This window comes from Streptomyces rugosispiralis (assembly GCF_024505145.1).
Lineage (GTDB): Bacteria > Actinomycetota > Actinomycetes > Streptomycetales > Streptomycetaceae > Streptomyces > Streptomyces rugosispiralis.
Genome location: NZ_JANIAA010000020.1, coordinates 114,306 through 155,223, shown reverse-complemented (window position 1 = coordinate 155,223; position 40,918 = coordinate 114,306). Strand labels below are relative to the sequence as shown.

The 40,918-nt window shown below is 70.2% G+C and carries 34 protein-coding genes and 2 pseudogenes; 21 read left to right on the top strand and 15 right to left on the bottom strand.

What is annotated here, in order from left to right:
• The first annotated feature begins 99 nt into the window (after positions 1-99).
• Positions 100-1,470 (top strand): IS701 family transposase, encoded by a 1,371-nt coding sequence (locus NP777_RS27000; protein ID WP_391858584.1) that lies wholly within the window; start codon positions 100-102, stop codon positions 1,468-1,470.
• Between the two features lie 50 nt (positions 1,471-1,520).
• Here the strand turns inward: NP777_RS27000 and NP777_RS26995 are convergent, their stop codons facing one another.
• The gene (locus NP777_RS26995) at positions 1,521-2,177 is read right to left on the bottom strand and encodes a TetR/AcrR family transcriptional regulator (protein WP_256652780.1); all 657 of its coding nucleotides are present in this window, start codon (positions 2,175-2,177) and stop codon (positions 1,521-1,523) included.
• A 184-nt stretch (positions 2,178-2,361) separates the two neighbouring features.
• On the opposite strand from NP777_RS26995, the gene NP777_RS26990 reads away from it, so the two are divergent.
• The 4 genes from NP777_RS26990 to NP777_RS48170 all read left to right on the top strand — a co-directional run bounded on the left by NP777_RS26990 (position 2,362) and on the right by NP777_RS48170 (position 6,406).
• Entirely contained in the window at positions 2,362-2,637 is a 276-nt protein-coding gene (locus tag NP777_RS26990) for a creatininase family protein (protein ID WP_256652779.1), read from the top strand.
• Positions 2,597-2,992, top strand: a complete 396-nt coding sequence (locus tag NP777_RS26985) for a creatininase family protein (RefSeq protein WP_256652778.1) — start codon at positions 2,597-2,599, stop codon at positions 2,990-2,992. Before NP777_RS26990 ends, NP777_RS26985 begins: the two co-directional genes overlap by 41 nt.
• 144 nt (positions 2,993-3,136) lie before the next feature.
• The gene (locus NP777_RS26980) at positions 3,137-5,035 is read left to right on the top strand and encodes a propionyl-CoA synthetase (protein WP_256652777.1); all 1,899 of its coding nucleotides are present in this window, start codon (positions 3,137-3,139) and stop codon (positions 5,033-5,035) included.
• A gap of 105 nt (positions 5,036-5,140) precedes the next feature.
• The gene (locus NP777_RS48170; protein ID WP_256652776.1) at positions 5,141-6,406 is read left to right on the top strand and encodes an ATP-binding protein; all 1,266 of its coding nucleotides are present in this window, start codon (positions 5,141-5,143) and stop codon (positions 6,404-6,406) included.
• A gap of 70 nt (positions 6,407-6,476) precedes the next feature.
• On the opposite strand, the gene NP777_RS26970 is transcribed toward NP777_RS48170, so the two are convergent.
• Entirely contained in the window at positions 6,477-7,058 is a 582-nt protein-coding gene (locus tag NP777_RS26970; protein WP_256652775.1) for a Uma2 family endonuclease, read from the bottom strand.
• A gap of 54 nt (positions 7,059-7,112) precedes the next feature.
• Positions 7,113-8,555: a M1 family metallopeptidase gene (locus NP777_RS26965; protein WP_256652774.1), complete on the bottom strand. Its 1,443-nt coding sequence runs from the start codon at positions 8,553-8,555 to the stop codon at positions 7,113-7,115.
• Between the two features lie 342 nt (positions 8,556-8,897).
• Between NP777_RS26965 and NP777_RS26960 the strand changes: the two genes are divergently transcribed.
• The 5 genes and pseudogenes from NP777_RS26960 (at position 8,898) to NP777_RS26940 (ending at position 15,626) form a co-directional block, all read left to right on the top strand.
• Positions 8,898-9,650, top strand: coding sequence for a GntR family transcriptional regulator (locus NP777_RS26960; protein ID WP_256652773.1), 753 nt, complete (start codon positions 8,898-8,900; stop codon positions 9,648-9,650).
• A gap of 284 nt (positions 9,651-9,934) precedes the next feature.
• Positions 9,935-11,593, top strand: coding sequence for an APC family permease (locus NP777_RS26955; RefSeq protein WP_256652772.1), 1,659 nt, complete (start codon positions 9,935-9,937; stop codon positions 11,591-11,593).
• A 147-nt stretch (positions 11,594-11,740) separates the two neighbouring features.
• Positions 11,741-11,926 (top strand): SPOR domain-containing protein, encoded by a 186-nt coding sequence (locus NP777_RS26950; RefSeq protein ID WP_256652771.1) that lies wholly within the window; start codon positions 11,741-11,743, stop codon positions 11,924-11,926.
• 193 nt (positions 11,927-12,119) lie between these two features.
• A pseudogene (locus tag NP777_RS26945) lies at positions 12,120-12,512 on the top strand ((deoxy)nucleoside triphosphate pyrophosphohydrolase); the annotation flags it as partial.
• 411 nt (positions 12,513-12,923) lie between these two features.
• Positions 12,924-15,626, top strand: coding sequence for a SpoIIE family protein phosphatase (locus tag NP777_RS26940; RefSeq protein WP_256652770.1), 2,703 nt, complete (start codon positions 12,924-12,926; stop codon positions 15,624-15,626).
• 373 nt (positions 15,627-15,999) lie between these two features.
• Here the strand turns inward: NP777_RS26940 and NP777_RS26935 are convergent, their stop codons facing one another.
• The 4 genes from NP777_RS26935 to NP777_RS26920 all read right to left on the bottom strand — a co-directional run bounded on the left by NP777_RS26935 (position 16,000) and on the right by NP777_RS26920 (position 19,951).
• A complete protein-coding gene (locus tag NP777_RS26935; RefSeq protein WP_256652769.1) occupies positions 16,000-16,770 on the bottom strand; it encodes a succinate dehydrogenase/fumarate reductase iron-sulfur subunit in 771 nt (256 codons plus the stop codon).
• On the bottom strand, positions 16,767-18,722 hold the full coding sequence (locus NP777_RS26930; RefSeq protein WP_256652768.1) for a fumarate reductase/succinate dehydrogenase flavoprotein subunit: 1,956 nt from the start codon (positions 18,720-18,722) through the stop codon (positions 16,767-16,769). Before NP777_RS26930 ends, NP777_RS26935 begins: the two co-directional genes overlap by 4 nt.
• A 16-nt stretch (positions 18,723-18,738) precedes the next feature.
• Entirely contained in the window at positions 18,739-19,590 is an 852-nt protein-coding gene (locus NP777_RS26925; RefSeq protein ID WP_256652767.1) for a hypothetical protein, read from the bottom strand.
• Between the two features lie 76 nt (positions 19,591-19,666).
• Positions 19,667-19,951: a hypothetical protein gene (locus tag NP777_RS26920; RefSeq protein WP_020868672.1), complete on the bottom strand. Its 285-nt coding sequence runs from the start codon at positions 19,949-19,951 to the stop codon at positions 19,667-19,669.
• Between the two features lie 307 nt (positions 19,952-20,258).
• Between NP777_RS26920 and NP777_RS26915 the strand changes: the two genes are divergently transcribed.
• From NP777_RS26915 to NP777_RS26885, 7 genes are all read left to right on the top strand, one after another.
• Entirely contained in the window at positions 20,259-22,340 is a 2,082-nt protein-coding gene (locus NP777_RS26915) for an ABC transporter family substrate-binding protein (protein WP_256652766.1), read from the top strand.
• Between the two features lie 245 nt (positions 22,341-22,585).
• Positions 22,586-24,481 (top strand): translational GTPase TypA, encoded by a 1,896-nt coding sequence (typA, locus tag NP777_RS26910; RefSeq protein ID WP_256652765.1) that lies wholly within the window; start codon positions 22,586-22,588, stop codon positions 24,479-24,481.
• Positions 24,482-25,035: 554 nt separating this feature from the next.
• A complete protein-coding gene (locus NP777_RS26905; protein WP_256652764.1) occupies positions 25,036-26,679 on the top strand; it encodes a peptide ABC transporter substrate-binding protein in 1,644 nt (547 codons plus the stop codon).
• Between the two features lie 148 nt (positions 26,680-26,827).
• Positions 26,828-27,754 (top strand): ABC transporter permease, encoded by a 927-nt coding sequence (locus NP777_RS26900; protein ID WP_256652763.1) that lies wholly within the window; start codon positions 26,828-26,830, stop codon positions 27,752-27,754.
• Complete coding sequence (locus tag NP777_RS26895) at positions 27,747-28,727, top strand: ABC transporter permease (protein WP_256652762.1); 981 nt, start codon at positions 27,747-27,749, stop codon at positions 28,725-28,727. Before NP777_RS26900 ends, NP777_RS26895 begins: the two co-directional genes overlap by 8 nt.
• 11 nt (positions 28,728-28,738) lie before the next feature.
• The gene (locus NP777_RS26890) at positions 28,739-29,797 is read left to right on the top strand and encodes an ABC transporter ATP-binding protein (protein ID WP_256652761.1); all 1,059 of its coding nucleotides are present in this window, start codon (positions 28,739-28,741) and stop codon (positions 29,795-29,797) included.
• Positions 29,790-30,947 (top strand): ABC transporter ATP-binding protein, encoded by a 1,158-nt coding sequence (locus tag NP777_RS26885; protein ID WP_256652760.1) that lies wholly within the window; start codon positions 29,790-29,792, stop codon positions 30,945-30,947. The genes NP777_RS26890 and NP777_RS26885 overlap by 8 nt, the downstream gene beginning before the upstream one ends.
• Before the next feature lie 185 nt (positions 30,948-31,132).
• On the opposite strand, the gene NP777_RS26880 is transcribed toward NP777_RS26885, so the two are convergent.
• Positions 31,133-31,438, bottom strand: coding sequence for an ATP-binding protein (locus tag NP777_RS26880; RefSeq protein ID WP_256652759.1), 306 nt, complete (start codon positions 31,436-31,438; stop codon positions 31,133-31,135).
• Between NP777_RS26880 and NP777_RS48165 the strand changes: the two are divergent.
• Both NP777_RS48165 and NP777_RS48160 read left to right on the top strand, forming a co-directional pair.
• A pseudogene (locus tag NP777_RS48165) lies at positions 31,431-31,547 on the top strand (hypothetical protein); the annotation flags it as partial. The gene NP777_RS26880 and the pseudogene NP777_RS48165 sit on opposite strands and share 8 nt — an antisense overlap.
• A gap of 238 nt (positions 31,548-31,785) precedes the next feature.
• Entirely contained in the window at positions 31,786-32,169 is a 384-nt protein-coding gene (locus NP777_RS48160; protein ID WP_308405227.1) for a DUF397 domain-containing protein, read from the top strand.
• Between the two features lie 15 nt (positions 32,170-32,184).
• Here the strand turns inward: NP777_RS48160 and NP777_RS26865 are convergent, their stop codons facing one another.
• Both NP777_RS26865 and NP777_RS26860 read right to left on the bottom strand, forming a co-directional pair.
• Positions 32,185-32,475: a hypothetical protein gene (locus tag NP777_RS26865; protein ID WP_256652758.1), complete on the bottom strand. Its 291-nt coding sequence runs from the start codon at positions 32,473-32,475 to the stop codon at positions 32,185-32,187.
• 39 nt (positions 32,476-32,514) lie between these two features.
• The gene (locus tag NP777_RS26860) at positions 32,515-33,090 is read right to left on the bottom strand and encodes a M15 family metallopeptidase (RefSeq protein ID WP_256652757.1); all 576 of its coding nucleotides are present in this window, start codon (positions 33,088-33,090) and stop codon (positions 32,515-32,517) included.
• Positions 33,091-33,562: 472 nt separating this feature from the next.
• Here NP777_RS26860 and NP777_RS26855 point away from each other — a divergent pair, with 472 nt between their 5' ends.
• On the top strand, positions 33,563-33,769 hold the full coding sequence (locus tag NP777_RS26855; RefSeq protein ID WP_256652756.1) for a hypothetical protein: 207 nt from the start codon (positions 33,563-33,565) through the stop codon (positions 33,767-33,769).
• A gap of 3 nt (positions 33,770-33,772) precedes the next feature.
• On the opposite strand, the gene NP777_RS26850 is transcribed toward NP777_RS26855, so the two are convergent.
• Genes NP777_RS26850 through NP777_RS26830 form a run of 5 tightly spaced genes read right to left on the bottom strand, consistent with a single transcriptional unit; the run spans position 33,773 to position 39,464 of the window.
• The gene (locus NP777_RS26850) at positions 33,773-34,822 is read right to left on the bottom strand and encodes an ABC transporter ATP-binding protein (RefSeq protein ID WP_391858583.1); all 1,050 of its coding nucleotides are present in this window, start codon (positions 34,820-34,822) and stop codon (positions 33,773-33,775) included.
• The gene (locus NP777_RS26845) at positions 34,797-35,822 is read right to left on the bottom strand and encodes an ABC transporter ATP-binding protein (RefSeq protein WP_256652754.1); all 1,026 of its coding nucleotides are present in this window, start codon (positions 35,820-35,822) and stop codon (positions 34,797-34,799) included. Before NP777_RS26845 ends, NP777_RS26850 begins: the two co-directional genes overlap by 26 nt.
• Before the next feature lie 2 nt (positions 35,823-35,824).
• Positions 35,825-36,898 carry an ABC transporter permease gene (locus NP777_RS26840; protein WP_256652753.1) on the bottom strand — a complete coding sequence of 358 codons (1,074 nt, stop codon included), beginning with the start codon at positions 36,896-36,898 and terminating at the stop codon, positions 35,825-35,827.
• Complete coding sequence (locus tag NP777_RS26835) at positions 36,891-37,814, bottom strand: ABC transporter permease (RefSeq protein ID WP_256652752.1); 924 nt, start codon at positions 37,812-37,814, stop codon at positions 36,891-36,893. Before NP777_RS26835 ends, NP777_RS26840 begins: the two co-directional genes overlap by 8 nt.
• A gap of 3 nt (positions 37,815-37,817) precedes the next feature.
• Entirely contained in the window at positions 37,818-39,464 is a 1,647-nt protein-coding gene (locus NP777_RS26830) for a peptide ABC transporter substrate-binding protein (RefSeq protein WP_256652751.1), read from the bottom strand.
• 299 nt (positions 39,465-39,763) lie between these two features.
• Between NP777_RS26830 and NP777_RS26825 the strand changes: the two genes are divergently transcribed.
• Positions 39,764-40,888, top strand: a complete 1,125-nt coding sequence (locus NP777_RS26825) for an epoxide hydrolase family protein (protein ID WP_256652750.1) — start codon at positions 39,764-39,766, stop codon at positions 40,886-40,888.
• The last annotated feature ends 30 nt before the right edge of the window (positions 40,889-40,918 follow it).

Genomic DNA, 40,918 nt, shown 5'->3' with positions numbered 1-40,918 from the left:
GCGCCACCTCTATCCCAAGCATTAGCCGCGACAGTCTACTAGCGGTGGTTTGTTGACATCGGGTCGGGACCGCAGTAGAAGGGGGAGCAGGGGTGTGTGATGACCGCTCGTCGTCCGTGTCCGCCGGCTCCGGGACCGCTGGAGCAGTACGCCGCCGGCTTCGATGATCTGTTTGACTCCCTGGCCCAGCGTCGGGGCTTTCGTCAGTACCTCACGGGGTTGCTGGCGCCGCGCGAACGGAACAAAACGCTGACCTGCCTGGCCGGGGCCGAGCCGGTAGCGGGAGCCCAGCACCCCGCAGTGCAGCGGCTGCAGTTCTTCCTCTCCGAATCCCCCTGGGAGCACGAGCGGATCAACGCCCGTCGTCTTGAGCGGTTACTGGATGATCCGCGCACCGCTCCGCATGCCGGTGGAGTGCTGGTCATCGACGACTCCGGCGACCGGAAGAACGGGACCGCGACCGCGAACGTGGGCCGACAGTGGCTGGGCCGATACGGCAAGACCGACAACGGTGTCGTCACGGTCACTACATTGTGGGCGGACGAACGGCTGTACTATCCGCTGCACGCCGTGCCCTACACCCCCGCCCGTCACTTCCCCGAGGGTCGCAGCGATCCGGGCTTCGCCACGAAACTGCAGATCGCAGCCGTACTCGCCCGCCGGGCCACCCAGGCCGGAGTTCACTTCCGCGCGGTGGCGGCCGACTGCGCCTACGGCGACCAGGACGGTTTCCGCGGCGAACTGGCCGGCGCCGGACTGCCGTTCGTGATGGCCCTCAAACGGCGCCGGGGCACCTGGGCCTACGGCCCCGATGCCCACACCCCCATCGACGCCGCCCGGGAACTGGCCTGGCACGGCCCCGACCGGACGGGCGACTGGACGGCGGTGACCCGCACCTTCCGCGACGGGCATACCACCACCTGGTGGGCCGCCGACGCGTCCCTGGGCTGGTGGGGACCGGACGGCACCACCCGGCTGGTGGTGGCTACCACCGACCCGGACACCCTGCCGGAGAAATCCACCTGGTATCTGGCCACCAACCTGCCCCGCCCCGGCTCACCACGCGAGGCCGACACCGCCCACCCGGCCGCCGACCTCGCCGAGATCGTGCGGATCTACGGCATCCGCAACTGGATCGAGCAGAGCTACAGGCAAGTCAAGGACGAACTGGGCTGGGCCGACTTCCAGGTCCGCACCGACCGCGCCATCCGCCGCCACCAGACCCTGGTCAACTGCGCGTTCTCCTTCTGCTGGGAAGCCGGACTGCCACCGACTCCCGCCAACCGCCCGGCCCGGCCGGCCCGGCCAGAGAGGGGGCACCCGATCGCACCACCCGGCACGCTGGCCCCAGGCCCTACGCACCGTCCGCAGTTGGCTGACTCCCACCTTCATGCTGCAACGCTGGTGGAAAGCCTGGTCCAGCACGCCCCCACCACCACAGTTACAAAACCTGATCAACGCAGTCAGTAAAGGCCGACCACTCAGCCACCACCTCCCGCTCCCGCCTTAACAAACCACCGCTAGTCGCGGACACCGTAGCGATCGAGAAACGTCGCGATCCCCTCTTCGACGACCACGTCGAACGGTGGGACGTCCATGACATCCGGCCCGATCGCCATGACCCGCGGCCAGATGATGAACTCCTGGATGAGCCCCAGGAATTGATGTGCCGCCAGTACCGGGGATGGGCAGTTGATCTTCCCCGTCTCGTGCAGACGCCGTAGGCACTCGGTGAGTGCCCTGGTCAACGGCTCCTTGCCGACCCGGTAGAACTCCTCGGCGATCCAGGGGCTCCGGCGGGACTCGGCGATCACCAGCCGGGTGAAGGCGACCTGGTCCGTGTCTTCGATGAAGGTCAGCAGGATCTCGGCGAACTGGCGCAGGAATCCGGCCGGGTCACCGTCGCTCCCCAGGCTCTGTTCGAGGCGCGTCGACAGGTCTCCGAGCGGCAGGCTGGACCAGTGGTGCTCCATCACCGCGCGGAAGACCGCGTCCTTGCTGCCGAACTGGTTGTAGACCGTCTGCCGGGCGACCTCGGCTTGGGTGGCGACCCGTTCGAGGTTCACGCCGTCATAGCCGTCCCGCAGGAAGAGCGCCTTCGCCGCCGCGAGGATCTTCACTCGGTTGCGGGAGCGGCCCTTGCCCTGCCGGGCGGGCTGGGAGGGCGCGGGGATCACCGTCAAGCACCTCTTTCTGTACTGGACGCACCAGTCTAGAGCGGTGCGATGCGTGGATCCGGGGTCCGCGAGGACCCGTGTCAGCCCGAAACTTGGACTGTACTGTCCAGTCAAAATATGGAGGGTGGACACCACGCACCGACCTTCGCCAAACCGCCAAGCCCGCCCGGAAGGGGACACTCCCATGCCAGAGATCCTCTGGGACCGCATGACCGCCCGCGCCCTCAAGGAACTGGCCGCCCAGGACGCACCCGTGCTGCTCCCCGTCGGCTCCACCGAGCAGCACGGTCCGCATCTGCCCACCGGTATCGATGACTTCCTCAGCGCGGAGGCGTGCCGCCGGGCGGCCGGGATCATGGTCGCTCAGGGGAGGCCCGTGGTCGTCGCTCCGTCCCTCTGGTGCGGGCCGGCGGACCACCATGTCGAGCTCGGCGGCACCTTCACCCGCCATCGGCGGTGAGATCTCCCGGGAACTGTCCGCGCCCATCGCCGTCACCGGCTACTTCATGGCCGGGCAGGCCCGGATCGCGGAGATCCTGGAGGACCAGGACGCCCTGATGCACGCCTGCGAGGGCGAGACGTCCATGGCGATGGCGATCACGCCGGACCTGGTCGACGAGGCACGGCTCGCCGAGGCGGTCGGCCCGGAGAACGCGCTCCAGGCGGATCCGAGCGAGGCGATCCACGTACCACGGCCGTTCCATGCGGTCACGTCGTCGGGTGTGGCGGGTGACGCGCGCAGGGCGTCCGCGGAGAAGGGCGAGGCCATTTTGGACGCATGCGCGGAAGCCCTCGCCGAATGGCTGATGAAATGACCCTGGCGCCCGGCGGGTACAACCGCTGGGCGGACCGTGGTGCCGCCCGCCAGTCCGCTCGTACGGTACGGGCGCGGGCGGGAGGCGCCTCCCGGCACGGCGCGGGCGGAACGAGGAAAGCGGAACGAGCGAAGGGGCATCGACATGACGCAGGCGCCGAAGCAGAACGGCTATGCGGCTGAGTACCGGCGGAGCCTGGAGGATCCGGAAGGCTTCTGGCTGGACGCCGCCCGTGCCGTCGACTGGACCGTCGCCCCGACCCGGGCCCTCGACGCGTCGGAGGCCCCGCTGTACCGCTGGTTCCCGGACGGGCGGTTGAACACCTGCCACAACGCGCTGGACCGCCACGTCGACGCCGGTCGCGGCGAGCAGCTCGCGCTGGTGTACGACAGTCCCGTCACCGACCGTAAGACGGCGTTCACCTACCGGGAGTTGCGTGACGAGGTCGCGCGGTTCGCCGGGGTGCTGGCCGGGCTCGGGGTGGCCCAGGGCGACCGCGTCGTGATCTATATGCCGATGATCCCCGAGGCGGTCGTCGCCATGCTGGCCTGCGCCCGCTTCGGCGCCGTCCACTCGGTCGTCTTCGGGGGATTCGCCGCGCGTGAACTCGCCGTACGCATCGACGACGCCCGCCCCAAGCTCGTCGTCGCCGCCTCATGCGGTATCGAACCGGCCCGCGTCGTGCCGTACAAGCCGCTGCTGGACGACGCCCTCGCGCTGGCCGAACACCAGCCGGAGCACTGCGTCATCCGCCAGCGGCCGCAGTGCGCGGCGGAGATGACCGGCCGTGACCTCGACTGGGACCGGGCCATGGCCACCGCCGAGCCGGTCGGCTGCGTCCCCGTGGCCGCCACCGACCCGCTGTACATCCTCTACACCTCCGGCACCACCGGCCGGCCCAAGGGCGTGGTGCGCGACAACGGCGGCCACGCGGTCGCGCTGCGCTGGTCCCTGGAGAACGTGTACGACACCCACCCCGGTGAGGTCTTCTGGGCGGCCTCGGACGTCGGCTGGGTCGTCGGCCACTCCTATATCGTCTACGCGCCGCTGCTCACCGGCTGCACCACCGTGCTCTACGAGGGGAAGCCCGTCGGCACCCCGGACGCCGGTGCGCTGTGGCGGGTGATCGCCGAACACCGGGTGACCGCACTGTTCACCGCGCCGACGGCGATCCGCGCGGTGAAGAAGGAGGACCCGCGCGGAGAACTTCTGCACGCCCACGACATCGGATCGCTGCGCCATCTGTTCCTGGCCGGCGAGCGCCTGGACCCGGAGACCTACCACTGGGCCACGGACCTGCTCGGCGTTCCGGTGGTCGACAACTGGTGGCAGACCGAGACCGGCTGGCCGATCGTCGCCAACCCCATGGGCCTGGAGCCGCACCCGCTCAAGGCCGGTTCGCCCACCGTGCCCATGCCCGGCTACGACGTGCGCATCCTCGACGCGACGGGCCGCGACGCGCCACCGGGCGCGGACGGCGCGGTGGCGATCCGGCTGCCGCTGCCGCCCGGCACGCTGCTCACCGTGTGGCAGGACGACGCACGGTATGTGCGCTCGTACCTGTCCGCCTACAGCGGCCACTACCTCACCGGCGACGGCGGCCGTAAGGACGACGACGGCTACGTCTACGTCATGGGCCGCATCGACGACGTGATCAACGTGGCCGGGCACCGGCTCTCCACCGGCGCGATGGAGGAGGTGCTCGCCGCCCACCCGGATGTCGCCGAATGCGCCGTCGTCGGCGTCACCGACCCGCTCAAGGGGCAGGTGCCGCGCGGTCTCGTCGTGCTCAAGGCGGGCCTCGACCGCGATCCGCGGGACATCGCCACGGAACTCGTCGCCGCCGTCCGGGACACGATCGGCCCCGTGGCGGCGCTGCGCCGGGTCGACGTGGTCGCGGCGCTGCCCAAGACCCGCTCGGGAAAGATCCTGCGCCGCACCATGCGCGACATCGCCGACGGCCGGGACACCGAGCTGCCCTCCACGATCGACGATCCCGCGGTGATCGAGGCGCTGCGACCGGTACTCCGCGACGACCTCTAGTCCTTCTGCCATACCGTCGCCGAAGTAAAGTAAGATTCAATCTACGTAAGGATGGATCTACCTTAGTTCCAGGAATTCTGCGACCGTTCGGGAGCGCCGTACGTGGTGTTCCAGGCCACTCGCGGGCGCAACCCCGCGACGGAGCGCGCCGACTTCGCCGCGGCCCTCGCGCAGTCACCGCTGCCGGGGGCGGAGCTGATCGTCGGCCTCCAGGCACAGGACTGGAACCAGGCCCTGCGCTCGCTGGCGCTCGCGGTACCCGATGACGCGCCCAGCATCGCGGTGATCGACGAGGTGCCCTGGCTGGTCGAGCAGGATCAGGAATTCGAGGGCGCGCTCCAGACCGTCTGGGACCGTCACCTGTCCGCCAAGCCCGTGCTTCTGGTGCTGGTCGGCAGCGATGCGTCGGTGATGGAGGCCCTGCAGTCGTATGGCCGCCCGTTCTTCGGCCGGGCGGCGAAAATGACCGTCCATCCGCTGAATCTGGCGGATGTGCGGGCCATGACCGGGCTCGACGCCGCAGGGGCCGTGGACGCTCAGTTGATCACTGGTGGATTCCCCGAGATCGTCCAGTCCTGGCGGCCGGGCATGGACCGTACGGAGTTCTTGCGGGCCTCGGTGACCAATCCGCTCTCGCCCCTGCTGGTGGCCGGCGAGCTGTCCCTGCTGGGCGAATTCCCCGAGGCCTCGCACTCACGGGCCGTACTGGAAGCGGTCGGCAGCGGTGAGCGCACGTTCAGCGCGATCGCGGCCCAGGCCGGCGGCGCCAGCGCGCTGCCGTCCGGCACGCTCTCCCCGCTGCTGGCCATGTTGCAGGCCAAGCGGGTTCTCGCCGCCGACCTCCCCTTGTCCGTCAAGCCGGACAGCAAGAACAAGCGCTACCGGATCGCCGACCCGTATCTGCGGTTCTGGCTGGCGTTCCTGGCACGCGCGATCCCGCTCATCGAGCGAGGCCGCGGTGACCTGGCACTGGAACGCGTCGAGCGGTCGTGGACCACCTGGCGCGGGCGAGCGGTCGAGCCGCTGATCCGCGAGTCCCTGCTCCGGCTGATGCCCAGCGCCGAGTGGCCCGAGACCGAGGCCGTCGGCGGTTGGTGGAACCGTCGGAACAACCCCGAGATCGACCTCATCGGCGCGGACCGCGAGCCGACGGCCCGGCAGGTTCACTTCGTCGGGTCGATCAAGTGGCTGGAGACCCAGCCCTTCGGCCGTCATGAGTACGACGCCCTGGTACGCGACATGCTCGCCGTCCCCGGCACCGCCCCGGACACACCGCTGGTCGCGGTCTCCCGCCGCGGGGTCGCCGACGGTCTGCCGCTGACCGCGCATTGGGGGCCCGAGGACCTCGTACGGGCGTGGCAGCCCCGATAGCCGCGGTCCCGGACACTCTGGCCGGCCTGGTGACCGACATCCCCGGGGCTGACGCCTGTGGGCGCCCTCGTCAGCTGTTCTGGTTGGGGACAAGTCTGCTCAGGTCGATGTCCAGCTTGAAGGGAACCGTCCGCTGGAGGCTGTCGCGGAAGATCCCGGCCGGGGCGTAGACACCGGTCGGCTCGTCGCGCTCATAGACGTGGACGACGGGCACCCCGTCCTCGTCCTCGATGCACCAGTAGTGGGGAATCCCGGCCTCGGCGTACTTGCGGAGCTTGACGGTCCGGTCCCGGTGGGCCGATTCGGGGGAGACGACCTCGATCACGAGTTGTACTTCATCCGGTGCGAACCAGGTGCGGTCACTGTCGAAGTCGGCCGTCGTCACCAGCAGATCCGGTTCCGGCCGGTTGCGCTGATCCAGCTTGATCGTCATCTCGCGGCCGACCCTCGCCCGGGTGGGCACCTGCTCCATGAGCGCGACGGTGAGCATCGTGACGAGGTGGCCGTGCCACCACCTCTGCGGGAACATCATGAAAACGAGTGCTCCGTCGATGAGCTCGGTGTGGCGCGGCGCCTCGGGGAGGCGGTCCAAGTCCTCCGCGAACCAGCCTTCCGCGCGCGGCGGGCGCATCCAGTCGGGCAGTGCGGTCATGGCTCAACGGTAGCGGTTTCGGGTGAGGGGAGGGCGTCACCTAACCCTCCGCCGTCAGGGCTTCTTCGGCTTGCCCTCGCCGTACAGCCAGACGTCGAAGAGGCGGGTCAGGTCCTTGCCGGACTTCCGCTCGCACAGCTCGATGAACTGCTTGGTGTCGGCGTTGCCGTGCCGGTGGTCCTTGAGCCAGGTGCGGAGGATGGTGAAGAAGGCCGGGTCGCCTACGGTCCGGCGGAGCTGGTGGAGCACCATCGCGCCGCGGCCGTAGACGGGCGGGTCGGAGACGCTGGCGACGGTCGGGGGGTCGGCGGGTGGGAAGTCCCAGATGCCCTCGCTCTCGTCGTCGGTGCCGTCGTAGAAGTCGTCGAAGATCTGCTGGGCGGTGCGGCCGCCGTGGTCCTCCTCCCACAGCCACTCGGCGTAGGTCGCGAACCCCTCGTTGAGCCACATGTCCTTCCAGACCCGGGGCGTGACCGAATTGCCGAACCACTGGTGGGCGAGTTCGTGGACGACGAGCGCCTTGTCCGGGGCCGCGTCGAAGAACGGCTTGGTCTGGGTCTCCAGGGCGTAGCCGAGGCCGGGGAGGTGGCCGACGACGGCGCCGGTGGAGGAGAAGGGGTACGGGCCGAAGGTGCGGCTCTCCCAGGTGATGACGTCGTCGACCTGCTTGGCGATGTCCTTGGCGCCGGCGGCCTCGGTGGGGTCGACGGCCAGGTACGCGGGCAGGCCCTTGCCGGTGGTCGTCGTACGGATCCGGAAGCGGCCGATGGCGACGGTGGCCAGATAGCTGGCCATGGGCTCGCCGTTGTGCCACCGGAAGGTGGTGCGGCGGCCCCGGGTCTCCTGGCCCTTCAGCTCGCCGTTGGAGACGGCGGTGTAGCCCTGGGGGACGGTGACGGCGATGTCGTAGGCGGCCTTGTCGGAGGGGTGGTGATTGCCGGGGAACCAGGTCATGGAGCCGGTCGGCTCGCCGAGGGCCACCGCGCCGTCATGGGTGCGGAGCCAGCCCTCCTGCCCGGTGTCCTCGCCGGTGAGGGTCTTCGGCTTGCCGTCGTAGTCGACGGTGGCCGTGAAGGTGCGGCCCTTGGGGAGGGCCGCGGCGGGGGTGAGCACCAGCTCGGTTCCGCTGCGGGCGGCCTTGGCGGGACGGCCGTTCACCGTGGCCTTCCGGACCCGCAGTCCCGCGAGGTCGAGGTGGAAGGAGCTCAGCGCGCGGTCCGCGCGGGCGGTGATCCGGGCGGTGGCCTTCAGGCGGTGGGAGCGGGGTGTGTAGTCGAGGGCGAGACGGTAGCCCTGTACGTCGTAGCCGCCGTTGCCGAGCCGCGGGAAGAGCGCGTCCCCGACCCCCGCACCACCCGCCCCGGCCCCGGACACCCCGCCCGCGTCCTCCGCCCCGGCGCCCCCGGTGCACCCCGCGCACAGCGCGAGGAGCAGCACACCGGGCACAACTCGCGAGAGGCGGCGACCGGGCCGGGCCGCCGAGCCAGACCTGGTCATCCTCGCTCCGGCCCGAGCGCCGGGGCCGCCGGGACCCGCCCGCTCCGGCAGCGGTTCGTCGTCCATCTCACGTCCCTACGCTTCGGCGGCTGATTCTCTGGAGCGTAATGCGCCCGACGGGCCGAGACGGGCCGAAACGTGCGGGACCGCCGATGGCACGGCACACCGCGTCACGGTCGCAAAGGGCGGTGAGCCGTCCGGTGTCGGGCAGCTCACCGACTTTGGGCGACTTAAACGTCTCTGAGCTGCAGTTCACCACTTCTAGTGAAGCTCTGGCCTTCAGTTGCAATCCGCAACCCTGAGTTGTCAAGCTGTTGCTGACTGTCAACCCAGGGAGTGCACGTGGCCTTTGGTGACCAGCCCGCATACCTCCGCGTCGCCGACGATCTGCGGAAGAAGATCGCCGCGGGTGAGCTGCCGCCGCATGCGCGTCTCCCCTCTCAGGCCAGGATCCGGGAGGAGTACGGGGTTTCGGACACCGTGGCGCTCGAGGCGCGCAAGGTGCTGATGGCCGAGGGGCTGGTCGAGGGGCGTTCCGGGTCGGGGACGTATGTGCGGGCGCAGCCGGTGCCGCGGCGGGTGGTCCGGGGCGGGTTTCACGCCGCCGGTGAGGTCACGCCGTTCCGGCAGGAGCAGGCCGATGACCGGATCACCGGCAGCTGGGAGGCCGAGAGCGACCAGGAGGAGGCCGGAGGCGAGATCGCCGAGCGGCTGGGGGTCGGGGTGGGGGAGCGGGTGATGTGTACCCGCTATGTGTTCCGGTCACAGGGGGAGATCGTGATGCTCTCCACCTCCTGGGAGCCGCTCGGGCTCACCGGCCGTACGCCCGTGATGCTGCCGGAGGAGGGCCCGCTGGCCGGGCGCGGGGTCGTCGACCGGATGGCCGTCCTCGACCTGGTGGTGGACAACATGGCGGAGGAGGTCGCCGCGCGCCCCGGACGGGCCGAGGAGGTGCTGGCGCTCGGCGGGGTGCCGGGCCACTGGGTGATGGTCATCTCGCGTACGTACTTCGCGGGCGGCCGCCCGGTCGAGACCGCCGATGTGGTGGTGCTGGCCGAGCGCTATCGGATCGCGTACCGGCTGCCGGTGAAGTGAACCCTCCGCCTGGCGCCGGTGCTCACCGAAGAGCGGGCGGCTTGTTCTGGGGCGGCCGCTTACGGGTGGGTCGCCGGGTACTTCGGCCCGCGGCTGACCGCCGTCAACCCCGCCGGTAACCGCGACGCGGTTCCCGCGTAACCGCGGTGCGGTTCCCGTGCCTCATGTTGCAAAACTCACAACAGCGCAGGTGAAAGGGGTTACTGGAAGGGGATCATCCATTTCGCTCTTACGATGGGTCGGTTTGTGTCCGGTCGTTGGGGGGCGAAAGGAGTGTCAGGAACTTGAGCACGGAGCAGGGTTCCCACTCGCATTATCGAAGGTCACTCGGACCGGTGGCCCTCACCGCCGTGGGCCTCGGGTCGATCATCGGCTCCGGCTGGCTGTTCGGCGCCGAGCGCGCCGCCGCGCTGGCCGGGCCCGCCGCCATTCTGGCCTGGGTGATCGGCGCCGCCGTCGCTCTGACCATCGCCCTGACCTACTCCGAGCTGGGTTCGATGTTCCCCAAGGCCGGGGGCATGGTCCGGTACGGCCAGTACTCACACGGCTCGCTGGCCGGATATCTGGCCGCCTGGGCCAACTGGATCGCCATCGTCTCCGTGATCCCCGGTGAGGCCACCGCCTCCGTGCAGTACATGTCCTCCTGGGACTTCGGCTGGGCCAAAGCGCTGTACGACGGGAAGGAGCTGACCGGCAGCGGTGTCGCGTTCGCGTCCGTGCTGCTGATCTTCTACTTCTTCCTCAACTGGTTCGCGATCACCCTCTTCGCGAAGACCAACACCGCGATCACCGTCTTCAAGGTCGTCGTGCCGACCCTGACCGCCGGGGCGCTGCTGCTGTCGCACTTCGACACCGGCAATGTCACCGGCAACGGCGGCTTCACCCCCAACGGCTGGAGCTCCGTGTTTACCGCGGTCGCCGTCTCCGGCATCGTCTGGGCCTACAACGGCTTCCAGTCGCCGCTGAACATGGCGGGCGAGGCCCGTAACCCGGGGAAGTCGCTGCCCAAGGCCGTCATCAGCTCGATCCTCATCGCGCTGGTGATCTACGTCGCGCTGCAGATCGCCTTCCTGACCGCCGTCCCCGCCGCCGATCTGCGGCACGGCGGCTGGTCCGGGCTCTCCTACAACTCCCCGCTCGCCGATCTCTCCCTGGCCTGGGGTCTGAACTGGCTGGCGATGCTGCTGTACGCGGATGCCTTCATCTCCCCGTCCGGCACCGGCATGATCTACGCGGCCACCACCTCGCGCATGATCCAGGGCGTCCAGGAGAACGGCCATCTGCCCGGGATCTTCGGCAAGGTCGACCCCAAGACCGGCATTCCGCGCCCGGCGCTGCTGCTCAACCTGGCGATCGCCTTCATCTTCCTCGCGGTCTTCCGCGGCTGGGGCTCGCTCGCCGAGATCGTCTCCGTCGCCACCGTGATCTCGTACATCACCGGCCCGGTGGCCGTGATGTCGCTGCGCCGCCTCTCGCCGGACCTGCCGCGCCCGGTGCGGCTGCGCGCGATGCCGGTGATCGCGCCGATCGCGATGGTCTTCGGCTCGCTGGTGCTGTACTGGGCCCGCTGGCCGCTCACCGGCAAGGTCATCCTCATCATGGCGATCGGGCTGCCGATCTGGGCCTGGTACGAGCTGCGCAAGCCGTGGGCGGAGCTGCGGCCGCATCTGGCCGCCGGTGCCTGGATGGTCACGTATCTGCTGGTCATGGCGGCGGTGTCATGGGCCGGCGGCACGGAGTTCGGCGGCCGCGGCTATCTGCCGGGCGGCTGGGACATCGTGATCGTCGCGCTGATCGGGCTGGCCTTCTACTTCTGGGGCGTACGCAGCGCATGGCGCAATCCGACGCTGCTGGAGGCCGAGCGCGAGCTGGGCAGCACCCCGGCCGACGAGGCGGGCGAGGGCGGCGACGGCGACCGGGTGAAGGCCGGAGCCGGCGTCTGAGACATGGCCGGATGAGTGCCTCCTTGTAAGAACCCGTATCCGCTGCGTGAAGGTAGGGCGTAGGCTCGGGCATATGCGGATCGGGATTTCCTTAACGGTGTCGCGGGGTCGTGCGCCCGGGCGCGCCACAGCGGAGGGGGCGGGGAGATGAGTGACGGGAACGCTGTGCTGCCCTGGCTCGTGATCCGCCAGGACAGCAACGGCAACCGCTACCGCGTCGGGCGCTACGCCACCAGGACGGAGGCCCAGGAGGTGGCCGACCGGCTGGAGGGCGAGGGCCAGGAGCAGCTGTACGCGGTCGAGCGGACCGCCGCGTCCCGTCAGTCCGGTTAGCCCGAGTCCGGTAGGTCCGAGTCCGGTTGGCCCGGGTCGGGTCAGTCCGGGTCCGGCCAGCCCGACTCCGGCCAGCCCGACTCCGGTCGGCCCGAGTCCGGTTGCAGCCCGCGGAAATGCGTACCTCTCCCAGAGCCCCGGGGCGCCCGCCCCGGGGCTCCGGTGCGCTTCCGTGCAGGCTAGGGTGCGGATCATGAGCGTGCGCGTGGTGGTGGGCGGAGCGGTGTTCGACCGGGGGCGGCTGCTGGCCGCGCGGCGCAGCGCCCCGCCCGAGCTCGCGGGCCGCTGGGAGCTGCCCGGCGGCAAGGCCGAGCCCGGTGAGACCCCGCAGGCGGCGCTCGTCCGCGAACTGCGCGAGGAGCTCGGGGTCGAGGTCGAGCCGCTCGAACCGCTGCGGGGGGAGTGGCCCCTCAAGCCCGGCTTTGTGCTGCGGGTGTGGACCGCGGCCCTGCGCTCCGGTGAGCCGCGCCCGCTTCAGGACCACGACGAGCTGCGCTGGCTCCCCCTGGACCGGGTGGACGAGGTCGACTGGCTGGACGAGGACCGCCCCGCGGTGGCGGAGGCGGTCCGCAGGCTGCGCGCGGCCGAAGCCGATGCGGGCGAAGCCGACGCGGCCGAAGTCGACGCGGCCGAAGCCGGGACGGCCGAAGCCGGGACGGCCGGGGCCGAAGCCGGGACCGCGGGGGCAGAAACCGGGACTGCCGGGGCCGGGACCAAGGCGTCTGACGCCGGGTCGGCCGAAGTCACCGAGGGGATCCGTCCACGCACTTCCTGAGAACGTCCCGCGCGGGAAAATCCATGGGGTTCGAGCCGTCTCCGTCCGGTTAGGAGTGAGGGGGAGCGCTGATCATGAGCGCTTCACCAAAAGCCGGGACGGACACTGATGGCGGGCTGAGATAGTGCTGTGATCGTGAAGACCGTACTCGGGATGGCCGAAGTGCTGGATACTCGGCTATCTGAAGCCGGTCGGAGCACCTGAGCCGGAGGGGACGGGCGCATGAGCGAGAAGCCAGCGGGAGCTGATATGCCCGAGGAGACGGTGGGTTCGCAGGTGTCGCCGATGTCACAGGAGTCCTCGATGTCGGACATGTCGTCCATGTCCTCGATGTCGGCGGTGTGGCAGAGCAGTCCTCCCGGCTCGATCTACGACTACATCCGGGTCGCCTCCTTCGCGCTCGGGCCCGACGGCCGGATCGCGCAGTGGAGCGAACGGGCCGCGGAATTGCTGGGGCTGACGGCGAACCAGGCCATCGGCAAGGATCCGGTGGAGGCGTTCGTACCGCCGGAGTACCAGGAGACGGGCCAGCGCGCGGTGGCCGACATCCTCGACGGCCGGGAGTGGACCGGGCTGGTTCCCTACCGTAACCCCCGGACGGCGAGCGGGCATGGCATCGCCGAGGTCTATGTGATGCCCGCTCAGGACGAGCACGGGAAGCGGGCCGCGCTCTGTATCGCGGTGGACGTCAGCGCGTTGCGCGGGCTGGAAACCGATCTTGCTTCTTCACAGGCCGTTTTCGGTCAATCTCCGCTTGGTTTCTTCCTCTTCGGGACCGATCTGCGGATCCTCCGCGTCAATGAGCGCTTCGCCAAGGTTTTCGGCCGCCCCACCGAGGAGTACCGCGGCACGACCCCGCACGATCTGCTGCCGCGCGGGGAGGCCGACCGGCTGGCCGCGGCGCTGCGCCAGGTCCTGGACTCCGGGCAGTCGCTGACCGACATGCCCATCGTGGGCCAGGCGCCGGGCAGCCCCGACCGCCGCCGCTGGTCGGTCTCGCTCTACCGGCTGCACAGCGGCTCCGGCCGCCCCATCGGCGTCGCCGGGCTCGCCACGGATGTCACCGGCCGCCGCCGCGCCGAACAGGAGGCCGCGGGCGTACGGCGCAATCTGGCGCTGCTGAACGAGGCCGGGGCCCGAATAGGCACCTCGCTCGACCTGGAGACCACCGCCCGCGAGCTGCTGGACGTGGCCGTACCGCAGTTCTGCGACCTGGCCTCGGTCGATCTCTACCAGGGGCTGCTCTCCGGCGACGAGACCCCGCCCGGACTCGCCGACGGCAGCGCCGAGCTGCGCCGTGTCGCCTTCGCCAGCGCGGTCTCCGACGGCCCGGTCCCCTTCGGCGACATCTGCCGCGTCAACACCGTGGAGGACCCCAAGCCCATCCAGGTCGGCGAGGTGCACCGCTACCCCTTCAACTCGCTGTGCGCCCACGCCCTGCGCACCGCCCAGGTCCGCGTCGTCCCCGGGCGGGACGGCAGCGAGGCGCTTGAGCTCGGGGCCATGCTGCAGTCCACCCTGGTGGTGCCGATGGTCGCGCGGGACACCGTCGTCGGCCTGGCCCAGTTCTCCCGCACCAAGGGCAGCGAACCGTTCGGCGAACGGGACCGCGCGCTCGCCGTCGAGCTGGCCGCCCGTGCCGCCGTCAGCATCGACAACGCCCGGCTGTACCGCAGAGAACACGAACGCGCGCTGATACTCCAGCGCAGCCTTCTCCCGCCCGGCGACCCGGAGGCCGCCGGGCTCGATATCGCCTGCCGCTATCTGCCGGGGAACGCGGCGACCGAGGTGGGCGGCGACTGGTTCGACGTGATCGAGCTACCCGGGCACCGCACCGCGCTGGTGGTCGGCGACGTCATGGGGCGCGGGCTGCGCGCCGCCGTGGCCATGGGCGAGCTGCGCACCGCCGTACGCACCCTCGCCCTGCTCGACCTGGAGCCCGCCGAGGTGCTCTCCGCGCTGGACGAGATCGCCCGCGGCCTCGGCACACCGGGCGGCTCGCACGCCGGCTCGCGGCCCGGCTCGCGCGCCCTCGCGCGCGGCGGCAAGGCCGCCGAGGACTCCTCCGATCTGACCGAGGTCTACCTCGCCACCTGCGTGTACGCCGTCTACGACCCGGTCACCCGGCGCTGCACGTTCGCCAACGCCGGGCATCCGCCCCCCGTCCTGGTGGAGCCGGGCGAGGACGCCCTGCTGATGGAGGTTCCGCCCGGAATGCCGCTCGGCGTCGGCGGCGAGCCGTTCGAGGAGATCGAGGTCGAACTCCCCGACGGCGCGCTGCTGGCCCTCTACACCGACGGTCTGGTCGAGTCCCGCGACCACACCCTCGACGAGGGGCTCCAGGCCCTGCGCGCGGCCCTCAACACCCCGGACGGCGCCGACGGCGGGAACGCCGCGGCCGGATCCCTCGAGGACGTGTGCGACCACGTCCTGAGCACTCTCGACACCCACCACGGCGAGGACGACATCGCCCTGCTGATGGCCCGGGTGCAGGGCCTGTCGGCCGAGTCGGTCGGCGACTGGCACCTCCCCAGCGCCCCGCAGTCCGTGGGCCGGGCCCGCGAACTGGCCCGGGAGCAGTTGGAGTCCTGGGGCCTGGACGATCTGGTGGACACCACCGAGCTGCTGGTCAGCGAGCTGGTGACGAACGCCCTGCGCTACGGCGAGGGCGAGATCAGGCTACGGCTGCTGCTGGACCGCACCCTGGTGTGCGAGGTCTGGGACGGCGGTCTGGTGCAGCCCCGGCGGCGGCGTGCCCGGGACACCGACGAGGGCGGGCGCGGGCTCCAGCTGGTCGGGCTGCTCAGCGCGGGCTGGGGCAGCCGCAGGACCCCGCTCGGCAAGACCGTCTGGTTCGAGCTGGCCCTTCCGGACGGCCAGTCCTCGGGCCCGGACTCGGTGGAGGCGCTGCTCAGCCTGTGGTGACGGGCGACGGTCCGTTACGGTGGCGGGCTCGCGACACGAGGCGGAGGGCGGGCGCCGCTCCGGCGAGTCTTGCCCCTCCCCGCCCCTCCCCAAAACCGGGGCTCCGCCCCGGCCCCCGGATCGGGGCTCCGCCCCGGACCCCGGAACTGGGGCTTTGCCCCGGACCCTGGGCCGGGGTTCCGTCCCAGATCCCGGGCCGGGGCTTCGCCCCTTCCCGCAGCGTCTATATGCGGCTCCGCCAGCGTGGCGGGGCTTCGCCCCGGACTCTCGGGGTTCAGGGGCGGAGCCCTTGGTATCGGGAAGGGGCGGGGAGGGGAGCAGCCCGCCGCAGGCGGCAGGATCTGTCGGACGTGCCCTGCCGCATTCAGCGGAGTTACTGCCCCCGGCGCCGGATCTTGTTGCCGAGCCAGACCAGCGGATCGTACTTACGGTCCGCCGCCCGCTCCTTGAGCGGGATCAGCGCGTTGTCGGTGATCTTGATCTGCTCGGGGCAGACCTCCGTACAGCACTTCGTGATGTTGCAGTAGCCCAGCCCGTGCTCCTCCTGGGCCGTGCTCTTGCGGTCAAGACCGGTGTCGGCGGCCGCGTCCAGCGGATGCATGTCCAGCTCCGCGACCCGCATCAGGAACCGCGGCCCGGCGAACGCCTCCTTGTTCTCCTCGAAGTCCCGCACCACATGGCAGGTGTCCTGGCACAGGAAGCACTCGATGCACTTGCGGAACTCCTGCGACCGGTTCACATCCTCCTGCCACATCCGGTACTCGCCCGGACCCAGCCCCTCCGGCGGCACGAAGGACGGCACCTCACGGGCCTTGGCGTAGTTGAACGACACATCCGTCACCAGGTCCCGCACCACCGGGAAGGCCCGCAGCGGGGTGATGGTGATCGTCTCGTTCCGTTCGAACACCGACATCCGGGTCATGCACAGCAGCCGGGGCCGGCCGTTGATCTCGGCGCTGCACGAACCGCATTTGCCCGCCTTGCAGTTCCAGCGGACCGCCAGATCGGGGGCCTGGGTGGCCTGCAGCCGGTGGACGATGTCGAGCACGACCTCGCCGTCGTTGACCTCGACGTGGAAGTCCTTCAGACCGCCGCCGTCCTGATCGCCCCGCCACACCCGGAAGTGGGCCTCGTACGCACTCACTGGGTCAGCTCCTCGTCCGTCAGGTACTTCACCAGCTCGTCCTTCTCGAACAGGTTCAGCAGGTCGGGCCGGATGGGCGGCATCTCACGCCGCTCGAGCCGGATCTGGCCGTGCCCGGCGTCGGGGGCCGCCAGTCCGCCCGAGGGGTCGGAGAGCCGGCAGACCAGATTGATCCGCCGCCATTGACGGTCCATCTCCGGACAGTCGTCGCGGGTGTGCCCGCCGCGGCTCTCGGTCCGCTCCAGCGCGGCGCGTGCCACGCACTCGCTGACCAGCAGCATGTTGCGCAGATCGATCGCCAGGTGCCAGCCGGGATTGAACTGCCGGTGGCCCTCGACCCCGGCGCGGCGCGCCCGGACCCGCAGACTGGCCAGCCGGTGCAGCGCCTCCTCCATCTCCTCGGCCTTGCGGATGATCCCCACCAGGTCGTTCATCGACTGCTGGAGTTCCTGGTGGAGGGTGTACGGGTTCTCCGGCGGCCCGGCCGGGCCCGCGGTCTCGTCCGGCTCGCCGGCCTCGGCGCTGAACGGGCGCAGCGCCTCGGCCGCCGCCAGGTCCAGCTGCGCCTCGTCCGGCACCGGACGGGTGCCCGAGGCCGCGGTCTCCTGGGCGTAGCGGGCCGCGTAGAGCCCGGCGCGGCGCCCGAAGACCAGCAGGTCGGAGAGGGAGTTGCCGCCGAGCCGGTTGGAGCCGTGCATCCCGCCCGCGACCTCGCCCGCGGCGAACAGACCGGGCACACCGGTGGCGGCCGCGGTGTCCGGGTCGACGTCCACCCCGCCCATCACGTAGTGACAGGTGGGGCCCACCTCCATGGGCTCGGTGGTGATGTCGACGTCCGCGAGCTCCTTGAACTGGTGGTGCATCGAGGGCAGCCGCCGCTTGATCACCTCGGCGGGCATCCGGGTGGAGACGTCCAGGAAGACCCCGCCGTGCGGGGAGCCCCGGCCCGCCTTCACCTCGGCGTTGATGGCGCGGGCCACCTCGTCGCGGGGGAGCAGCTCGGGCGGGCGGCGGTTGTGGTCCGGGTCCTCGTACCAGCGGTCGGCCTCGTCCTCGGACTGGGCGTACTTCTCCTTGAAGACGTCCGGGATGTAGTCGAACATGAACCGCTTGCCCTCGCTGTTGCGCAGCACCCCGCCGTCGCCGCGCACCGACTCGGTGACCAGGATCCCCTTCACCGAGGGCGGCCAGACCATACCGGTCGGATGGAACTGCACGAACTCCATGTTGATCAGCGGGGCGCCCGCGAGCAGCGCCAGCGAATGGCCGTCGCCGGTGTACTCCCAGGAGTTGGAGGTCACCTTGAAGGACTTGCCGATACCGCCGGTGGCCAGCACCACGGCCGGGGCCTCCAGGGCGAAGAAACGGCCCGATTCGCGCTCGTAACCGAAGACCCCGGCGACCCGGTCGCCGTCCTTGACGATCCGGGTGACCGTGCACTCCTGGAAGATCTTCAGCCGGGACTCGTAGTCGCCGGTGGCGGCCTTGTCCTCCTGCTGGAGGGAGACGATCTTCTGCTGGAGGGTGCGGATCAGCTCCAGGCCGGTGCGGTCCCCGACATGGGCGAGCCGGGGGTACTCATGGCCGCCGAAGTTCCGCTGGGAGATCTTGCCCTCCGGGGTGCGGTCGAAGAGCGCGCCCCAGGTCTCCAGCTCCCAGACCCGGTCCGGGGCCTCCTGGGCGTGCAGCTCGGCCATCCGCCAGTGGTTGAGGAACTTGCCCCCGCGCATGGTGTCGCGGAAGTGCACCTGCCAGTTGTCGCGCTCGTTGACGTTGCCCATGCTGGCGGCGATGCCGCCCTCGGCCATCACCGTATGGGCCTTGCCGAACAGCGACTTGCAGATGACGGCGCAGCGCATGCCCTGTTCGCGGGCCTCGATCGCGGCCCGCAGCCCGGCGCCGCCCGCGCCGATCACGACCACGTCCCACGCCTGCCGCTCGACTTGCGTCATCGGATGAGCACCTCTCCTAGAAAAAGCGGGGATCGTCGAAGGCGCCGCTCGCCACCAGATAGACGTAGAAGTCCGCGACGGCGACGCTGATGAGAGAGGCCCAGGCGAGCTGCATATGGCGTGCGTTGAGCCCGCTCACCCAGCCCCAGAGCCGATAGCGGACCGGATGCCGGGAGAAGTGCTTCAGCCGGCCGCCGACGATATGGCGGCAGGAGTGGCAGGAGAGGGTGTACGCCCAGATCAGCGCGATGTTGGCGAGCAGCACCAGGGTGCCGAGGCCCATATGGCCCCAGCGGCCGTGCTCGTCCCGGAAGCCGAGCACGGTGTCGTAGGTGAGGATCCCCGCGACGATCACCGCGAAGTAGAAGAAGTAGCGGTGGATGTTCTGCAGGATCAGCGGGAACCGGGTCTCGCCGGTGTACTTGGCGCGCGGCTCGGCGACCGCGCAGGCGGGCGGGGAGGCCCAGAAGCCCCGGTAATACGCCTTGCGGTAGTAGTAGCAGGTGAGCCGGAAACCCAGCGGGAAGATCAGGATCAGCAGTGCCGGGGACAGTCCCCACCAGGCGCCGAAGATCTCCCAGTTGGCGCCGCCCTTCATGGGCACGCAGTTCTGGGCGACGCAGGGCGAGTAGAAGGGGGAGACGTACGGCTCGGCGTAGTAGTCGTCCCCCGAGAAGGCCCGCCAGGTCGAGTAGACGATGAACGCGAACAGCCCGGCGGCGGTGATGGCGGGGGAGAGCCACCAGCGGTCGCTGCGCAGATGGCGGCCGGGGATGGCGGCGCGCGAGGCGCTGTGCACGCCGTGCGGGGCCGTTCCGGAGTCCGCGGGTGCGGGCGTGGTGGCTTGGGGGTCGGTGCCTGTGGCCAAGGGGAACTCCGCGGTGGAGTGGTATGGGGGGACGGTGGGGGGTGCGCCCCGTGACGGGAGGCGCGACCGGCCGTCCCTAGGGCGCGTGGCGATCTCGTGCGCCGAGGCCCTCGTCGTCGACGTCCGACCACAGCGCGCTGTCGTACGGGGCGTCGGGGACCGGAACCATTTCGGGGCGGGATCGCTCCACGGGAGCCGTCTCGCGCAGCAGGGCGAGGCTCTCGCGCAGATGGTCCGCGTCGGTGCGGACCCGGCGTATCTCCAGCCCGCCGGCGCCCACCCGCTGCTCCAGCCGGGAGACGGAACGGACCAGGTCATCGAGACAGCGCTGGACGGCCGTCAAGTCGTCGTTCAAGGACATGACTTGCCCTCACTTCCGCGGTTGCGGTTGGCGACGCTCATGCGACAGCGAGTGTTACTCGCCACGGTCCTGGTTGTGAAGGGATCTGTCGGGATTGGCGCCGTCACCGGCGGGATTCCGCCGTCGCGCGCCGGAGTGCGCGCCCGCCGCGTTGATCCGGGCGGGTGATCCTTTCCCCTCATGGCCGTCTCCATGGCCCTCTCGGCGTGCTGTCCCTTGAACCGTCGCTTTGAGTGAGGAGTATATGCGATCAGCGTCACACTATGCCAAATGCGCATATATCCGTCACCCTGCGGAGGTACGAGCCATGCCCATCACCAGGAGCCGCCGCGCCATGCTGCTCGCCGCGGGAGTGATGCTGCCGCTGCCCGTACTGACCGGCTGCAGTTCGGAGGACGACGGCCCGCCGCCGCGCGCCGCCTGGGACATCGCCTCCGCGCCCCGCTCCGGGACCGCCGGCACCGGCACCCTGCGCTGGGCCCTGGACGCGACGCCCAGCACGCTCAACGCCTTCCAGAAGACCGCGGACACGGGCACCCAGCGGATCGCGGGCGCCGTGCTGCCCTCCCTCTACACCCTCGACGCCCGCGGCCGCCCCCAGCGCAACGGCGACTATCTGACCTCCGCCGACGTCACCTCGACCGACCCCAAGCAGGTCGTGGTCTTCAAGCTCAACCCCAAGGCGGTGTGGAGCGACGGGCGCCCGATCGGCGCGGAGGACTTCCGGGCCCAGTGGAAGGCGCTGCGCGGCACCGACGAGAAGTACGGGACGGCGCGCAACGCCGGATACGACCGGATCGCGAAGGTCGAACCGGGGGACAAGGAGCACGAGGTCAAGGTCACCTTCGCCAAGCCGTACACCGACTGGCGCTCGCTGTTCACCCCGCTGTACCCGAAGAGCGTGATGGGCAACCCGGCGGTCTTCACCGCGGCGGCGAGCAAGGGGCTCGCGGTCGGCGCCGGGCCGTTCATGGTCCGCCGGGTCACGGACTCCGAGGTCACCCTCGTCCGCAACCCCCGCTGGTGGGGCGACCGGGCGCGGCTGAGCCAGATGGTCTTCCAGGCGGTCCCGGCCGAGAAGCGGGCCGAGGCGCTGATCGCCGGGCGGCTGGACCTGGCCGAGGTGGACCGGACCACCGCCCGGCGCATCCAGGCCACCGCCCCGGGCAAGAAGGCCGCGGGCCCCGGGCGGGGCTCCTCTGCCCCGGGCAAGGCGGGCGCCCCGGAACCGTCCACCGGCGGCCGGGAGACGGCGGAGGCGACGCGTAACGGGGAGGCGGCCACCGGGACGACGTCTACCGGGGAGGCGTCCACCGGGGCGGCGCGGGAAGAGGCGGGCGCCCAGGGCGGGGCCGCCGGCGACACCGACAAGAACCGGTCGCGGACCCGGGCGCTGAGCAGGTTCACCCTGCGCAAGGCCCTGGACCCCGCCTACACCCAGCTCGCCCTCAACGGCACCAAGGGCCCGCTCGCCGATGAGCGGGTGCGCCGCGCGGTGGCCCGCGCGATCGACCGCAAGGCCCTGGCGAGGCTGGTGCTCAAGCCGATGGGGCTGCCGTCCGAGCCGCTCGGCAACCATCTGCTGATGGCGGGCCAGCCGGGCTACAAGGACCACAGCGGCGCCCTCGGCGACCCGGACACCAACGCCGCGCAGTCGCTGCTCGCCGACGCGGGCTGGCGGGCGGGCGGCACCGGCCGGCAGAAGGCGCTGGACGGCAAGACGGACGACCGGGGCAGCCGGCACGGCGCCCCGACCACCACCGGGGGCTCCACGAACCCCGCCTCCGAGAGCGCCTCCGGCGCCCCGCCCGCGGCCGGTGACGCCGGACGGTCCGGACGGCTCCGGGAGACGGCCGTCGTACGGAAGAAGGGACGGCCGCTGGTGCTGCGCTTCGTCCTCCCCGACGACCGGACCGGTGCCCGGCTGAGCACGGTCGGCGAGCGCATCGCGCGGATGCTGGAGAAGATCGGCGTACGGACCGAGATCACCAAGGTCCCCGGTGAGAGCTACTTCCGGGACCACATCGCCACCGGCGACTACGACCTGGCCCTCTACTCCTGGCCCGCCTCCGCCTACCCGGCCACCGACGCCCGCCCCATCTACGCCAAGCCGCAGCCGGCGGCCGACGGCTCCCTGGTCGTCGAGCAGAACTACACCCGGGTGGGCACCGACCAGATCGACCAGCTTTTCGACCAGGCGCTCTCCGAGCTGAACGGCGGCGCCTCGCGCTCGCTGGTCAGCCGGGCCGACGCGCGGATCTGGGCGGCGGCCGGATCGATTCCGCTCTATCAGCGCCCCCAGCTGATCGCGATGCGCAAGGGCCTGGTCAACGCGGGCGCCTTCGGCTTCGCCACGCCCCGCTACCAGGACATCGGCTTCCGCCGCTAGGGGACGCCTGCGGCGGGCTCTTTAGCAGCCCTTGGTATCGGGAACGGGCGGGGCGAACGGCGGGGCGAACGGCGAGGCGAACGGGCAGGTGACCGGCGCGGGGACGGGGTGCGGGACGGGCTGCGGCATCCGGCCCCGCGCCGTCCCCGTACCATGGGGGTGAGGCCGAGGCGTGATCAGCCCGGCGGAAGGCGCGCCGCCCAAGGAGCGCGCCGCCACCCAACAACCGGGAGAAGCGCGCTTTCATGCCCACGCGCCACGATATCCGTAACGTCGCCATCGTCGCCCACGTCGACCATGGCAAGACGACCCTCGTCGACGCCATGCTCAAGCAGGCGGGCGCGTTCGCCGCCCACCAGCAGGTGGACGACCGGGTCATGGACTCCAACGACCTGGAGCGCGAGAAGGGCATCACCATTCTCGCGAAGAACACCGCCGTCAAGTACCACCCGGCGGACGGCGGCGACCCCGTCACCATCAACATCATCGACACCCCCGGCCACGCCGACTTCGGCGGTGAGGTCGAGCGCGGTCTGTCCATGGTCGACGCGGTGGTCCTGCTGGTGGACGCCTCCGAGGGGCCGCTGCCGCAGACCCGCTTCGTGCTGCGCAAGGCGCTCCAGGCCAAGCTGCCGGTGATCCTGTGCATCAACAAGACGGACCGCCCGGACTCCCGGATCGACGAGGTCGTGAACGAGGCGTACGACCTCTTCCTGGACCTGGACGCGACCGAGGAGCAGATCGAGTTCCCGATCGTCTACGCGTGTGCCCGTGACGGTGTGGCCTCGCTGACCAAGCCGGAGGACGGCACCGTCCCGGCCGACAGCGACAACCTGCAGCCGTTCTTCTCCACCCTGCTGGACACCGTCCCGGCGCCCGAGTACGACGCGGCCGCCCCGCTCCAGGCGCATGTCACCAACCTGGACGCGGACAACTTCCTCGGCCGTATCGCGCTGCTCCGGGTCGAGCAGGGCGAGCTGAAGAAGGGGCAGACGGTCGCGTGGATCAAGCGCGACGGCACCATCTCCAACGTCCGGATCACCGAGCTGATGATGACCGAGGCGCTCACCCGCAAGCCCGCCGAGGTGGCGGGCCCCGGTGACATCTGCGCGGTCGCGGGCATCCCGGACATCATGATCGGCGAGACCCTGGCCGACCCGGAGAACCCGATCGCGCTGCCGCTGATCACCGTCGACGAGCCCGCGATCTCGATGACCATCGGCACCAACACCTCCCCGCTGGTCGGCCGCGGCCCCGGCGGCAAGGGCGCCGACAAGTCCGCCGTGAAGGACCGCAAGGTCACCGCGCGGCTGGTCAAGGACCGGCTCGAGCGCGAGCTGATCGGTAACGTCTCGCTGCGCGTGCTGCCCACCGACCGCCCGGACGCCTGGGAGGTGCAGGGCCGCGGCGAGCTGGCGCTGGCGATCCTGGTGGAGACCATGCGCCGGGAGGGCTTCGAGCTCACCGTCGGCAAGCCGCAGGTGGTCACCCGTGAGGTCGAGGGCAAGGTCCACGAGCCGATCGAGCGCATCACCATCGATGTGCCCGAGGAGCACATGGGTGCGGTCACCCAGCTCATGGGCACCCGCAAGGGCCGGATGGACAACATGTCCAACCACGGCTCCGGCTGGGTCCGCATGGAGTTCATCGTCCCCTCCCGCGGTCTGATCGGCTTCCGCACCGAGTTCCTGACCGCGACCCGCGGCACCGGTATCGCCCACTCCATCCACGAGGGCCACGAGCCGTGGTTCGGCGAGCTGAAGACCCGTAACAACGGCTCGCTGGTGGCCGACCGCTCCGGCGCGGTGACCGCCTTCGCGATGACCAACCTCCAGGAGCGCGGGGTGCTGTTCACCTCGCCGGGCACCGAGGTGTACGAGGGCATGATCGTCGGTGAGAACTCCCGCTCCGACGACATGGACGTCAACATCACCAAGGAGAAGAAGCTCACCAACATGCGGTCCTCCACCGCGGATGTGACCGAGTCCTTGGTCCCGCCGCGGCTGCTCTCGCTCGAGCAGTCCCTGGAGTTCTGCCGCGACGACGAGTGCGTCGAGGTGACGCCGGAGACGGTGCGGATCCGCAAGGTGGTGCTGGACCAGAAGGAGCGCGCCCGCACCGCCGCCCGCGCCAAGCGCTGACGCCCGCGCCAAGCGCTGACGCCCGCGCCAAGCGCTGACGCGTGCGCCCGGTCGCGGGGCGCCGAGGCTCACCCGCCGGGCGCCCCTGCGCACTACGGCGTCGATCACGGAGCGTAGGCGCCCCACCGTGCCTCGGTGAGCTGCCCACGGCCCGGACCCACCGCCTCCACGGCGGGGGGCCGGGCTGTTCCCATGTCAGCAACGTGCCAGTCAAGCGGTTATCCGGATCTCCCTGTCCGGATATCGGCGTCCGGGCTCCGCATGATGTGTTAACAGTCCGTTTCGCGTGTGTCTGTCTGGGGCAGTTTTGTCCGGATTTCGAAGCTCCGCGCGTAGATGCTGTGACCAAAGCGAGACCCATAAGGTGTGGTTTAAGGGCCGGACGTGCTCAATCATGGGGTCCATTGAGCTCGGGTCAATGGGTCACACGCTGTGGGGAGCGCGGACCTACGAGCGCATCTGGGGGGTTCCGGTCCCTTTCGCTGTCAGGGGTGTCAGCGTGTCTCCGGGCGCCCCCTCTCGTAGTGACAGTGGACTCCTGAGGAGGCAAACCCATGCGCGGTGCGCAGAGCGCCAAGTGGGTCGCGTTGGCAGCAGTTGTGGCACTCGCCGCGACCGCCTGTGGTGGCAACGACAGCGACAGCGGCAGCAATGACATGAACAAGGGCACGGCGGACCCGAACGGGATACTCACCGCCCAGCTGAGCGAGCCGCAGAACCCGCTGCAGCCGGCGAACGCCAAGGAGAGCCAGGGCAGTCGCGTCCTCAAGCAGATCTTCGCCGGGCTGGTGGACTACGAGCCCGGCACCGGCAAGCTGGTGTACGTCAACGCCGAGTCCGTCACCCCCAACAAGGACTCCTCCGTCTGGACCGTCAAGCTCAAGCCGGGCTGGAAGTTCCACAACGGCGAGACCGTGACCGCCAAGTCCTACGTGGACTCCTGGAACTGGTCGGCCAACGTCGAGAACAACCAGACCAACTCCAGCTGGTTCCAGGACATCAAGGGCTACTCCGACGTCCACCCGGACAAGGGCAAGCCCAAGGCCGACAAGATGTCCGGCCTGAAGGTCGTCAACGACAACGAGTTCAAGATCGAGCTCAACAGCTCGGTCTCGTACTTCGCCTACAAGCTGGGCTACGACGTGTGGGCCCCGCTGCCCACGGGCTTCTTCAAGGACCCCAAGGGCTTCGGTGAGAAGCCGGTCGGCAACGGTCCCTACAAGTTCATCTCCTGGGACCACAAGAAGATGATCAAGGTCCGCAAGTTCGACGGCTACCAGGGACCGAACAAGGCCAAGAACGGCGGCATCGACTTCAAGAACTACACCACCGCCGACGCCGCCTACTCGGACCTGCGCTCCAACAACCTCGACTGGATCGAGCAGGTCCCGACCACCGCGCTGACCAACTACAAGACCGACCTGGGCAAGCGCGCGATCGACGAGGAGTACTCGGCGGTCCAGTCGATCGTCCCGGCCTTCTACACCAAGCAGTTCAAGGACATCGACCCCAAGGTCATCCAGGGTCTGTCCATGGCGATCGACCGTGACACGATCACCAAGACCGTGCTCCACGGCTCCCGCACCCCGGCCGACAGCTATGTCGCCCGCGGCGTGCTCGGCTACAAGGCCGGCGCGCTCAAGGAGCAGGTCACCTACGACCCGGCCAAGGCCAAGTCCCTCATCAAGGAGGGCGGCGGGGTCCCGGGCAACAAGATCTCGATCCAGTACAACGCCGACCAGGACCACAAGCCCTGGGTGGACGCGGTCTGCAACAGCATCCGCAAGGCCACCGGCGTCGACTGCGTCGGCGACTCCAAGCCCGACTTCCAGGCCGACCTGAACGCGCGTGACAAGCACCAGGTCAAGTCGATGTACCGCGGTGGCTGGGTGCTCGACTACCCGGTCAACTCGAACTTCATGAGGGACCTCTACGGCTCCAAGGCGGCCGGTAACACCAGCGGTTACGCCAACAAGCAGTTCGACGAGCTCGCTGCCAAGGCCGACAAGGCCGCCACCCTCGACGAGACCGTGAAGCTCTACCAGCAGGCGGAGCAGGTTCTCGCGAAGGACATGCCGGCGATCCCGCTGTGGTTCTACAAGGTCAACAGCGGCCAGTCCAACAAGGTCCTCGGGAAGATCCCCTACGGCCAGGACGGCGACCCCATCTTCACCGACGTCCAGGTGAAGAAGAAGTAATCATCGGGACCGCCGGCCGGTGCCGCCGCTCCTCCCACCGGGGAGCGGCGGCACCGGCCCGCAGGCGTGAGGCCCGCAGCTCATCCCCCCACCCGCGTGGCGCAGACGAGACGTGGCCTCCGCCGCCCCCCAACGGCATGGAGGCATAATGGGGCGCTACGTCGCCAGGCGACTGCTCCAGATGATCCCGGTCTTCATCGGGACCACACTGATTATTTTCCTCATGGTCCACGTACTGCCCGGTGACCCCATCCGGGCGATGTGGGGCGACAAGGCCGCGGACCCCGCGCAGGTCGCGTCCCTCCGCCATGAGTTCGGGCTGGACCAGCCCCTGTGGAAGCAGTACATCGACTACATGGTCGACCTCTTCAAGGGCGACTTCGGCAAGACCTTCGGCGGCCGTCCGGTCTCCGAGGAAATGGGGATGGCCTTCCCGGTGACCCTCCGCCTCGCGGCGGTGGCCCTCACCATCGAGATCATCATCGGCATCGGGCTCGGTGCCTGGGCCGGTCTCAAGGCGGGCCGCGCCGCCGACACCGGCGTACTGATCTTCACGCTGATCGTCATCTCGATGCCGGTCTTCGTCCTCGGCTACCTCGCCCGGTTCATCTTCGCCGACGAGCTCGGCTGGCTGCCACCGAACGTCCAGGACTCGATGAACCTCCAGCAGCTCCTGCTGCCAGGGTTCGTTCTCGCGATGCTCTCCATGGCGTATGTGGCCCGGCTGACCCGGACCACCTTCGCCGAGAACCTGCGCGCCGACTACATGCGCACCGCGCTCGCCAAGGGGCTGCCGCGCCGCCGGATCGTCGGCGTCCATCTGCTGCGCAACTCGCTGATCCCGGTGGTCACCTTCCTCGGCACCGACGTCGGCGCACTGGTCGGTGGCGCGGTGGTCACCGAGGGCATCTTCAACGTCCAGGGCGTCGGCAATCTGCTCTTCAAGGCGCTCGGGCAGCGTGAGGGCACCACCATCGTCGGGGTCGTGACCATCTTCGTCCTCGTCATCCTGCTGATCAACCTGCTCGTCGACCTGCTGTACGCGGTCCTGGACCCGAGGATCCGGTATGCCTGACGTGACCAAATCCCAGTCCGGCGGCGCGGCAGTCGACACGGCGGTCGACGCCGTGGCCCCGCCGACCGAGGTGGACACCGCCTCCGCCGCCGGCCCCGCCCCCCAGGGCAAGCCGCGCTCGCTGTGGGGCGACGCCTGGTTCGAACTCCGCCACCGCCCGCTGTTCTGGATCTCGGCGGTGCTGCTGGTGCTGCTGCTGGCCATCGCGGCGTTCCCCGGGATGTTCACCAGCGCCGAGCCGCGCAACGGCGATCTGACCAACCACTTCCTGACCAAGCCGGAGCTGACCCACTTCTTCCAGGCCGACTGGTTCGGCTACGACGGCCAGGGCCGCTCGATCTACGCCCGGGTCATCTACGGCACCCGCGCCTCGATCCTCGTCGGCGTCGGTGTGACCGCGGTGGTGACCTTCTTCGGCGGTCTGCTGGGCATGGCCGCCGGGTACTTCGGCGGCTGGATCGACTCGGTCATCTCCCGGATCGTCGACATCTTCTTCGGTCTGCCGTTCCTGCTCGGCTCGATGGTCGTCCTGAACGCCTTCACCGAGCGCAAGGTGTACGTGGTGATCGCGGCCCTGGCCTTCCTCGGCTGGACCACCATCGCCCGGGTGATGCGCAGTTCGGTGATCACCGCCAAGCAGGCGGACTACGTCACCGCGGCGCGTGCCCTCGGCGCCGGGACCGGCCGGATCCTCTTCCGGCACGTCCTGCCGAACGCGCTGGCCCCCACCATCGTGGTGGCCACCATCTCCCTCGGCGCCTACATCTCGGCCGAGGCCACGCTGTCCTTCCTCGGTCTCGGCCTCGCCGACCCCACCATCTCGTGGGGCATCGACATCTCCGACGCCAAGGACGCCATCCGGGACAACCCGCATGTGATGCTGTTCCCGGCCGGAATGCTGAGCCTCACGGTCTTCGCATTCATCACGCTCGGCGACGCGGTGCGCGACGCCCTCGACCCCAAGCTGCGCTGAGGAGGGCGTACGTGACCACCATCGAGAAGACCGCGGACGACGCCGTCCGCGAGGGCGCCGGAGACGACGGCAGCCCGCTGCTGGAAGTCCGCGACCTGCATGTGGAGTTCCACACCCGGGACGGTGTCGCCAAGGCCGTCAACGGCGTCAACTACAGCGTCCGCGCTGGTGAGACGCTCGCCGTCCTCGGCGAGTCCGGCTCCGGCAAGTCGGTGACCGCCCAGGCGATCATGGGCATCCTCGACATGCCGCCCGGGAAGATCCCGCAGGGGCAGATCCTGTTCCGGGGCGAGGACATGCTCACCATGGCGGGCGAGGAGCGCCGGAAGATCCGCGGCCGCAAGATCGCCATGATCTTCCAGGACGCGCTCTCGGCGCTGAACCCGGTGCTCTCCGTGGGCTATCAGCTCGGCGAGATGTTCCGGGTCCACCAGGGCCTGTCCAAGAAGGAAGCCAAGGTCAAGGCCATCGAGCTGATGGACCGGGTCCGCATCCCGGCGGCCAAGGAGCGGGTGAGCGACTATCCGCACCAGTTCTCCGGCGGTATGCGCCAGCGCATCATGATCGCCATGGCGATGGCGCTGGAGCCGGATCTGATCATCGCCGACGAGCCGACCACGGCGCTGGACGTGACCGTCCAGGCCCAGGTGATGGACCTGCTCGCGGAGCTCCAGCGCGAGTACCACATGGGTCTGATCCTGATCACCCATGACCTGGGTGTGGTGGCGGACGTCGCCGACAAGATCGCCGTGATGTACGCGGGCCGGATCGTCGAGACCGCGCCCGTGCACGAGCTCTACAAGCGCCCGGCCCACCCGTACACCCGCGGTCTGCTGGAGTCCATCCCGCGTCTGGACCGCAAGGGCCAGGAGCTCTACGCGATCAAGGGGCTGCCGCCCAATCTGCTCAAGATCCCCACGGGCTGCGCCTTCAACCCGCGCTGCCCGAGGGCCGAGGACATCTGCCGTACGGATGTCCCCGCCCTGGTGCCGGTCACCGAGCAGGACGGCACGGAGCTGCCGGGCCGCGGCAGCGCCTGCCACTTCTGGAAGGAGACCCTCCATGGCTGACACCGAGAAGAACGAGCAGGCCATGGAGCCGGCCGCGGACGCCACCCCCAATGTCACGGAGGTGGAGACGGTCGAGGCGGCCACCGAGGACGAGGCGGTCGCCGCGCTCGAGGCCAAGGTCGACCGGGGTGAGCCGATCCTCCAGGTGCGCAATCTGGTCAAGCACTTCCCGCTGACCCAGGGCATCCTCTTCAAGCGGCAGATCGGCGCGGTCAAGGCAGTCGACGGCATCTCCTTCGACCTCTACCAGGGCGAGACCCTCGGCATCGTCGGCGAGTCCGGCTGCGGCAAGTCCACCGTCGCCAAGCTGCTGATGACCCTGGAGACCGCCACCGCGGGCGAGGTCTTCTACAAGGGCCAGGACATCACCCGGCTGTCGGGCCGCGCGCTGCGGGCCGTACGCCGCAACATCCAGATGGTGTTCCAGGACCCGTACACCTCGCTCAACCCCCGGATGACGGTGGGCGACATCATCGGGGAGCCCTTCGAGATCCACCCCGAGGTGGCCCCGAAGGGCGACCGGCGCCGCAAGGTCCAGGAACTCCTGGACGTGGTCGGCCTCAACCCCGAGTACATCAACCGCTATCCGCACCAGTTCTCCGGCGGCCAGCGCCAGCGCATCGGCATCGCGCGCGGCCTCGCCCTCAACCCGGAGATCATCATCTGCGACGAGCCGGTCTCCGCGCTCGACGTGTCCGTCCAGGCACAGGTCATCAACCTGATGGAGGGGCTGCAGGACGAGTTCAACCTGTCCTACATCTTCATCGCCCACGACCTGTCCATCGTCCGGCACATCTCCGACCGGGTCGGCGTGATGTACCTGGGCAAGATGGCCGAGATCGGCTCCGACACCGAGATCTACGACCACCCGACGCACCCCTACACCCAGGCGCTGCTGTCGGCCGTCCCGGTCCCGGACCCGGAGTCGCGCGAGGGCCGGACGCGCATCATCCTCACCGGCGACGTCCCCTCCCCGGCCAACCCGCCCTCCGGCTGCCGCTTCCGCACCCGCTGCTGGAAGGCCGAGGACAAATGCGCCAAGGAGGTCCCCCTCCTCGCCATCCCCGAGCGCTTCGCCGGTACGGACTCGCCCGCGGCGCACGAGTCGGCATGCCACTTCGCGGAGGAGAAGGACGTGGTCCACGCCTAGCGCTATCGCGCGGGCCGCGGTTTGAACGGCGAGGGCCGCCCGGGACGTGATCCACGTCCCGGGCGGCCCTCGCCGTCGTTCAGGCCGCGACCTCGCGACGCGCGGCGTCCAACAGCAGTCCGATCTCGGCTGAGGCCCACCGGGCATCTTCGATGCTGGGTGCTTCGGCGACGGCCGCCTCCAACTCATGGAGCCGTCGGGCCCGTTCGGGATCGCGCCGTAGGCTGCGGCATCCCGTCGCCGGAGTCCCATACGGTGACCCGGAAGTCGGACGGCGCGGGCTCCCAGTCCATGCTGACGTACGCGTCGGTGGTGGTGTTCCGGTACGCGTTGGTGACCAACTCCGACACGAGCAGTTCGGCCGTGTCCACGATGCAGTCGAGCCGCGCCGCCCGGAGGATATGGCGGATGGTGGCCCGCACGACGCCCACGGCGCGTGGGTCGTGCGGGATGAACAGGCCGTAGGACCAGGGCTCTTCGGGCATGCGCATGGGGCAGCCTCCAGGTGAGCGGGAAGTGCGCAAGCTGCGCGAGCGAGCCGGGCTGACCGTCGGAGAGGCGGCGCGCCTGATGGAGATGCACAGTCCGCATCTGAGCAACGTCGAGGCGGGGCGCACGAGTCTGTCGCCCGAACGGCTCGGCATGCTGGCGCACGCAGTGGAGGGTACAACTGAAACCTTCTTGGCCGCCTTGCAATACGCCACGGCGGTCCACGGCAGCGGCTTCTCGGAAGCTGTACGCGAAGTGCAGGACCGGGCCATCGAGTTCAGGCTGCGGCGCCAGCTGGTTCTGTCGGGCGAGCGGCCTCCCCCGGCTGCCCAACGTCACCATCCAGATCGTGCCCACCGACAACGAGGGAAGCGCGGCCTTCAGCCACCCCTTCATGGTGATCGAACCGAGCGTGGCGGAGTTGAGTACAGTGCTCGTGGACCAGTTCGGCGGATCGGAGTTCCTCGACGACCTGGATGCGGTCACCGACTACCGGCAGTCCTTCCAACGGCTGAGCGAGCTGGCCCTGCCGTCTATCGACGCCGAAGCCGCGCCGGAGGCCCGGACCGGGAAAGATTCAGCCAACTGCGTGGAACTCGCCGCCGACTCCGTCGGCACCACCCACCTCCGTGAGAGCGACGACCCGGAGGTCGTCATAGCCACGACCCCCGCCACGCTCCGCGCGTTTCTGCGGGCGGCGAAGGCGGGGGAGTTCGACCGGCTCGGCGGCTGATCGCCGCCATGACGATCACTTGGGCGTGTAGCAGACCCGGTGGGCCGAGATCCAGACCTTGTAGGTCTTACCGTGGTGCGTGACTGTCTTGGTGTGGGCCTTGACGTCCTTGCAATGCTTGCCCTTCATGGTGGGCGACGGTGTGGGCGAGGGCGTGGCCCCATTCCGGGGGACGTCCGCCTTGACGTGCGTCACCGACGCGGTGGGCGTCGCGAAAGCGGCACCCGGGGCGGCCACTGCCGCGCCACCGGCCAGCACAGCTGCCGCGGCACCGGTTGCCAGCGTACGTACGATCGAGTTCCGCATCACGGTCACCTTCTCGGATTGTCTCTTAACTGCCTCGTTTCATTGTTCGCCCGCTTCTGGCGGGGATGCATGTGGATCAGTGCGGGGCTCCGGAGCGGGGCCGTAGGTGGCGGTGGGCGCGGCCGTGGACCAGGCCCAGTGGCGGTCGCCGTACGACCAGTGCCACCACTCGGTGGCGTAGTTGACCATGCCGGCCGAGGACAGCGCCTCGATCATGATCGCCCTGTGCTCACGGGCCCGTGGGGACAGGCCAGGGGCGTGGGTGTAACAGGCCCCGCCGCTCTCCTCCGGTGTCGCGGCCTCCGGGCTGCCCATCCGCAGCGTGGCCGCGTAGCCGTCGAAGATCTGCCGCTGGAGCGCCGGGGGCCGGTAGCCCTCGATGAGCAGCCACCGCCAGCCGTTCGGCAGCGACTTCTCGGCCCGCTCCAGCCGTTCGGCGACCCCGGCCCCTCGGTGCGCGAAGTGTCCCGCGGGATCGGCTCGCCGGGCGTCCACGCGCAGTCGTCCCCGGCAGTCGACCAGCGGTTCGCCGCATTCGCGTACCGGCACCGCTCCCACACGTGGGTCGCTGATCAGGACGAACCGCGGATCTGTGGGGAAGGGCGAGTTGGTCATGGGTCGTTCCTAGGGTCCTCGGGCGGGCCGGTCCGTCGCCCCACAACCTGCCCCTCTCCTCACTCGGGTGAACCGAGCCCGGCGGGCGCCCGGAACGCGCACTCCGCCGCGAACGGTCGCTCCCCAGATCCACGACCCCCGCCGCGCTCGGCGCGTTCCTGCGGGCCGCGAAGGCGGGGGACACCAGGCCGCCCTTCCCAAAGTGCTTGATCTGGCGCAACTAATTCATCAAACGATTTCCAGAGGGGTACCCCACCCCGGGCGATCCGTTGCCGGTCCGGCGGCCCGGAAACGGCCTCGGCCCCCGAGCACCGGCGCCGCCACCAACGCCCACCCTCAGAGCCGCCGCCACCGACGCCCACCCCCAGAGCCCGGCGCCCGGCGGCGGCGCCCAGCCCCCCACCCCCCGACCCATGCTCAAATGCGCCGAAGGCGCGAGACGGCGCCGCGCCCTGCCTCGTAGGGTCATGGCATGACCGCCCCTCACTCACCGGCCTATCAGGAGTACTACACCCGCACGCCCCTTCAGCTGGTCGATCAGGCCCGGCTCACCGCCGCAGTCCAGGCGTTCGCGCCCCAAGTTCAGCTGCGAGTCCACCCGGTGCACCGGGAGCGACCAGGGCAGGGCGGCGCGGTGGGGCGGGGGTCCGGCGCGAGCATATTCGACATCTTGCCCTGAACATCATGCCCTGACCTCCGCGCGCTCCTCCGCGAAGTGGCACGCCGAGGCGTGGGCGGCCGGGCCCGCCAGGCCCGTCGGCACCGCCAGCACCGGCACCTCCGTCGCGCAGCGGTCCTGCGCCTTCCAGCAGCGGGTGCGGAAGCGGCAGCCGGAGGGCGGGTTGGCCGGGGAGGGGACGTCGCCCGCCAGGAGGATGCGGGGCGGACGGGTGCGCGGCTCCGGATCGGGGACCGGGACGGCCGACAGCAGGGCCTGGGTGTAGGGGTGCGTCGGATGGTCGTAGATCTCCCGGCCGGTGCCCGTCTCGGCGAAGCGGCCCAGGTACATCACGGCGACCCGGTCCGAGATGTGGCGGACCACCGACAGGTCGTGGGCGATGAAGATGTAGGAGAGGTCGAACTCGTCCTGAAGGCTCTCCATCAGATTGACCACCTGCGCCTGGACCGAGACGTCCAGCGCCGAGACCGGTTCGTCCGCGACGATGATCTCCGGTCGTAGCGCCAGTCCCCGGGCGATGCCGATGCGCTGGCGCTGGCCGCCGGAGAACTGGTGGGGGTAGCGGTTGATGTGCTCGGGGTTCAGCCCCACCACGTCCAGGAGTTCCTGGACCGCCCGCCGCCGGTCGCCCTTCGGGGCCACCTCGGGGTGGATCTCGAAGGGCTCCCCGACGATGTCGCCCACCGTCATCCGGGGGTTGAGCGAGGTGTACGGGTCCTGGAACACCATCTGGATGTTGCGGCGTACGGCCCGCAGCGCCCGGCCCGACAGCCGGGCGATGTCCTCGCCCCGGTAGTGGATCGTCCCGGCGGTCGGCCGTTCCAGGCTGACCAGCAGCTTGGCGACGGTGGACTTGCCGCAGCCGGACTCGCCGACGATGCCGAGGGTCTCCCCGCGCCGCAGGGCGAAGGAGACCGTGTCGACCGCCCGGACCGCGCCGATCCGCCGCTTCACCAGCACCCCCCGCGTCAGCGGATAGTGCTTGGCGAGGTCGCGGACCTCGAGGACCGGCTCGGTGGTCCGGCTCTCAGACATTGACGGCGTCGAGGGCATCGAGTTCGTCCTTCCAGAAGTGGCAGGCGCTGGTCCGCCCGCCGGACGCGGGGGCCGCGCCCGCCGCCGGCACCTCGTACAGCGGCGGCCGTTCGACGCGGCAGACCTCCTGGGCGCGCGGGCAGCGGGGGTGGAAGGGGCAGCCGGAGGGCAGGGCGAGCGGGCTGGGCGGCGCGCCCTTGATCGCGTAGAGCCGCTCGCCCCGGTGGTCCACGCGCGGCACGGAGTCCAGCAGTCCGCGGGTGTACGGGTGGGCGGGGCGGCGGTAGAGGTCGCGCACCGGCGCGGTCTCCACGATCCGCCCCGCGTACATCACGGCGATGGTGTCGGCCACGTCCGCGACCACGCCCAGGTCATGGGTGATGAGGACCAGCCCCATCGCGTACTCCCGGCGCAGCTCCGCGAGCAGCTCCATGACCTGCGCCTGCACCGTGACGTCCAGCGCGGTCGTCGGCTCGTCGGCGATGATCAGGTCCGGCTCCAGCGCCATCGCCATGGCGATCATGATGCGCTGGCGCATCCCGCCGGAGAACTGATGCGGATAGTCCCCGGCCCGCTGCGCCGCCGCCGGGATGCGCACCCGGTCCATCAGCTCGACCGCCCGCCGCCGGGCGTCCTTGCGGGACATCCCCAGGTGCACCTCGTACATCTCGGCGAGCTGGGCGCCGACGGGAACCACCGGGTTGAGGGCGGAGAGCGCGTCCTGGAAGATCATCGCCATCGCGGCGCCCCGGATCCGGCGGCGCTCCTCCGCGCCCATCGTCAGCAGATCGCGCCCCTGGAACAGCACCTGGCCGCCGGTGATCCGGCCGGGCGGGGAGTCGAGGATGCCCATGATCGCCTGGGCGGTCACCGACTTGCCGGAGCCCGACTCGCCCAGCACGGCCAGCGTCCGGCCGGCGTCGACGGCGTACGAGACACCGCCGACGGCCTCGGCGATCCCGTCCCGGGTGCGGAATTCCACGCGCAGGTCCCGTACGTCCAGCAGGCGGGCGGCCATGGCTAGCGCAGCTTGGGGTCGAGGGCGTCGCGCACCGCGTCGCCGAGCATGATGAACGCGAGCACCGTGATGGACAGCGCCCCGGCCGGCCACAGCAGCATATGGGGGGCGTTGCGGATCTGGGCCGCGGCCGAGGAGATGTCGATCCCCCAGGAGACGGTGGGCGGTTTGAGCCCCACGCCGAGGAACGACAGCGTGGCCTCCAGCGAGATGTAGGTGCCCAGCGCGATGGTCGCGACGACGATCACGGGCGCCACGGCGTTCGGCGCGATATGGCGCAGCAGCGTCCGGCCGCTGCTCGCGCCGAGCACCCGTGCCGCCTGGACGTAGTCGTGCTCCTTGACGGTCACCACCGAGCCGCGCGCGATCCGGGAGATCTGCGGCCAGCCCAGCAGCACGATGAAGCCCACCACCGGCCAGACCGAGCCGCTGGTGACCACCGACAGGAAGACCAGCCCGCCCAGCAGGATCGGGATGCCGAAGAAGACATCGGCGATCCGTGAGAGCAGCGCGTCCCACCAGCCGCCGAAGTACCCGGCGAGCCCGCCCAGCGCGCTGCCCAGCAGCGCCGCGCCGAGGGTGGCGCAGATGCCGACGGTGATGGAGGCGCGGGCGCCGTAGACCGTGCGGGTGTAGACATCGCGGCCCTGGAGGTCGTAGCCGAAGGGGTGGCCGGGGGCCGGGCCGTCCTGCGCCTTGGCGAGGTCGCCGTGGTACGGGTTTCCGCTCGCGATCAGTTGCGGCCAGATCGCGATCACGACGAGGAAGAGGATGATCAGCGCGGAGACGATGAAGATCGGATTGCGGCGCAGATCGTGCCAGGCGTCGGTCCACAGCCCCCGTCCGGTGGGCGCGGCCGGTCCGCCGAGGCGGCGGCCGGGCTCCTTGCGCCAGGGCAGCGGGAGGCGCCAGGGGCCGCGCGGTGGCCCGCCGTTCAGGATTGACCCGCCCTTCAGGGCCTGCGGGCCGGACGCGGCGGGGTCCACCGGACCGCCACCGCCACCGCCACCACCGCCGCCGCCGGCCGGTGCGATCGCCTCGGTCATGTCGTAGCGCGGGTCAAAGGGCTCAGGCATACCGGATCCTCGGGTCGAGCACGGCGTAGAGGAGGTCGACGAGCAGATTGGCGAGCAGGAAGACGATCACCAGGATGGTCACGAAGCCGACGACGGTCGGCGAGTTCTGGCGCAGGATGCCCTGGTAGAGCTGGTAACCCACACCATGGATGTTGAAGATCCGCTCGGTGACGATGGCCCCGCCCATGAGCGCGCCGATGTCCGTGCCGATGAAGGTCACCACCGGGATCAGCGAGTTGCGCAGCAGATGGCGGGTGACGATCCGATGGCGCGGCAGCCCCTTGGCCACGGCGGTGCGGACGTAGTCGGCGCGGGCGTTCTCCACGATGGAGGTGCGGGTGAGACGGCTGGTGTACGCGAGCGACACCAGCCCCAGCACCACCCCGGGCAGCAGCAGTTCGGTCAGCGGCGCCTCCGGCGAGACCGACGGACTGGCCCAGCCCCAGCGCACGCCGAACAGATACTGCAGCACCGTGCCGCTGACGAAGGTCGGGACCGAGACCACGACCAGGGTGAGCAGCAGCACCGAGGTGTCAAGGCCCCGGCCCCGGCGCAGCCCGCTGAGGACGCCCAGGGTGATCCCCAGCGCCATCTCGAAGGCGACCGCGACGAGGGTGAGCCGGAGGGTGACCGGGAACGCGCTCGCCATCAGCTCGGTCACCGGCTGCCCGTTGAAGGCAGTACCGAAGTGGCCGCTGAAGATCTGCCCCATGTAGTGCGCGTACTGCCGCCACAGCGGCTCGTCCAGATAGAGGTCCTTACGGATCCGGGCGGCGGTGGCGGGGTCGGGGGCCTTGTCGCCGAAGAGCGCGGCCACCGGATCGCCGAGCGCGTACACCATGAAGAAGATCAGGAACGTGGAGCCGATGAAGACCGGGATCATCTGCAGCAGCCGCCGCAGCGTATAGCGGCCCATGGCTCAGCCGACCCTGATCTGTGCGTAGACCGGCACGCTGAACTGATTGAGCGCCACCTCGCTGAGCCGCCGCGAATAGCCCGCGCTGCCGTTCTGGTACCACAGCGGGATCGCGGGCATCTGCTCGGCGAGGATCTTCTCCGCGTCCCGGAACCCCGCGATGGCCCGGCCGTCCGCGGAGGCGGCGTTGGCCTGGTTCACCAGCCGGTCGAAGCCGGTGTCGCTGAAGTGGCCGTCGTTGGAGGATGCGCCGGTGTAGTACAGCGGCTGGAGGAAGTTCTGGATCAGCGGATAGTCCATCTGCCAGCCGGCCCGGAACGGCCCGGTCATCTTCTTCCCCGCCATCTTGTTGCGGTAGTCGGCGAAGGTGCCGACCGGTTTGCCGACACAGGCCCGGTCGTTCCGCAGCACGGTGTTGACGCTGTTGCAGACCGCGTCCACCCAGTCCTTGTGGGAGCCGGTGTCGGCGTTGTACGTGATCGTCATCCGGCCGCCGGGCAGCCCGCCGCCCGCCTTGATCAGCTTGCGCGCCCGGACCGGGTCATAGCGGCAGGCGTCCCCGCACAGCCCCGGCTCATAGCCGCCCTGGCGGCGCAGCACCGGGGAGGTCCAGTCGGTCGCGGGGGTGCGGGTGCCCTGAAAGATCCGCTCGGTGATCTGCGCGCGGTTGATCGCCATCGAGATCCCCCGGCGGACCTTGGCCTTGGCCGGACCGCTCCAGGTGCGGTCGTACATCGGGAAGGTGAGGGTCTGGATGATCCCGGCGGGCTGGTTGATGTAGCGGTTGCCGAGATCGGAGTGGACGAACTTCAGCTGCTGCGCCGGGACGTCGTCGACCAGATCGAGATTGCCCGCCTGGAGATCGGTGTAGGCGGTGTTGCTATCGGTGTAGACGCGTAGGTCGACGCCTTTGTTACGGGCCTTGTCCGGGCCGACGTAGCCGTCCCAGGCGCGCAGCTTCATCACCGAGCCCTTGGCGTACGACCGCACCTGGTACGGGCCGTTGCCGATGGGCTTCCTCAGCCAGCCGGCGTGGTTCGCGAAGAACGCCCGGGGCAGCGGCGCATAGGCGTTGTAGCCGAGCGTCTTGGGCCAGGTGGAGAACTTCTGGGTGAGCCGGACGGTGAAGGTCCGGTCGTCCCTGACCCGCAGCCCGGAGAGGGTTTTGGCGGTGGGGGCGCCGCCGGAGGCGGGGTGGACCTTGTCGTAACCCTCGATGTACTCGAAGAAGTAGGCGTTGCGCTGCTTGTGGTCGATCCGGGCGCCGTAGTTCCAGGCGTTCACGAAGGACGCGGCGGTGACCTTCTCCCCGTTGGCGAACCGTCGGCCCTTCTTGAGGGTGATGGTGTAGTTCCGCTGGTCGGAGCTGTCGATCCGCTCCGCGAGCGCGTCCTTGGCCTCGCCGGTCCTCGGGTCGTAGCGCTTGAGCCCGCGGAAGATCATGTCGAGGACCTTGCCGCCCTGGACGTCATTGGTGTTGGCGGGCTCCAGCGGGTTGGGGGGATCGCCCCAGGAGGAGCGGATGACACCGGCGTCGGAGCCGCCGTCCCCGCCGCCGCAGGCCGTCACGGTGGTCGCGGTGGTAATGATCAGGACGACGGCGGGCACGGAGTGCCGGGCACGCAGGGAATACGGGACTCCGCGACGCATGGCGCCTCCCGACGATCCGGTCCAAGATCGGCCTCACGGGGCATCCGGCGGATCTTTCCCCCTCCCCGCCCCTTCCCGAAACTGGGGCTCCGCCCCAGACCTCGGGGTCCAGGGGCGAAGCCCCTGGTTTCGGGAAGGGGCGGGGAGGGGAGTAGCCCGCCGCAGGCGGCAAGATCCGTCGGACACCTAGGCCCATCTGACATCCGCCGGGGCGGTGGCGCACGTCGATGACCGCTGTCCGGGGGTGGCGGGGGCGTCGCGGACGCTCCCTGTCCGCGACGGCGCCTACCGTGCGGCCCATGGAGATCCGTCCCTTCCGCATCGCCGTCCCCGAAGCCGACCTCGACGATCTGCGCCGCCGCCTGGAACGCACCCGCTGGCCGGAGCGGCTCCCGGGGACCGGCTGGTCCGATGGGGCGTCGCTCGACCACGTCCGTGAGCTGGCCGGGTACTGGGCCACCGGGTTCGACTGGCGGGCGCGAGAGGCGCGGTTGAACACGTTCCCGCAGTTCACGACCGAGATCGACGGTCAGCGGGTGCACTTCCTCCAGGTCCGCTCGCCCGAGCCGGCTGCCCTGCCGCTGCTGATCACCCATGGCTGGCCGGGTTCGGTCGCGGAGTTCACCGAGGTCATCGGCCCGCTGACCGATCCGCGCGGACACGGCGGCGACCCGGCCGACGCCTTCCACGTCGTCATCCCGTCACTCCCCGGTTTCGCCTTCTCCGCCCCGCCCCGCGAGCCCGGCTGGGGCATCCGCCGCATCGCCACCGCGTGGACGGAGCTGATGCGGCGCCTGGGGTACGAGCGCTACGGCACCCAGGGCGGCGACTTCGGCTCGCTGATCTCTCCCGAGGTGGCCCGGGTGGCACCGAACCGGGTCGTCGGCGTCCACGTCAACGCCCTGGTGACCGCGGGGTCGGCCGACCCGGCCGGGCTGGATGGGCTGACCCCGGTGGAGCGCTCCCGGCTGGCCGGGCTCGAACGCCGGCGCCGCGAGCTGTCCGGCTACGCCGCCATCCAGGGCACCCGCCCCCAGACCCTGTCCTACGGCCTCGCCGACTCGCCCGTCGGCCAACTGGCCTGGAACGTGGACTGGTTCGCCGCCTACGGCGACAAGCCCGAGGCCCTCGACCGCGACGCGGTCCTGACCAACGTCTCCCTGTACTGGTTCACCAACACGGCGGGCCCCTCCGCCCGCCTCTACAAGGAGGCCGCCCCGGCCTGGGGCGCACCGCCCGAGCGCTCCGGGGTCCCCACCGGCGTCGCGGTCTTCCGGGGCGACAACGCGATCCGCCGCCTCGCCGAGCCATGGCATGCGATCACCCACTGGTCGGAGTTCGAGACGGGCGGCCACTTCGCGGCGATGGAGGTCCCGGGGCTGCTGGTGGACGACGTTCGGACGTTCTTCCGCGACCTGCGCTGACCTGCGCTGACCTACTCTGACCGGCCCTGA

Bases quoted from the DNA above. Each gene is read 5' to 3' on its own strand.
- NP777_RS27000 (WP_391858584.1), top strand. From the start codon at position 100: ATGACCGCTCGTCGTCCGTGTCCGCCGGCTCCGGGACCGCTGGAGCAG.
- NP777_RS26990 (WP_256652779.1), top strand. From the start codon at position 2,362: ATGCCAGAGATCCTCTGGGACCGCATGACCGCCCGCGCCCTCAAGGAA.
- NP777_RS26985 (WP_256652778.1), top strand. From the start codon at position 2,597: ATGTCGAGCTCGGCGGCACCTTCACCCGCCATCGGCGGTGAGATCTCC.
- NP777_RS26980 (WP_256652777.1), top strand. From the start codon at position 3,137: ATGACGCAGGCGCCGAAGCAGAACGGCTATGCGGCTGAGTACCGGCGG.
- NP777_RS26970 (WP_256652775.1), bottom strand. From the start codon at position 7,058: ATGACCGCACTGCCCGACTGGATGCGCCCGCCGCGCGCGGAAGGCTGG.
- NP777_RS26965 (WP_256652774.1), bottom strand. From the start codon at position 8,555: ATGACCAGGTCTGGCTCGGCGGCCCGGCCCGGTCGCCGCCTCTCGCGA.
- NP777_RS26950 (WP_256652771.1), top strand. From the start codon at position 11,741: ATGAGTGACGGGAACGCTGTGCTGCCCTGGCTCGTGATCCGCCAGGAC.
- NP777_RS26940 (WP_256652770.1), top strand. From the start codon at position 12,924: ATGAGCGAGAAGCCAGCGGGAGCTGATATGCCCGAGGAGACGGTGGGT.
- NP777_RS26930 (WP_256652768.1), bottom strand. From the start codon at position 18,722: ATGACGCAAGTCGAGCGGCAGGCGTGGGACGTGGTCGTGATCGGCGCG.
- NP777_RS26920 (WP_020868672.1), bottom strand. From the start codon at position 19,951: ATGTCCTTGAACGACGACTTGACGGCCGTCCAGCGCTGTCTCGATGAC.
- NP777_RS26915 (WP_256652766.1), top strand. From the start codon at position 20,259: ATGCCCATCACCAGGAGCCGCCGCGCCATGCTGCTCGCCGCGGGAGTG.
- typA (WP_256652765.1), top strand. From the start codon at position 22,586: ATGCCCACGCGCCACGATATCCGTAACGTCGCCATCGTCGCCCACGTC.
- NP777_RS26905 (WP_256652764.1), top strand. From the start codon at position 25,036: ATGCGCGGTGCGCAGAGCGCCAAGTGGGTCGCGTTGGCAGCAGTTGTG.
- NP777_RS26900 (WP_256652763.1), top strand. From the start codon at position 26,828: ATGGGGCGCTACGTCGCCAGGCGACTGCTCCAGATGATCCCGGTCTTC.
- NP777_RS26895 (WP_256652762.1), top strand. From the start codon at position 27,747: ATGCCTGACGTGACCAAATCCCAGTCCGGCGGCGCGGCAGTCGACACG.
- NP777_RS26885 (WP_256652760.1), top strand. From the start codon at position 29,790: ATGGCTGACACCGAGAAGAACGAGCAGGCCATGGAGCCGGCCGCGGAC.
- NP777_RS26880 (WP_256652759.1), bottom strand. From the start codon at position 31,438: ATGCGCATGCCCGAAGAGCCCTGGTCCTACGGCCTGTTCATCCCGCAC.
- NP777_RS26865 (WP_256652758.1), bottom strand. From the start codon at position 32,475: ATGCGGAACTCGATCGTACGTACGCTGGCAACCGGTGCCGCGGCAGCT.
- NP777_RS26860 (WP_256652757.1), bottom strand. From the start codon at position 33,090: ATGACCAACTCGCCCTTCCCCACAGATCCGCGGTTCGTCCTGATCAGC.
- NP777_RS26855 (WP_256652756.1), top strand. From the start codon at position 33,563: ATGACCGCCCCTCACTCACCGGCCTATCAGGAGTACTACACCCGCACG.
- NP777_RS26850 (WP_391858583.1), bottom strand. From the start codon at position 34,822: ATGCCCTCGACGCCGTCAATGTCTGAGAGCCGGACCACCGAGCCGGTC.
- NP777_RS26845 (WP_256652754.1), bottom strand. From the start codon at position 35,822: ATGGCCGCCCGCCTGCTGGACGTACGGGACCTGCGCGTGGAATTCCGC.
- NP777_RS26840 (WP_256652753.1), bottom strand. From the start codon at position 36,898: ATGCCTGAGCCCTTTGACCCGCGCTACGACATGACCGAGGCGATCGCA.
- NP777_RS26835 (WP_256652752.1), bottom strand. From the start codon at position 37,814: ATGGGCCGCTATACGCTGCGGCGGCTGCTGCAGATGATCCCGGTCTTC.
- NP777_RS26830 (WP_256652751.1), bottom strand. From the start codon at position 39,464: ATGCGTCGCGGAGTCCCGTATTCCCTGCGTGCCCGGCACTCCGTGCCC.
- NP777_RS26825 (WP_256652750.1), top strand. From the start codon at position 39,764: ATGGAGATCCGTCCCTTCCGCATCGCCGTCCCCGAAGCCGACCTCGAC.